Origin of the sequence: Flavobacterium frigoris PS1 (genome assembly GCF_000252125.1) — a bacterium.
In the GTDB taxonomy this organism is placed as follows: Bacteria; Bacteroidota; Bacteroidia; order Flavobacteriales; family Flavobacteriaceae; genus Flavobacterium; species Flavobacterium frigoris_A.
On record NZ_AHKF01000010.1, the window covers coordinates 1 to 57,671 of the forward strand.

The 57,671-nt window shown below is 35.1% G+C and carries 46 protein-coding genes and 1 pseudogene (1 of these 47 running past the window's edge); 22 read left to right on the forward strand and 25 right to left on the reverse strand.

Going from position 1 to position 57,671, the window contains the following annotated elements; genetic code table 11:
* The coding region (locus tag HJ01_RS17110; protein WP_238531065.1) for a hypothetical protein at nt 1-3,191 on the reverse strand (3,191 nt) is incomplete at its 3' end.
* On the opposite strand from HJ01_RS17110, the gene HJ01_RS17605 reads away from it, so the two are divergent.
* Together HJ01_RS17605 and HJ01_RS02415 are read left to right on the forward strand one after the other, a co-directional pair.
* Nucleotides 3,181-3,333, forward strand: coding sequence for a hypothetical protein (locus HJ01_RS17605; RefSeq protein WP_007136681.1), 153 nt, complete (start codon nt 3,181-3,183; stop codon nt 3,331-3,333). The genes HJ01_RS17110 and HJ01_RS17605 overlap by 11 nt on opposite strands.
* 692 nt (nt 3,334-4,025) lie before the next feature.
* Nucleotides 4,026-4,499 carry a regulatory protein RecX gene (locus HJ01_RS02415; RefSeq protein WP_007136682.1) on the forward strand — a complete coding sequence of 158 codons (474 nt, stop codon included), beginning with the start codon at nt 4,026-4,028 and terminating at the stop codon, nt 4,497-4,499.
* A 130-nt stretch (nt 4,500-4,629) separates the two neighbouring features.
* On the opposite strand, the gene HJ01_RS02420 is transcribed toward HJ01_RS02415, so the two are convergent.
* Nucleotides 4,630-5,781, reverse strand: a complete 1,152-nt coding sequence (locus HJ01_RS02420; RefSeq protein WP_007136683.1) for an aminotransferase class I/II-fold pyridoxal phosphate-dependent enzyme — start codon at nt 5,779-5,781, stop codon at nt 4,630-4,632.
* Between the two features lie 60 nt (nt 5,782-5,841).
* Nucleotides 5,842-7,662, reverse strand: a complete 1,821-nt coding sequence (locus HJ01_RS02425; protein ID WP_007136684.1) for a TonB-dependent receptor plug domain-containing protein — start codon at nt 7,660-7,662, stop codon at nt 5,842-5,844.
* Between the two features lie 77 nt (nt 7,663-7,739).
* Between HJ01_RS02425 and HJ01_RS02430 the strand changes: the two genes are divergently transcribed.
* The 4 genes from HJ01_RS02430 (at nt 7,740) to HJ01_RS02445 (ending at nt 12,058) form a co-directional block, all read left to right on the forward strand.
* Nucleotides 7,740-9,236: a PLP-dependent aminotransferase family protein gene (locus HJ01_RS02430; RefSeq protein ID WP_007136685.1), complete on the forward strand. Its 1,497-nt coding sequence runs from the start codon at nt 7,740-7,742 to the stop codon at nt 9,234-9,236.
* Nucleotides 9,237-9,492: 256 nt separating this feature from the next.
* Entirely contained in the window at nt 9,493-10,032 is a 540-nt protein-coding gene (locus HJ01_RS02435; protein ID WP_007136686.1) for a hypothetical protein, read from the forward strand.
* A 294-nt stretch (nt 10,033-10,326) separates the two neighbouring features.
* The gene (locus HJ01_RS02440) at nt 10,327-11,448 is read left to right on the forward strand and encodes a hypothetical protein (RefSeq protein ID WP_007136687.1); all 1,122 of its coding nucleotides are present in this window, start codon (nt 10,327-10,329) and stop codon (nt 11,446-11,448) included.
* A gap of 187 nt (nt 11,449-11,635) precedes the next feature.
* On the forward strand, nt 11,636-12,058 hold the full coding sequence (locus tag HJ01_RS02445; RefSeq protein ID WP_202946659.1) for a DoxX family membrane protein: 423 nt from the start codon (nt 11,636-11,638) through the stop codon (nt 12,056-12,058).
* 81 nt (nt 12,059-12,139) lie between these two features.
* On the opposite strand, the gene HJ01_RS02450 is transcribed toward HJ01_RS02445, so the two are convergent.
* The 7 genes from HJ01_RS02450 to HJ01_RS02480 all read right to left on the reverse strand — a co-directional run bounded on the left by HJ01_RS02450 (nt 12,140) and on the right by HJ01_RS02480 (nt 23,222).
* On the reverse strand, nt 12,140-12,421 hold the full coding sequence (locus tag HJ01_RS02450) for a F0F1 ATP synthase subunit epsilon (RefSeq protein ID WP_007136689.1): 282 nt from the start codon (nt 12,419-12,421) through the stop codon (nt 12,140-12,142).
* Between the two features lie 71 nt (nt 12,422-12,492).
* Entirely contained in the window at nt 12,493-14,004 is a 1,512-nt protein-coding gene (gene atpD / locus HJ01_RS02455) for a F0F1 ATP synthase subunit beta (RefSeq protein ID WP_007136690.1), read from the reverse strand.
* 245 nt (nt 14,005-14,249) lie between these two features.
* Entirely contained in the window at nt 14,250-15,779 is a 1,530-nt protein-coding gene (locus tag HJ01_RS02460) for a hypothetical protein (RefSeq protein ID WP_007136691.1), read from the reverse strand.
* A gap of 33 nt (nt 15,780-15,812) precedes the next feature.
* Complete coding sequence (locus tag HJ01_RS02465) at nt 15,813-18,647, reverse strand: TonB-dependent receptor domain-containing protein (protein ID WP_007136692.1); 2,835 nt, start codon at nt 18,645-18,647, stop codon at nt 15,813-15,815.
* Nucleotides 18,648-18,950: 303 nt separating this feature from the next.
* On the reverse strand, nt 18,951-20,798 hold the full coding sequence (glmS, locus tag HJ01_RS02470) for a glutamine--fructose-6-phosphate transaminase (isomerizing) (protein ID WP_007136693.1): 1,848 nt from the start codon (nt 20,796-20,798) through the stop codon (nt 18,951-18,953).
* 9 nt (nt 20,799-20,807) lie between these two features.
* Nucleotides 20,808-22,394 carry a DUF4270 domain-containing protein gene (locus HJ01_RS02475; RefSeq protein ID WP_007136694.1) on the reverse strand — a complete coding sequence of 529 codons (1,587 nt, stop codon included), beginning with the start codon at nt 22,392-22,394 and terminating at the stop codon, nt 20,808-20,810.
* Nucleotides 22,395-22,415: 21 nt separating this feature from the next.
* Entirely contained in the window at nt 22,416-23,222 is an 807-nt protein-coding gene (locus tag HJ01_RS02480; protein ID WP_007136695.1) for a glycogen/starch synthase, read from the reverse strand.
* A 78-nt stretch (nt 23,223-23,300) separates the two neighbouring features.
* Here HJ01_RS02480 and panC point away from each other — a divergent pair, with 78 nt between their 5' ends.
* The 6 genes from panC (at nt 23,301) to HJ01_RS02510 (ending at nt 30,721) form a co-directional block, all read left to right on the forward strand.
* The gene (panC, locus tag HJ01_RS02485) at nt 23,301-24,179 is read left to right on the forward strand and encodes a pantoate--beta-alanine ligase (protein WP_007136696.1); all 879 of its coding nucleotides are present in this window, start codon (nt 23,301-23,303) and stop codon (nt 24,177-24,179) included.
* A 14-nt stretch (nt 24,180-24,193) separates the two neighbouring features.
* Nucleotides 24,194-24,544 carry an aspartate 1-decarboxylase gene (gene panD, locus HJ01_RS02490; RefSeq protein ID WP_007136697.1) on the forward strand — a complete coding sequence of 117 codons (351 nt, stop codon included), beginning with the start codon at nt 24,194-24,196 and terminating at the stop codon, nt 24,542-24,544.
* 112 nt (nt 24,545-24,656) lie between these two features.
* A complete protein-coding gene (gene radA / locus HJ01_RS02495; RefSeq protein ID WP_007136698.1) occupies nt 24,657-26,018 on the forward strand; it encodes a DNA repair protein RadA in 1,362 nt (453 codons plus the stop codon).
* Nucleotides 26,019-26,115: 97 nt separating this feature from the next.
* Nucleotides 26,116-27,759: a carboxylesterase/lipase family protein gene (locus HJ01_RS02500; RefSeq protein WP_007136699.1), complete on the forward strand. Its 1,644-nt coding sequence runs from the start codon at nt 26,116-26,118 to the stop codon at nt 27,757-27,759.
* 414 nt (nt 27,760-28,173) lie between these two features.
* Nucleotides 28,174-28,590, forward strand: coding sequence for a hypothetical protein (locus HJ01_RS02505; RefSeq protein ID WP_007136700.1), 417 nt, complete (start codon nt 28,174-28,176; stop codon nt 28,588-28,590).
* Between the two features lie 169 nt (nt 28,591-28,759).
* Entirely contained in the window at nt 28,760-30,721 is a 1,962-nt protein-coding gene (locus tag HJ01_RS02510; protein ID WP_007136701.1) for a transglycosylase domain-containing protein, read from the forward strand.
* Nucleotides 30,722-30,840: 119 nt separating this feature from the next.
* Here HJ01_RS02510 and HJ01_RS02515 read toward each other — a convergent pair whose 3' ends face one another.
* From HJ01_RS02515 to HJ01_RS02525, 3 genes are all read right to left on the reverse strand, one after another.
* Complete coding sequence (locus HJ01_RS02515) at nt 30,841-31,878, reverse strand: aldo/keto reductase (protein ID WP_007136702.1); 1,038 nt, start codon at nt 31,876-31,878, stop codon at nt 30,841-30,843.
* A 152-nt stretch (nt 31,879-32,030) separates the two neighbouring features.
* A complete protein-coding gene (locus HJ01_RS02520) occupies nt 32,031-32,972 on the reverse strand; it encodes an OmpA family protein (RefSeq protein ID WP_007136703.1) in 942 nt (313 codons plus the stop codon).
* A gap of 38 nt (nt 32,973-33,010) precedes the next feature.
* Nucleotides 33,011-33,775 (reverse strand): exodeoxyribonuclease III, encoded by a 765-nt coding sequence (locus HJ01_RS02525; RefSeq protein WP_007136704.1) that lies wholly within the window; start codon nt 33,773-33,775, stop codon nt 33,011-33,013.
* A gap of 137 nt (nt 33,776-33,912) precedes the next feature.
* On the opposite strand from HJ01_RS02525, the gene HJ01_RS02530 reads away from it, so the two are divergent.
* Complete coding sequence (locus HJ01_RS02530) at nt 33,913-35,721, forward strand: GNAT family N-acyltransferase (protein ID WP_007136705.1); 1,809 nt, start codon at nt 33,913-33,915, stop codon at nt 35,719-35,721.
* A gap of 55 nt (nt 35,722-35,776) precedes the next feature.
* Here the strand turns inward: HJ01_RS02530 and HJ01_RS02535 are convergent, their stop codons facing one another.
* From HJ01_RS02535 to HJ01_RS02585, 11 genes and pseudogenes are all read right to left on the reverse strand, one after another.
* The gene (locus HJ01_RS02535) at nt 35,777-36,058 is read right to left on the reverse strand and encodes a TM2 domain-containing protein (RefSeq protein WP_007136706.1); all 282 of its coding nucleotides are present in this window, start codon (nt 36,056-36,058) and stop codon (nt 35,777-35,779) included.
* Nucleotides 36,059-36,517: 459 nt separating this feature from the next.
* Nucleotides 36,518-37,411 (reverse strand): annotated as a pseudogene (locus HJ01_RS02540) (2-hydroxyacid dehydrogenase); the annotation flags it as partial.
* 215 nt (nt 37,412-37,626) lie between these two features.
* Nucleotides 37,627-38,403 (reverse strand): pyrroline-5-carboxylate reductase, encoded by a 777-nt coding sequence (gene proC, locus HJ01_RS02550; RefSeq protein ID WP_007136708.1) that lies wholly within the window; start codon nt 38,401-38,403, stop codon nt 37,627-37,629.
* 48 nt (nt 38,404-38,451) lie between these two features.
* Nucleotides 38,452-39,804 carry a magnesium transporter gene (mgtE, locus tag HJ01_RS02555; protein ID WP_007136709.1) on the reverse strand — a complete coding sequence of 451 codons (1,353 nt, stop codon included), beginning with the start codon at nt 39,802-39,804 and terminating at the stop codon, nt 38,452-38,454.
* Complete coding sequence (rsmA, locus tag HJ01_RS02560; RefSeq protein ID WP_007136710.1) at nt 39,794-40,573, reverse strand: 16S rRNA (adenine(1518)-N(6)/adenine(1519)-N(6))-dimethyltransferase RsmA; 780 nt, start codon at nt 40,571-40,573, stop codon at nt 39,794-39,796. The genes mgtE and rsmA overlap by 11 nt, the downstream gene beginning before the upstream one ends.
* Nucleotides 40,574-40,737: 164 nt before the next feature.
* Complete coding sequence (locus HJ01_RS02565) at nt 40,738-41,049, reverse strand: DUF4286 family protein (protein WP_007136711.1); 312 nt, start codon at nt 41,047-41,049, stop codon at nt 40,738-40,740.
* Nucleotides 41,050-41,094: 45 nt separating this feature from the next.
* Nucleotides 41,095-42,873 carry a tetratricopeptide repeat protein gene (locus tag HJ01_RS02570; RefSeq protein ID WP_007136712.1) on the reverse strand — a complete coding sequence of 593 codons (1,779 nt, stop codon included), beginning with the start codon at nt 42,871-42,873 and terminating at the stop codon, nt 41,095-41,097.
* A 125-nt stretch (nt 42,874-42,998) separates the two neighbouring features.
* Nucleotides 42,999-44,270 carry a serine--tRNA ligase gene (serS, locus tag HJ01_RS02575; protein ID WP_007136713.1) on the reverse strand — a complete coding sequence of 424 codons (1,272 nt, stop codon included), beginning with the start codon at nt 44,268-44,270 and terminating at the stop codon, nt 42,999-43,001.
* A gap of 177 nt (nt 44,271-44,447) precedes the next feature.
* Nucleotides 44,448-44,987, reverse strand: a complete 540-nt coding sequence (locus HJ01_RS02580; RefSeq protein ID WP_007136715.1) for a hypothetical protein — start codon at nt 44,985-44,987, stop codon at nt 44,448-44,450.
* A 239-nt stretch (nt 44,988-45,226) separates the two neighbouring features.
* Nucleotides 45,227-45,397, reverse strand: a complete 171-nt coding sequence (locus tag HJ01_RS17725; protein ID WP_007136716.1) for a hypothetical protein — start codon at nt 45,395-45,397, stop codon at nt 45,227-45,229.
* Nucleotides 45,398-45,629: 232 nt separating this feature from the next.
* The gene (locus HJ01_RS02585) at nt 45,630-47,255 is read right to left on the reverse strand and encodes a GIY-YIG nuclease family protein (RefSeq protein WP_007136717.1); all 1,626 of its coding nucleotides are present in this window, start codon (nt 47,253-47,255) and stop codon (nt 45,630-45,632) included.
* Nucleotides 47,256-47,578: 323 nt separating this feature from the next.
* Between HJ01_RS02585 and metG the strand changes: the two genes are divergently transcribed.
* From metG to HJ01_RS02615, 6 genes are all read left to right on the forward strand, one after another.
* Nucleotides 47,579-49,639, forward strand: coding sequence for a methionine--tRNA ligase (metG, locus tag HJ01_RS02590; RefSeq protein WP_007136718.1), 2,061 nt, complete (start codon nt 47,579-47,581; stop codon nt 49,637-49,639).
* Nucleotides 49,640-49,728: 89 nt separating this feature from the next.
* Complete coding sequence (locus tag HJ01_RS02595; RefSeq protein ID WP_007136719.1) at nt 49,729-50,640, forward strand: DMT family transporter; 912 nt, start codon at nt 49,729-49,731, stop codon at nt 50,638-50,640.
* A 5-nt stretch (nt 50,641-50,645) separates the two neighbouring features.
* Entirely contained in the window at nt 50,646-51,335 is a 690-nt protein-coding gene (locus tag HJ01_RS02600) for an HAD family hydrolase (RefSeq protein WP_007136720.1), read from the forward strand.
* A gap of 248 nt (nt 51,336-51,583) precedes the next feature.
* Nucleotides 51,584-52,846, forward strand: coding sequence for an OmpA family protein (locus HJ01_RS02605; protein WP_007136721.1), 1,263 nt, complete (start codon nt 51,584-51,586; stop codon nt 52,844-52,846).
* Between the two features lie 191 nt (nt 52,847-53,037).
* Complete coding sequence (locus HJ01_RS02610) at nt 53,038-53,667, forward strand: chloramphenicol acetyltransferase (RefSeq protein ID WP_007136722.1); 630 nt, start codon at nt 53,038-53,040, stop codon at nt 53,665-53,667.
* A gap of 45 nt (nt 53,668-53,712) precedes the next feature.
* Nucleotides 53,713-54,225: a ferritin gene (locus HJ01_RS02615; RefSeq protein WP_007136723.1), complete on the forward strand. Its 513-nt coding sequence runs from the start codon at nt 53,713-53,715 to the stop codon at nt 54,223-54,225.
* 312 nt (nt 54,226-54,537) lie between these two features.
* Here HJ01_RS02615 and HJ01_RS02620 read toward each other — a convergent pair whose 3' ends face one another.
* On the reverse strand, nt 54,538-54,870 hold the full coding sequence (locus HJ01_RS02620; RefSeq protein ID WP_007136725.1) for a single-stranded DNA-binding protein: 333 nt from the start codon (nt 54,868-54,870) through the stop codon (nt 54,538-54,540).
* A 190-nt stretch (nt 54,871-55,060) separates the two neighbouring features.
* Between HJ01_RS02620 and HJ01_RS02625 the strand changes: the two genes are divergently transcribed.
* From HJ01_RS02625 to HJ01_RS02635, 3 genes are all read left to right on the forward strand, one after another.
* A complete protein-coding gene (locus HJ01_RS02625; RefSeq protein ID WP_007136726.1) occupies nt 55,061-56,584 on the forward strand; it encodes a carbon-nitrogen hydrolase family protein in 1,524 nt (507 codons plus the stop codon).
* A 2-nt stretch (nt 56,585-56,586) separates the two neighbouring features.
* Entirely contained in the window at nt 56,587-56,934 is a 348-nt protein-coding gene (locus tag HJ01_RS02630) for a hypothetical protein (RefSeq protein WP_007136727.1), read from the forward strand.
* A 97-nt stretch (nt 56,935-57,031) separates the two neighbouring features.
* A protein-coding gene (locus tag HJ01_RS02635) for a M28 family peptidase (protein WP_007136728.1) crosses the window boundary here: on the forward strand, nt 57,032-57,671 show its 5' end (the start). The gene runs 1,673 nt beyond the window's last position; the window shows 640 of its 2,313 coding nt (coding positions 1-640); its start codon is at nt 57,032-57,034; its stop codon lies off the right edge, out of view.

Consider the following 57,671-nt stretch of genomic DNA (forward strand, 5'->3'; position numbering starts at 1 on the left):
AACCAAGAATACGTTGTTCCCGACACTGAGGCTGCTCCTATGGCTTTTCCTGTCGGATTGGATGTACATGTTTTTGTGAAAGCAGTACCTGCATTTGCTGTTGGCAATGCATTTACCGTGATTTGAATCGCAGTAGATATATTTGTACATCCACCAGAAGTAACCGTTCTTCTATACCATGTGGTAGCTGTTAAAGCTCCTGCTGTATATCCTTTCGTATTACTGGTTCCTGAAGCCGTGACAAAATCTGAAGTTGCACTCGTAGTACTACTTTCCCAAAAGTAAACATAAGAACCACTTCCGCCTGTTGGTATAGTTCCTGTAAAAGCTGAAGGTGCTGTAGACGTACAAATAGTTTGGGCAGCACTTACCGTATTGTTCGCTATTGCTGGACTTACCGTCATTGTTACTTGTGACGCAGCACTTTTTACATACACAGCACTCATTAAAAGATTGTTAAAAGTGGGAGATAGAATGCCCGATGCATCTGTTATCGTTCCAACAACTACATTGCCGGCACCTGTCCAATACATTGGTTTTCCAAGTGTTGCAGTTGGTGAAATCCATTTCTGTGTACCATCAACGAATAAACGGCCATAACCATCTGAAGGGTCATACCTGAAACGATAATTATGAAAAGCATTATCCGTTAGGATTGGAAAGTTTACGCTAGTCACCGTTGTAAAAGACCCAGCACCGTTACTCACGCGGTAAGAAACACTGAAATTTGAACCACCTGTGATGATTAGTGAACTTCCCCGAGTAAACAATTCGCTATCACTTTCATTTCTTAAATAACTTAAACTGTAATCGATGCCTTCACTGTTAAATTCAGGTGCTGTTCCATTAAAAGTTAAATCTATATCGGTTTTAGGAGAAGTAATAGGCGCAAGGCTAAGTATTCCACCTACACCTGCAACATATTGGCCAGAACCTGAAAGTGCATCTATTCCATAATCCGAATCTGTAATTGCCTTTGTATTGTCATTCCAAGAAAAATTAAGAATTGGTTGTGTGAGTAAACCTGAAGCACAGGCATCGCTCGAAGTTAAAACAACAGACACCTGATCTCCGTTTACGGGAGTATAGGTATAAGTAGGGCTATTTGTGCCCACATTGGTGCCGTTTACTTTCCATTGATAAGCAGGAGAAGAACCTCCATTGGTTGGTGTGGCTGTATAAGTAACAGATGTCCCGTTGCAAACTATTAAAGAAGGGTTTGCAGCAATACTTACACTGGCAGTAAGTAATGGATTAACGGTTATCGTTGCTGATGCACTATTAGCAGAAGCACAGGAGCCATTAGTTAAAACAGCTCTGTAAGATGTCGTTGCCGTTAAATCGGTAGCCGTTAATGTTGTTGTTGTATTGGCTATAGCTGTACCTGCTGTCGTAAAGTTGTCCACTGAAGACTCCCAACGGGTGATTGCTCCTGTGTGGCCACTTAATGTCAATACGGTACTGTTTGTTCCTGTACAAACGGAGGCGCTACCCGCAACACTACCGCCTACAGAAGCTGGATTTACTGTTACCACGGCATTGCCTGTCATATTTGATGTGCAACCTCCGTTTGTCGCTTTAACGGTATAAGTTCCTGCAGCAATTTGATTGCCAAAACTGATGGCAGCTCCTGTACCTGAAAACGCAGAACCAACTGTTGAGGTGCCATTGTACAATTGATAATTTACACCGTTTTGTGAATTTGCAAGTCCAACGACAACTCCTGCACCTCCAGCACAATAACTGCCGCCTCCTGTAACAGTATAGGTTGTTACACTTCCTGTATTTGACCAACTAATAATTACTTGGCCGTTGGCACCTGCACCGCCGTCTCTGTCTGTACCACCTGCTCTTGAACCACCACCACCACTGCCAGGAACAAAACCGGGGTTACCATCTCCATTGCTTCCACTTCTTCCGTCACCTCCATTTCCTCCTCCTGACGGGGCTGTTCCTCCAGAAGAGGTATTACCATTAGTTCCATTTGATGATGTACCTGCTGAAGATCCACCACCACCACCATAATTTCCATCTGAGCCATTACCACCAGCACCGCCATTGTTTCCGCTGCCAATCCCTGCAGAAGCAAGTCCACCAGCCACTCCATTTCTTGACTCACCAACGACACTTTGTCCACCAACTGCTCTTACAAGGTCAATACCTGATGGTTGCAATCTAAACCTTGAATTACCGCCTGCAGCATTTGATGAACTGCCTGCCCCTACAAAAACATCATAGACTTGGCCTGGTATTACAGTTAAGGTACTATTGTTATAAGCGCCACCACCGCCACCACCGCCAGATCTATTGTCATCTGCTCTTGAGCCACCTCTACCACCGCCACCCCAAGCTTCAACAGTGATGCTGGTTACGCAAGAAGGTATTGTAAAGGGGCTTGTTCCTGGTGTTGAAATTATATAAGGGGAAACCGAAGGGTTTGCTATAAATGCTTTTAAACTTAATGCTGTCATGGAAATAAGAGAGTTTCCACTCATTGTTGTTGAGGAAATATCAGTTGTGTTTGTAACAGGAATACTTCTTGTCCCTATTGCGTGTAAAATCCCCAAGTCATCTGTGCTTCCAGCTGGATTGTAATTCCAAAATAGTTGATCATCTACAGACCAATTAGTCCCAAAATTATTGATTGTTCTATAATTAGTGTCGCCAGTACGTATAGAACTAAGAATTTTTAATGGCAAATCATTGGCATTAATCGTTAAGCCTATAGTAAATTGAAATGTTGTTGCATTTGAGGCACCACTGCTATAAGTTTTAGAATCTGTAATTGGCGTAGTTTGATCAACATTGTCGTAAACTCCAACAAATACAGTATTTGCTGCAACTGTTGAACCACTGGTACTAATTACACTAAACGATAGTGTAGTATTGGTTGCTGCATCAAGTCCAGCTTCATTTAAAAAATAAAGTTGTGTGTTTTGCCTAGCATTAGATCCAATATCACCATTTATGGCCGTGAGTGTTTGACCTCCATAAGTAAGAGTTACTGATCGTATGCTTGTATCTATTGTTGAGGTTGCAATTCCAACAACCATAACACGACGTGTGTTGGTGCCAATAGGCACTGTATAAATACCTGAATAATTGCCTGTGTTATTATATACAGTAGTCCACGCATTTAGCGTAGTAACTTGTGCTTGAGCGCTATTAACACTAAGAACAATGAACAACAAAAAAAACAACAACCTTTTAAATTGGCGTAATTTTGTGTTTTTAGGTTTTAAATTAATTGTTGAAAACCTTAAAACGTTGTTAAAAGCAGTAAAGCTAAATAACAAAAAAAATAGCGGTGCTAGATTTTTTAACGTAGGGTAATTTTTCTTCATGTGGTATTTATTGCTTTGGGGCTAAAATCATTTGAATGACTTTAACTTTTAAAATAAAAATTTAGTCCACTCGTGCGCGAATAACCTAAAATAAATTTTTCTAAAAAAATAAAGACGTTTATCTGTCATTTTATCCGTTAAAGTACATTAATCACAAAAACGAAAAGCCTTACAAAAAACCAGTTTCATAGCTCCTCTATTTTTAGTCATTTAATAACAAATTTATCTACGTAAGAAATAAGACCCTGGTTTTAAAAATTTTACACTTTTTTTTGATCCTAAAACACAATCGCTCCCAAAGAAAAGAACGCCCTTCCTCAACACTTTTATCAAAATTACAACTGACTTTATTAAGCTAAAAATTTAAATTAATACACATTTAAGCAGGCCCTAAAAGGAAAGAATGAAAAACCCTCTCTACAGAAATAAATATAAAAATCGAGAGCCTATTATAAGATTTCCTGAACTAATATAATTTTAATAATAATCTGCTATATATTTTATAATCAGCGGTATGTTTGAATTTACATCACTCAAATAAGAGTAAAAAACCACTAGCTTAACAAGCCAACATCCTTTTAAATATATATAAAAATCAAGCCAAAAGCATATTATTTGTAAATCCAATTAAAAACCCGAAATTTGACCAAAACTCCCTATAATCCCAAATTATAACCTCTTATGAATCCTATTTTTTCTATAAAAGACGCCACAAAAAAAATAGAACATTATTGCGCGTACCAAGAGCGTTGCCATGAAGAAGTAGAGTCTAAACTGCGATCTATGAAAATGGACTCGGACGAAATTGACCAAATTATTGCAAGACTCATATCTGACAACTTCCTTAACGAAGAGCGCTTTGCTTGCAGTTTTGCGCGTGGCAAACATCGGATTAAACACTGGGGAACTATCCGGATTACAAATGAGCTTAAATTCAGAAAAATAAATTCTCGCTTGATTACTACAGCCCTGAAAGAAATCACTATAGAAGAATACTTAGAAACTTTTGAGAAACTATCCAATCGGACTTGGGAAAATAGCTCAGAGACCAATGCTTTGAAGAAGAGAAAGAAATTTTGTGATAATTTGCTGCGAAAAGGTTTTGAGAGTAATTTAGTCTATGAAAAAGTTAAGGAATTAGAAGCGATGGAATAAATAGAACGCGGATTACACCGATGTTGCGGATAAAAAACGGATTTTTTACTTTTTTAATCAGTGAAAATCAGTTAAATCTGCGGCCAAAAACAGCACTGAGAAAATTACTTTTCTAATTACTGGGATTCTTTTAAATCTGGGGCGAAAAAATAAAAACACTCAACAATTGCAACAGTTCACTAATTTCTTCTTCCGAATTATAACTATGTAAACAAAAACAAAGTCGTTCCTGCCCTTCGGGAACCGTTGGCGAAAGTATCGCTTTGACATCAAACCCTTTTTCTTGAAGTTTTTTAGCTCCGGATGTAACATTTTCATTTCCAAGAATGATGGCGGATTGTATTGCTGATTTACTGTGTACAAAAAGTGGTTTCAGTCCCAACATGTTCTTTTCTTGATTGAAATGAATGATGTTTTTGCGAAGTTGCGAAATGGTTTGTTGCTCTTTTTCGAAATGTTGGTAGGCAGTTAATATTGAAGCAACGGAATGGAGCGACAGCCATGTGGTAGACTTAAAGCTTTGGGCAAAGTTTACTAAACAATCCCTCAATTGAACCGAACCTAAAATCGCTGCTCCGGGACATCCTAAAGCATTTTCGAAAGTCAAAATACGAGCAAAAATAGGGTCTTGTAATCCTAGCATTTGAACAAATCCTTCGCCTTTTGAATCAAAAACACCTAATGCATGCGATTCATCAACTACTAAATAACAATGGTGTTTATCTGAAATCCGCACTAATTCTTCTAGATTGGGGCAATCGCCATCCATAGAAAAAACAGATTCGGTGACGATATAAATAATCGTGTCTGGATTTAGTAAAATCAATTTCTCTAAATCTTCAAAATCATTGTGATTGAATTTATAGGCTTTGGCATTCGACTGTTGAATTCCGTCACTAATGGACGCATTACACAATTCATCGTATAAAATAAAATCTCCTTTTTGAGGAACTGCACTAAAAAAACCAATAGCAGCATCACAACCCGAATTGAAAATCAACGCGGTTTCTGTTTGATGGAAATTAGCAATAAAAGCTTCTGTCTCCTGATACAGTTTGCGGTTCCCAGACAAAAACTGGGAACCGCTAGCTGCTTCTTCAGTGCTTTTATTTTTAATTAAATACTCCTGCGTTTCCTTAAAAATAATTTCTGAATGAGAAAAACCTAAGTAATCATTCGAGGCGAAATCAATTAAATCATTGAATAACGCGCCTTTTTGCAAAGCATCGTTTTGTTGCTGTTGATTTAGTTCCGACTGTATTGATTTTGGAAAAGATTTCATACATCGAAAATATAAAAATTCTGTCGATAATCAGGAACTTTCCGTTTAGATTGTCATTGTCTATCTAAAATTATATTGTACTCCAAACAATAAATTACCTTTTGGCATAGGAACTAAATTCGTTTCTGTATAATCCGTGTTGAAAATATTGTTAGCAAACAAAGACAACTCAAAAGCATTTAAAGTATAAGAAGCACCCAAATCTACAACTGAGTACGAATCACCAGCAGTTCGTTCTGCATAACGATACGAGATTGTATTACTGAAGTTTTTGAAGAATTGCATATTGTAACTCCCCACAAACTGATGTTTTAGTGAATTTAAAGAATACTGTGAGAAAGCATAGCTGCTTTGCTTTATATCATTCTGAATAAAAGAATAACCCAATTGTAACTTTTGAGCAAATGAATTAAGATTAAAGCTATAGAGCAATTGTGTTTCAAAACCCTTAGTGGTAACATCTTGAATATTTTGCGCTTGCCAAGGATCCGTAAGCTCCATTTTTACATAATCAATTAAATGATTAGAATTACGATTAAATACCGCCGCAAACATATTAAAATTAGATGTATTCCATTTCAAACCAATTTCTTGCGAAAATGCTTTCTCGGGTTCTAAATTAGGATTCCCTATCGTATTTGGAGATTTATAATTCAAATCAGTAAAAGTTGGAATTCTGTAGGTATACCCCAAATTACCATACACCTTAAGATTATCAAGCAATTCATATCCAACATCTATACCTGGGAAAGCAAAAAATTTGAAGTCAGAAAAATAACTCACTGCTACTCCCGGAGTAATATCTAACTTTTTATCAAACAATTCCAGACGATGCTCTAAAAACAAAGTACTTAAAAAACGGTTATTATTCCCCAGATTATTACTAGAAAGAAACACTTTAGCCGTTTCTATGCCAAAACCAGTAACACCAATATTTGAGGTATAAGATCCATTTAATTCTGCAGCAATTTTGTTTGAAATATGCAAATTTCTGTAAATAGACGGATTCTTTCTAATAAAAATATATTCGTCTTCATTACGTCTCCAATATACCTTTGGTTTCCAAGTAAAATTACCTTTTTTAATAGTCGTTGAAAAACCCACTAAACTAGCCTTTGTTTCCTCATATTGCTCAATAGCTGTTGGCGTAGAGTAAAAACCATTTGCCCCAAAGTTTTTTTCTGAAAGAGCAACCAACATGGTTATTGGCAATCTGTTTTTATTAAAAACACTCTTCAATACAAAATTCTGATTGTCGAAATCTGTATTATAACGATACCCGTTAGATGTGTTTTTTGAAAAATGTAAAATATGACTGCTTTCATTCAAATTAACTCCAGCGGTAACAGCAGCACTAACTTGACCATAAGAACCAGCCTGAAGACGTACTGAAGCATCATTATCAAGTGAATCCTTTGTAACTATATTGACAGCGCCAGTAAAAGCATTTTGACCAAATACGCGACTTGCAGGCCCTTTTATAATTTCAATTCTCTTAATAACTTCAATCGGCAATGCTAAATTCATCGAGTGATGTCCGGTTTGAGCATCATCTACCTTGAATCCATCTATAAGTAGCAGCGTTTGATCAAAACTTCCGCCTCGTATATACAAATCAGCTTGCATACCACTAGTCCCGCGACGTCTTACATCAATACCTGCAATTTGCTGTAAAGCATCAGCAACATTTGTCACTCCGGATTTTTTTATATCATCAGCAGTAATTAACTGAATGGTTCTGGAATTTTCTTTGAAAGGCAAATCAATCCTACTGGATGAAATAACCACTTCTTGTAACGTATCTGTCTTTTGTGTATTTTCCTGTGCACTTACTATCAAAGAACAGATAAAAAAGAAAGCTGAAAAGTATTTATTTTTCATTTATTAGAGTGTTGAATTATTTTAAAACGTTGCAAAAGTAGTATCTTTCCGGACTACTAAAATGGTCCAGTTTTAAAATGACAGATAGTCCGGTTAATACATTGCTAAAAAGCCTTATCCACTTTGATAAATCAAGTGCTAGCCCTGTGTATATTCAAATTTCCCAACAAATCATCAATGCCATTCAGCGTAGTTATTTAGCAGGAGGTTCTTTGTTGCCTGGAACTAGAATCTTTAGCCAATTAATAAATGTCCACAGAAACACAGCTGTTGCGGTATATGGTGAATTAGCTTCTCAGGGTTGGGTTGAAATAATTGCTAACAAGGGAACTTTTATATCAGTTCCTGAACAAAGAACAGCTACAATAAAAGCGGGCTCGAACCTGATAGGAGACATTTATAACTTTGCAGAAACCACTGGATTTCCCTTTCAAACCTCTTTTCATTTATCATCTACCCAAGAATTTACGGAAGCAAAGTATGAACTAAATGATGGGCAACCGGATTTAAGGCTACATCCCATTCATGAGTTTTCAAAATGGTATGGCGCTTCTATGAAGCGCAAATCATTGATTTCGAAATGGAATCAAAATAAAAAAACAAAGTATTCTGTATTTGAAAATCAACTGTGTAATTATCTAAATGCTACAAGGGGACTTCACATAAAGCCAAAAAACGTCATCAGTACAAGAAGTACAGAAATGAGTTTGTACATCATCTCGCAACTTTTAATTCGCCCGAATGATGTGGTTTTGGTTGGGGATTTGAGCAATTATGCTGCCAACATGATTTTTCAACAATCGGGAGCCATCATCAAAACAATCCCTATTGACGAACAAGGCTTAAATGTAGATTATATTAAAAAACATTTTGTAAAAGGGGCAATTCGGAGTGTTTATATTTGTGCCAATCGTGATTATCCGACAACTGTTTCATTAGCAGCAGAACGTCGCTTAAAACTGTTACAACTTGCAAAGGAATACCAGTTTGCCATTATAGAAGATGATTATGACTATGATTTTCAGTTCGAAGGCTTGGCTATGCTACCTATGGCCAGCTCAGACGCAAATGGAATGGTGATTTATTTGGGAAAGCTAGGACAATCTTTATTTCCGAGTTTTCAAACAGGATTTGTAGTAGCTCCAGAAAATTTAATTTCAGAAGCCAAAAACTATTTGCAAATGCTAGACCGCCAAGGCGATTTAACACAAGAACAAATGCTATCCGAATTGATTTATGAAGGTGAAATTCATCGATTACTCAAAAAAAATATATTGGTATATAAGCAAAGACGCGATTTTTTATACCAATGTCTTGAAGAGAATTTCAAAGATGCTATCCGTTTTAAAAAACCAACGGGCGGCCTTGCAATATGGTTGGAGTTTAATACGGTAATTTCCTTGGTTCAACTTTCAGAACAAGCGTTACGCTACGATTTGTTTTTGCCCAAAACCATACTTTATCAAGACAAAGATACTTGCGCTATTCGTCTAGGCTTTGGTCATTTGAATGAAGAAGAAATAGAAATCGTGGTAAAAAAATTGAAACAGGCTTATGATTTGGCCTTAAAATAAAAAAGCATACTATTTATTGTTTGTTAATTTGCAAAAATTATCTTGAGCTAATCTTCAGTTCTTTTTAAAACTGCTATTAATTCGAAAGAAAATTATATTGAGAATTAACAAATATGGAAATACTAATCGTAATTTAATGTGTGAAAATTTACGAAAACCTTTTCGTTTTAATACTTTATTAAAAACGTGTTAAAAATTACTTAAAATTCATATCTAAGATCTTTTCATGGGGAATAGTTTTCTATTTTCGAACCCTATGAAACGAATTGCATCCTTATTTTTATTGGTATCATTGTCTTACAATGTACTGGGATACTATCTGATGTTTGTCTATCAAGAAGAGCAGGCATGGGTTTCTGTTATGGAAAAAACATCTGATTTAGAATTTCAAGTAATAGAATTGAATGCTTCCTTGTATTCCTTTGTTGCAGACACCGATTTTGAATATGTGAATGAAAATGTCATTATTGAAAATAAAAGTTATCATATTTTCAAAAAAAGAATTCAAAACAACATCCTTAGTTTATACTATTTAAGGAATTCCTATGGAGATGTCATTGGAAAACAATTGAACGACATTGTTGACAATCAATTATTCGACAGCACAAGCTCTAAGGAATCACCAGTAAAAAAACTATTAAAATCATTTCTTCAAGATTATATCCCCAACACAAGTTTGGCTCTTGACTTTTCTCCAAATTTAGATCTAGCCTTACACAAACATACTGCAGCTATTAATCTAGCGGTAAATGCAGGCTACTTACATTCGCTTTATGCACCTCCAAAATTCATTTAATTTTTTATTACTAGCAGTAAAACCATTTTGTAATTTGACTCTTAAGTGCAAAAACAATCACGCATTTTCATTAAATCAGTGTGATAAAGCACTATTATGCTTTTCAAATTGGTAGAACAAACCACTATTCCTCTCACGCTATTATGTCTTTTTTAATAAAAAAAAAATGACATAATTATTCCTATTAGACATTGTGATTTGCCTGTTTTCTATTTACAAAATCCTTTTACTGTTTTCTTTTGGCACTAGCTACCAAAGTAACAAACCTGCTTTTAATTTATAAAAAAATGAAAAATGAAAAAACCAAACCAATTCTATATCTACGCTATAGTACTAATTTCTATATTCTTACAAACTCAAAATAGTGTTGCACAGGGATGTGTTGCAATAAAAGGAAATGCAACAAGTTGTATGATGATACATCCTGACAGCACTAATGTAGCTGCATGGCAATTAGCCACTAGCGGGCGCTACTTTAGATCATTTAGACATTTTTCTGGAACAGAAGAAAATAAACAAAGGCTAATACAAAAAACAGAGGTCATAAACTATTCTTCCGTTTTTAACCTATCACTCACTAGAACCCTTAACAATAGATGGTCCATTATGATTGATATTCCTGTTGCAAATAATGTTCGGTCCTCTCTTTATGAACATGGTTTAGTAAATGGGACCTATATAAAAAAAGAAAGACATTCTACAAGCTCTTTTGGAATAGGGGACATCAGATTTGCGGCTTACAGATGGCTATTAGACCCTACAAAAAGCACAAAAGCAAACATGCAATTAGGACTAGGGCTTAAATTACCAACAGGAGATTACAATTACAAAGATTATTGGTATAACGTAGGTCCAAACGGAACGAAAGAATTACGCCCCGTGGATCAATCTATACAATTAGGCGATGGTGGAACTGGAATTACCTTTGAGTTAAATACATTTTATAATTTCATAGAGAACTTTGGGGTTTATGGGAACTTTTATTATTTAATTAACCCGCGCGAGCAGAACGGTACGAGAACCTATAGAGAAACCTTATCTCCAAACTTAGCTAATGAAGCTCTTATGAGTGTGCCGGATCAATATATGTTTAGAGCAGGATTTAATTATTCTTTCCTCCACATAAAAGGATTATCACTGACCGCTGGAACAAGATTAGAAGGCATACCAGTTTACGATCTAATAGGGGGTAACGGTGATTTCCGTCGCCCAGGATACATCTGGTCTATTGAACCAGCTGTTAATTATGACTATAAAAAAGTAACCGTGTTCGCATCAGTACCATTTGCAGTAGCAAGAAATCGTACACAAAGCGTAACTGACAAAGAGAACTCAATTATTAGAGGTACTCATGTGCAGGGTGACGCTGCGTTTGCTGATTACACCTTAAACTTAGGGGTATCAACTAGATTTTAAGAAGTACTACCTTATTTCACGGCTGTAGATAACTAAATACAAATAGTCATTTCGGTTAATTCGATAAAAAACGTACGCTTTCATCAATTAATACTGAGATGAAGGCAATCCCGAAGCATTAATCTTTCAATAAAAACACACTATGGAAATTACTTTTAACTCATTATATTTTTCGTTTAGCAAAAAAATGGAAAAACACAGCGTTACTATAATGCGTATTGCACTTGCCACCGTTTACATCTGGTTTGGCGCCTTAAAAGTTTTTGGTATGAGTCCTGCAGGAGAGCTAGTAGAGGAAACAGTATATTGGTTTAGACCAGAAATATTTGTCCCAATTCTGGGGATTTGCGAAGTAATTATTGGTATTGGTTTACTAATAAAACACATCATTCCCTATGCGATTATTCTACTATTACTGCATATGTGCGCAACCCTTTTGCCTGTATTTATATTAAAAACTATTTGTTTTGACACTTTCCCGTATTGCCCAACCTTAGTTGGTCAATACATTATCAAAAACCTTGTTTTGATTGCAGGAGCACTTGTGGTAGCAGGAAAATACAATACCGAATATAAGAAAGAATTAGACACAAGAAAATCTAATAAATAGACAACAGCAGTTGTGTCTATATTTATAAAACAAAAAAAGCCTAACAATTATGTTAGGCTTTTCTTATATATGTAAATTATTTTAGTCTACTAAAACAATTACTTTATTGTCTTTCATTTCCAAAGTTCCTGCGGTGATAGCTAATGTATAGTTCTCAGCATTTACTTTAGTAAACAATCCTGATGTCTCTTTGTTAAACTCAAAACTTGGAGCTGTAAAACTTACAATTCCTTTCTGAAGCAAGGAAACAATCGGTGCGTGATTATTTAAAATTTGAAAACTTCCATCAACACCCGGTACAGATATCGAGGTAATTTCTCCTTTGAATAATGAAGCTTCCGGTGATACTATTTCTAAAATCATTTTTTTTATTTTAAATTTTAAATTTTAGATTTTAAATTAATTTATAATTCAAAATTCGCCATTTAAATAGATTACGCTTCTGCTAACATTTTCTCTCCAGCTTCGATAGCTTCTTCGATAGTACCTTTAAGGTTAAATGCAGACTCAGGCAAGTGATCTAATTCACCATCAATAATCATATTAAATCCTTTGATAGTATCTTTGATATCTACTAAAACTCCTTTTAATCCTGTAAACTGCTCAGCTACGTGGAAAGGTTGAGATAAGAAACGTTGAACACGACGTGCTCTAGAAACTGCTAATTTATCTTCTTCAGATAATTCTTCCATACCTAGAATCGCAATAATATCTTGCAATTGTTTGTATTTTTGAAGAATTTCTTTTACTCTTTGCGCACAGTCATAATGCTCATCACCAAGAATTTGTGGTGTTAAGATACGAGAAGTAGAATCTAACGGGTCAACCGCTGGATAAATACCTAGCTCGGCAATCTTACGAGACAATACAGTTGTTGCATCAAGGTGAGCAAACGTTGTTGCTGGTGCCGGGTCAGTTAAATCATCTGCAGGTACGTAAACCGCTTGTACAGATGTAATAGATCCTTTGTTTGTAGATGTGATACGTTCTTGCATCGCTCCCATTTCTGTAGCTAATGTTGGTTGGTATCCTACTGCAGATGGCATACGACCTAAAAGTGCCGAAACCTCAGAACCTGCTTGTGTAAAACGGAAGATGTTATCCACAAAAAATAATACATCTTTCCCTTGATCTGTTCCTGCTCCATCACGGAAATACTCAGCAATAGATAATCCAGAAAGTGCTACACGAGCACGAGCTCCTGGTGGCTCATTCATTTGTCCAAAAACGAAAGTAGCTTTAGACTCTCTCATTCCCAACATATCTACTTTAGATAAATCCCATCCTCCATTTTCCATAGAGTGCATAAATTCATCACCGTATTTTATAATTCCTGACTCTAACATCTCACGAAGTAAGTCATTTCCTTCACGTGTTCTTTCTCCTACTCCTGCGAATACAGAAAGTCCACCGTGACCTTTTGCAATATTGTTGATCAACTCCTGAATCAATACTGTTTTACCAACACCTGCACCACCAAATAATCCAATTTTACCCCCTTTTGAGTAAGGCTCAATCAAATCAATTACTTTAATACCTGTGAATAAAACTTCAGAAGAAGTTGATAAATCTTCGAATTTTGGTGCTTGACGGTGAATTGACATTCCGTTTTCACCTGTTTTAGGTAAATCACCTAAACCATCAATTGCATCTCCAATTACGTTGAACAAACGTCCGTAAACATCTGCACCAATTGGCATTTGAATAGGATTACCTGTTCCAACTACTTCATAACCTCTACTCAAACCATCTGTTGAGTCCATCGAAATGGTACGAACGGTGTTTTCACCAATGTGAGATTGTACTTCAAGTACCAATAAAGTACCATCTTTTTTTGTGATTTCTAATGAATCATAAATTTTTGGAAGTTCAACATCTTTACCGTTGAATACTACATCAACTACTGGACCAATGATTTGCGCAACTTTTCCTATTACTTTTGACATTACTTATGTATTTATTAAATAGCTATTTAGGTTTATGAAATAGAATCTATCGAATTCCATCGATTAGATACTTTTTTCAAGCTGCAAAGATAATTTTTTAAAATAAAAAATCAATATTTTTTTAGATAAAAAATAAAGTCCCTAGTAAATATTTCATTTCCAAAAGACAAATAAGAAAATGAAAAGGCTAAAAACTTAAAACCATCCCAAAATAGGGATGGCTTTACTTCACTTTATTTCAAACTTTAAAGCGATTTAGGAAATAAAATTCTATATTTTCCTAAATCTACTCCCTTTAGATTAGACCCATAAGTCGTATTAATAGCTTGAATGAATTTATTTGCAAGCATAGCATACCCTCTTGGAGATGGATGCACTCCATCTGTTGAAAATCCTCCACCGGTAATAAAAGCGCCAGTCACTGTAAATCCATTAGCTGAAAATCCACCAGCCGAAACTTGACTCATCAAAGCATTGGAATCAACAAAAGCTAATCCTTTAGCTGTTGCAACTGCTTTAATTTTTGCATTATAAGCATCTGTCGCCGTTTTTACCAAAGCTACTTCACCAGCTGTTAAAGTTGCTTTATCTTCCATTGGAAACGTTACTCCTATAGTACTATTTGTTGCTGGGTAGCCTGCTTTAGTTGTCCCAATTGAACCACCTGCCGTTAATAATATATAATCTCTAGTTGCTACTGCATTACTAGCATGACGCGCTTTGCCATAAAGATTAGCCAAAAATCCTGCAGTTTGAGCTGGATAATTAAAAGGCGCTTTTTGTAATGCATCAGCAAATAAAGCTGTAGCATCATAAGTCAACATCTCATCAGCAATCAAAAGTGGATTACTTGAACTTACCTTTAACACTTGGAAACGAGCAGGCTGAGATGCCGCTGCTAAAATACCATTCAACGCTCCAAATAACGGATTCAATTGCGCCACTTGTTCAGCATTCAATGGCACTGGGTTTGCCGCGATGTACGTGAAAAAAGGAAGAGTATTTACATAAGGAATATTCGCTACAACTCCTTTTGCCCCTCCTGACGTTAATGCACCCACTAAAGCATCATACGTAGCATCAAAACCAACCCCGGCAGCGCCAGCAGAAGGTGTAATTGGATCTGTTCCATCACCACCAGTTGTTGCATACCCCAAAACATCATTGTTTCCTATCCAAAGTGAAAAGAATGTTGGCGCCTGAGACATTGCATACGACACAATAGATGTAGAAGCATTTGTCGCAAAACGAACATAATATGGATTTGCGGTTCCAACTGCAATACCTGCTGCACTACCATAACTTGGCGATAACAAATGAAAACTTTTTGCACCTGGAACCCCACAGTTATTATAAGGCCCAGCAGCTACTACTGCTGGATTAAGAATTTCAGTTGAAGGCGTTCCTGAAACTGGAATTGGCGCTGCTCCTCCTGACGAAGCTAATCTTGCTCCAGCGAATTGAGTGCCATTAATTTTAAATCCACCTATATTATCTGCCATAAAAGGAATTTTAAAATCCCCGCCTCCTACTTCAGCAAATTGCTGCGCCATTATATTACTGTAAGACACCTTTTGACCCTCAATAAATAAAGCGCCATCTGAATAACCTGATGTTAATGAGTTTCCTAAAGCCACATATTTAGAAAAATTAGCCGAACCTGCCGTCAAAGGCAATCCGTCTGATGAGTTAGACACTATTACGACTTCATCGTCGCTATTACATGCCACAAAGGTCAACGAAACCAATAGTAGCCATTTGAAATTTTTTATCATGGTTGTATATTTTTATATGTTTTTGTCTTAATATTAAGGGTTGATTGTCCAAGAAGCAAAATACTGTTGCCCGATCAAACCAGCTCCTAGCACTTGACCATATTCTTTCCCACCAATATTAGAAGCCCCAAATTTTAAAGTTGATTTTAATTTAGGTATTTCATAATTAATTTGAGCATCAACTACTGTAGCGGCAGCAATCACACCATCTACCATTGTAGATTGCCATAAATACTCACTATTCCATCTTCCACTCACATTAAAACCAAAATTCTTGAATAATTTTTCATTTCCAAATGATGCTTTCACCCTATGTTTTGGAGTATTGAAACCAGCCTCAAAACTTGGGTCCTTTTCTTGATCGAACTTAAATTCAGCATAATTATAGTTAACACCCACTTCAAAATCTCTGTATACTTTTTTAGAAAGACCAAGACCAAAACCAAGTGATTTAATCTCTACGCTAGTATTAGTATACAATTGATAAACTCTATAGTCACCACCCTGAAGTGCAGCTAAGGTTTGGAATCCAGGATCCGCAGGATTTGGAGTAGCATTTGGAGCGTCTTGCGTTGTACCATAATAAGGCGCAACTACATTTAAGTTTCCGATAAAATCATTGTAAATATTATAGTACCCATTAACATCAATAGATACATCTCTTATAAACGAACGATATCCCAACTCAAATGCTTTAACCTGCTCAGGCTTCACGTAATCCACATTTGTTTTTCTCAATAAAGCAGCATTTCCCGTTGCGCTAAACTGAGCAACTGATGTTGCTGTATAAGAATTATTGTAAGCATTTAAACCGTTCAAAACAACTGTATTTGAACCAAGTACAGCTTGACCAAAAGCAGAAATCGTACCACTTCCATCAATATCATTACCCCTCACTTCAGAAAACCTCGTTAAATTATCTGGAGCTGAACCCAATAACAAAGCACTACCTACATTAAAACCAATATATTGATCTTGTGTTGATGGATTTCTGAAACCAGTTTGAAAAGAACCTCTAAAATTATGTCTTCTGCTTTCGCCTCCTGAATACACTAGAGAAACTCTTGGAGATATGTTACCATCAAAATTCTGTGCTTTATCATATCGAACTGATCCTGTAAATTTCAATCGGTCATCTATAAACTTTTTTGTTAATTGCGTATATGCTCCATATTCATTGTAGTTAATTGGCCCATCCTTATCAGTATAAATTCTACCATGAGAATTCAATTGATAAGCTCTATAAGAACCTCCAACTTGAATTTCAGCAAATTCAACAAGATCTTTAAAGTTATAGTTCGCATCTGAATGATATATCCTTGAATTATCAACTAATTTTGAACCCGATAAGACACTTGCCTCACCAGTTACTTTATTAAAAGCAGCATTGAAAGCGGCGGTTCCAGGAATTAATCTTCCTGCGTCTGCAGTAGCTCTTGCAGCAATCTCAGCATTTTCTGGTGTTTGACCTAATAACGTAGCTCCTATATATGCACCGGCATATTGTCCAAACCACGTTTTATCATCTTTCCAAACTCTATTTATATTAATACCGGTAAAAAGCATATCATATGATTGTCCACCATCTTCATTAGTAGTATACCCTCTTACAAAAAAGTTTTTCCCTTTTATTTCTAATTTATGCTGTTGCATAAAAAAGTTGTTCAAATAATACCTGTTCGCACCTTGATACACGGCATTTCCAAAACCAAATTTACTCTGCCAGATAACTTCAACATCATTCGCAAAAGGCTTGTAATGTATCGAAAAGTCAATTTTAGTATTACTCGCTTTATTGTCTGTCAAATTAATCTCATTATATCCAGTTCTGCTCACATTAGAATTAGGTAGTAAATTCACTGCAGATGCAGGTATCAAACCTAAAGCTGCTAATGATGACCCTACTCCTTTAATATTTGTGGTAACTTCATCTCCATATACATTTATACCATCATAATTAGCATGGCTTCTATCTCTACCAACATTAGTTTTATCATCATAATTTGTTGCATACCAATCAGTACCTCTCATATAAGTAAAATTAGCCTTAGCTGCTAATTTAGGACTAAAAGCATGCGCCATTCTAATTCCATAATCCACGTAATCATTTGAACCTGCCGCTTTTTGACTTGTTTGACCAAACTTTGCATAAGCAGTAATTCCCTGACTTGTGAACGGACTTTTACTATTCATAAACAAAATCCCATTGAACGCATTAGCTCCATATAAAGCTGAAGATGCTCCTGGCAATAGCTCCACACTTTGCACATCAATTTCCGAAACACCAATCAGGTTTCCTAAAACGAAGTTTAATAATGGGGAAGAATTATCCATTCCATCAACCAACTGCATAAAACGAGTATTTGCAACAGTTGCAAAACCACGCGTATTGATTGATTTAAAAGACAAACTACTTGTATTCATTTGAACTTCTTTTAAATTCTCCAAACCGTCATAAAAAGTAGCAGAAGCTGACTTTTTAATCTCAGCCGTTCCCATTCTTTCAATAGTAACAGGAGACTCCAAAACTCTTTCCGGAGTTCTAGACGCAGACACCACAATTTCATTAAGCAAATTTTGCTCCTCTTTAAGAACAACATTAACTTTTTGATTGTTTGACGTAACACTTACCCTTTTTGAAATAAAACCTATACTAGTAATTTCAATCACATAAGGTACTTTTCCTGACGAAACCAAGGTAAACTTTCCATCACTGTCGGTTACCGTCGCTGCAGTTTCTCCAACAATTTTAATATTAGCTCCAAAAATAGGTTGGTTGTCATTTTCAACAACTGAACCTGAAATTGAATTTTGCGCAAAAGTTATGCTGCAAAAAAACAATGACAAAAAAAGTAAATACATTCTCATTTGCTTGAATTTTATAGATTTAGATCACCAAAGTACAATTATTTTTAATATTAATAAAAAAACGTTAAAAATAATTCCTTATTGTTAACGTATTAGCGACATTTTAACACAATAACAGTAATATGATTTTTATATTTATCTCTGTGAATCTGTTAAAATGATGTAATATACTATGCATACATACTAAATTTACGGAATATTTATGTTTATCATAAAAATGATCCTTTTTGCATAATTTTATGCAAAAAAAAAAGCAAGATCAAAAATCTTGCTTTTTTTATTAAATATTATAAAAATTGTAATTTACTCCACCGTAACCGATTTTGCCAAATTTCTGGGTTGATCTACATTACAACCTCTCAAAACAGCAATATGGTATGATAAAAGCTGCAACGGTATTGTGGTAATTAATGGTGATAAAGCATCAGAAGTTTCGGGAATCTCAATAACATAATCAGCCAATTCGCGCACTTGTGTATCGCCCTTCGTAACTACTGCTATGATTCTTCCACTTCTTGATTTAATCTCTTGAATATTACTCACTATCTTGTCGTAATGACCTTGTTTAGGAGCAATAACGACAACAGGCATTTGCTCATCTATTAAAGCGATTGGCCCGTGTTTCATTTCAGCTGCAGGATACCCTTCAGCATGAATATAAGATATTTCTTTTAATTTTAAAGCCCCTTCAAGTGCTACCGGAAAATTATAACCCCTTCCTAAATACAAACAATTAGGTGCATCTATAAATGTCTTAGCAATTTCTTTTGCCTTATCATTAGTCTCCAAAGCTTCTCTAACTTTCTCCGGAATTAATTCTAATTCCTGCAAATACATATGAAAATCCGAATGCGACAGTGTTCCTTTGGCTTTAGCCAAACGAAGTGCAATCATCGTTAACACAGTGATTTGCGTAGTAAATGCTTTAGTTGAAGCAACACCAATTTCTGGACCTGCATGTGTATAAGCACCTGCATGCGTTTCTCTTGAAATAGAAGAACCCACAACATTACAAACACCAAACACAAAAGCACCTTGCTCTTTAGCCAATTTAATTGCCGCCATTGTATCGGCCGTTTCGCCAGATTGCGATATAGCAATAACTACATCCTTACTGTTGATTATTGGATTTCTATATCTAAATTCAGATGCATATTCTACTTCAACAGAAATCCTTGCAAATTCCTCGAAAATATATTCAGCAACTAAACCTGCATGCCATGAAGTACCACAAGCAACTATGATAATCCTGTCTGCATTTAAGAATTTTTCTAAATTATCTTCAACTCCAGCCATTTGAATAAGACCCTCGTTTGCGTGCAACCTTCCTCTGTAAGTATCTTTAATAACACTTGGCTGCTCATAAATCTCTTTTAACATAAAATGATCGTAACCCCCTTTTTCAATTTGCTCCAAATTCATCTGAAGTTCCTGAATAATTGGATTAACTAAAGAATCATCTTTAATCTTACGAACTTTCATTTGTTTATGCAATCTAATATTTGCCATTTCACCATCTTCCAGATAAATAGCATTAGATGTATATTCTATAAAAGGCGAAGCATCTGAGGCAATAAAAAATTCCCCTTCACCAACACCAATTGCAAGCGGACTTCCTAAACGAGCCGCTACAATTTCATCTGGATTTTTCTTGTCAAAAACAGCAATTGCATAAGCCCCTACTACTTGGTTAAGTGCAATTTGAACTGCCTTACCCAATTTCGTTTTTTCCTTTTTTTGCACTTCCTCAATAAGGTTCACAAGCACCTCAGTGTCCGTATCTGAATGAAATACATAACCTCTTTTAATCAATTCTACTTTTAAGGGAGCATAATTCTCAATGATACCATTATGAATTATCACTAAATCACCTGAATTAGAAACGTGAGGATGCGAGTTGACATCATTAGGAACACCATGTGTTGCCCAACGCGTATGACCAATTCCTATAGTACCGTTCGTAGTAATTTCCTTAGAAGCTCTTTCTTCAAGGTCAGCAACTTTACCCTTTGTCTTACTAAGTTTTATAGATTCACCATCATAAATCATTACTCCGGCACTATCATAACCTCTATATTCAAGTCTTTTCAATCCCTTTATAACAATAGGATAAGCCTCTCTATAACCTATATATCCAACAATTCCACACATATTTTTATATTAATTAGGTTTAGTGTAATAAATTTCCAATTTCAATCTTTTATCTGCCGGGACAGTAGATTTACCCCCGTAAAGAACTGTTCCTAAAGGATTCATAACTGAAGCCCTTGGAGCTTGAGATATTGATGAAGTCGCTGTTCTCAACTTATTTGACGCTGTCACATTTATATCTTCCGTAACAACAACGCCTAACTTAACATTAGTTGAATCAGCATTTTTTATAAGATTTCTTATCTGATTTGTTATTCTTATCTTATAAAAACCATCAGCAGTATTTTCTTTATTTAAAATACCACCATATACTATTTTACCGTTTTTAGCATCCGTACCTGCCGTAGCATCTACCGCATAGTCAAAAACTGCTCTACTATTATTTAAGTCATATAAGTAAATCCGTTTTGGTTCATACGCACTTCCCATTGCACTTGCATCAACATGAAAAACAAGATTAGCTTCGTTAATTAACCATCCATTATTTCTAATAGTTTCCAACTCGTCAGCAACACCATTATTATCAGTATCTGGTCCAAACAACTCTAGAATCGACATCGAACCTTCTCCTCCTTTTAAATACAACCTTTCATCTCCAAGAGCCTTGTTAATATTTCCTGAATTGGTTCCATTTGCATATGAAGTATTGGTATTGCTTTGTCCTAACAAACTAACCGTATTCCCAGTCAGATTAAGGACTATCGATTTATCCACTCTAGTCTTATCAGCATCTGAAGTATCTTCTTTGTACTTTATGGTAACCTTTCCCTTCTTGAAATCTAATTGTGCCAACGCACCTGCAGTAGTCCCTGACTTTTCTACTTTAAAATACAATCCTCTAAAATATTCTCTAAAAATATCATTTGAAGACAATTTCCCTGCTGCAGATCCACCAATAATTTTGTTTTTGAAAAAACTTGAGTTAAGAGCCAATCGCATCCCAGGAGCTGTTCTGGTAACTACATCCTTACCATCCGTCGTAGTAGTTTCTTTATACTCAGCAGCGTCAAAGAAAAATGAATCGTTTTGAGAAACAATACCGCTATCATTCAATCGCCCTCCTATTTTAGCACCATCAAAATCTGCATTTTGATCTGTAAAATATTTTTGTGCTTCCTGAAAACCACCAACAGGATCTAAATCTCTCATGAAATAACCAGATTCATATACGCTCAACTTAATTTTAGCATCAGTGGCACCATATATAGAATCTAATTCATATACATGATCCCCATTTGTATCAGTAGATACTAATGTGCTAAAATAAGGAATCGTTAAAGTTACACTTTCAATTACAGGGTTATTGCCTATTACAGGACTTGTAGACTCTAACGTCAATTGAGTTGCGAAATTTGAAGTTGTTGTTCCAAATGCCGGATTCTCAAGAATCCCTAAAGAATTTGTAGCTAAGTTATTAGATTGTATTGGTCCAATTTTTTGATTATAAGCTACCACACTTGAAGTATATTTAGCAAAGTCAAAATGATTATCCCCAATCAAACCATCTCCAATTGAGTTATAATCTTTATCACAGGAATATAAAAAAACAACACAAGCAACTATTAGAATTTTCTTAAAAAAAGAATTATTGTACATATTAGATAATAAAAGTTTAAATTACAGAACCTCGTTAGTATAAAAATTGCTGTATGCTTCCGCAAATGCATCTTTAGGGATGAAAGGTAAAAAAGGTTTTCCTGAAGATTCTATAAATTTTGTTAAACTTGGAGACAAGCTGTCCGAAGCAATAATAACTGCATCAGAATGCTCAATAGACGTTTTTATAATACTTTCATAATCAGGTGTTTTTAAGTCAGAAATCGCTTCCGAAGGAATCCCGTCTAGTATCACTTTATTAATCATTTCAGGATCCAAAGCTCCTTCAAAGGACTGACTGTATACCGATGTAACAATCTTAGTGTCTGAAAACAAGGCTTCGTTTTTATAATAGTGTTTCATATAAATAGGCAGCATTGCTGCCATCCAACCATGAACATGTATGATATCTGGAACCCAATTCAATTTCTTAACGGTTTCAACAACTCCCTTCGCAAAGAAAATGGCACGCTCGTCATTATCAGGATACATCACCCCTTCTTCATCTGCAAATGTTGCCTTCCTTTTGAAATACTCATCGTTATCAATAAAGTAAACTTGAATTCTTTCTTTAGGAATGGACGCCACTTTTATTATCAACGGCATATCTAAGTCATTTACTACCAAATTCATCCCTGAAAGTCTAATCACTTCATGTAATTGGTGTCTTCTCTCATTTATATTTCCATATCTAGGCATAAAAATTCTGATCTGTCCTCCTTGATCATTAACCATCTTCGGCACATCGTAAGACATTAAAGAAACCTCGTTTTCAGCTAAATAGGGCACCACTTCAGATGATACGTATAATATCCTCTTATCTTTCATATTGTAATTTACTTAATTTATTGGTAATAAAAACCATGCAAAATTACAAAAATTTATGCAGTTATTAACTAATATATTATGTTTGCACTTAATTTTAATAAAACGACCATGCATATTTTTAATGGAAAAGAAGCTTTGATGGACTATTTGAAATCTATTAAGACTCCTCATTCCACTATTGGTTTCGTCCCCACTATGGGTGCATTACATCAAGGACACTTGTCATTGATGCAACAATCATTGGATGAGAACGAAAATACGGTGGTTAGCATTTTTGTAAACCCAACTCAATTCAACAACCCTGACGACTTATCAAAATACCCACGAACAATGGAAGCTGATATTGCCAAAATATCAGGTTTAAGTTCTGAAATTATTTTGTATGCTCCATCTACTGAAGATGTATATGAAGGAAAAATCTTGTCACAGGAATTTAATTTCGACGGATTGGAAAATCAAATGGAAGGAAAATTCAGACCTGGCCATTTTAACGGCGTTGGAACTATTGTAAAAAGGTTGTTTGAAATTGTAAGTCCAACTAATGCCTATTTTGGAGAGAAAGATTTCCAACAACTGCAAATAGTAAAAAAGATGGTCGAAAAAAACAACATAGCTGTTAACGTTGTTGGATGTCCCATTTTTAGAGAATCTAGCGGCCTTGCAATGAGTTCGAGAAATGAACGACTTTCAAAGCAGCAAAGAACTGAAAGCGCCCTAATATACCAAATCTTAAATGACGCTAAAGAAAAGTTCAAAAATAATAGTGCCAAATCTGTAACAGAATGGGTCGAAAAACTATTCAAGAAAAACGCATCCTTTGAATTAGAATACTTTCAAATCGCTGACGAAACAGCATTATTGCCTTGCGAAAGAAAAAATAAAACCAAAAATTATCGTGCATTTATAGCAGTTAATATCAATAATATTAGATTGATTGACACCATTTCATTAAATTAATTTACTTTTGTAGCATGCAAATTCAAGTACTAAAATCAAAAATCCATCGGGTAAAAGTTACTGGAGCCGACTTAAATTATATCGGTAGTATTACCATAGACGAAACACTATTAGAAGCTTCAAATATCATTGAAGGAGAGAAAGTTTCAATCGTCAACATCAACAATGGCGAACGCTTTGAAACTTATGCCATAAAGGGAGAGAGAAATTCAGGCGAAATAACACTTAATGGACCCGCCGCTAGAAGAGTACAGAAAGATGATATTATTATTATTATTTCATATGCCACTTTAGAATTTGAAGAAGCTAAATCTTTCAAGCCGTGGATTATTTTTCCAAACGAGAAAGACAATTCCTTAACATAATTATAATTAGTTCGAAAATAAATGTAATTTTAATATTACAATCTAAAAGACAATAGCCATCATACCTATTGTCTTTTTTTATTATAATTTAAACAAAACAATAACTCTTCCTATGGCCAAAGTAAAAACCACCTTTTTCTGTCAAAGTTGCGGAGCACAATATGCAAAATGGCAAGGACAATGCAATTCTTGTAAGGAATGGAATACCATTGCAGAGGAAATAATTCAAAAAGAAGAAAAAACGGCTTGGAAAAGCGAATCTACTTCAAAGAGTAAAGCTCCAAAACCTTTAAAGATTAACGAAATAGATTCGACTCAGGAAATCCGCATGGACACTACTGATGCAGAACTTAATCGCGTACTTGGCGGCGGTATTGTTCCCGGATCCCTAACTCTTTTAGGAGGAGAACCTGGAATTGGAAAAAGCACACTCTTACTTCAAATATCCTTAAAATTACCATATAAAACTTTATATGTTTCAGGTGAAGAAAGCCAAAAACAAATAAAAATGCGTGCCGAAAGAATCACGTCTGTTAGTGACAACTGCTATATACTTACCGAAACAAAAACCCAAAACATATTCAAACAAATTGAAGCGATTGAACCCGAAATTGTCATCATAGACTCCATCCAAACGCTTCATACGGATTATATCGAGTCGACTGCCGGAAGTATATCCCAAATTCGAGAAACCACAGCCGAACTGATTAAATTTGCCAAAGAAACCAATATTCCTGTAATCCTTATTGGACACATAACGAAAGACGGAAACATTGCCGGACCCAAAATCTTAGAGCACATGGTAGACACCGTGCTGCAATTTGAAGGCGACCGTAATCATGTGTATCGTATTTTGCGTTCACTTAAAAACCGTTTTGGCTCCACTGCCGAAATAGGAATTTACGAAATGCTAGGAAGCGGACTAAGGGAAGTTTCGAATCCTTCTGAGATATTGATTTCTCATAAAGACGAGGAACTATCAGGAACCGCGATTGCTTCTACCTTAGAAGGAATGCGCCCATTGATGATTGAAATTCAATCTCTGGTGAGTACTGCCGTTTATGGAACGCCGCAACGAAGCACAACAGGTTACAACGCCAAGAGACTGAATATGATTTTAGCCGTTCTCGAAAAGAGAGCTGGTTTTAGGCTTGGCGCCAAAGATGTTTTTCTAAACATTACGGGAGGAATTTCAGTAGATGATCCCGCTATCGATTTGGCTGTAGTTGCCGCCATCTTATCGTCTAATGAAGACATCCCAGTTAATAAGGATTTTTGCTTTGCAGGAGAAGTTGGCTTGTCAGGGGAAATCCGCCCAGTAAACCGAGTAGACCAACGCATTCAAGAAGCAGAAAAATTAGGCTTTTCTACCATTTTTGTATCTAAATACAATAAAATCTCTCTTAAAAACACCGGTATAAAAATCCAACTAGTAGCTAAAATTGAAGATGTAGCCAGTATGTTATTCGGATAGAATATTTTCGATTAAATACAGATAAGAACCACACTATTTTTTTTAGTCCCTTTCTTTAACTATTTACCTTTTTGTAAACTAATAAATATACTAAAATATGTATCTAAAAAAAATCTATCTAGTGCTACTACTGCTGGTAATACCTATAATTGCAAAAGCACAACATGCCGAAAATCAAAACGCCTTCCCAGTGCAAATAACCACATCAAATGGGATTATTGAAGGTGAATTTGATATAAAAACAAACATTCAAAGTTTTAAAGGAATTCCATTCGCACAACCTCCAATAGGTAATTTACGTTGGAAAGAACCTCAATCCGTTATAAATTGGAATGGAATAAAACAAACTAAAAAATTTGGCCCAAGAGGAATCCAATCCAATGTTTTTGGCGATATGGGATTTAGAAGTGATGGTATGAGCGAAGATTGCCTGTACCTTAATGTTTGGTCAACCGCCACATCATCTAGCGACAAATTACCCGTTTTGGTCTATTTTTATGGTGGAGGATTTGCCGCTGGTGACGGTTCAGAAAACAGATATGATGGAGAAAATATGGCCAAGAAAGGAATTGTAACCTTAACTGTAAATTACCGTCTTGGCATTTGGGGCTTTTTCTCTCATCCAGAATTAACGAGAGAATCTCCCAATCATGCCTCTGGAAATTATGGCTTATTAGATCAAAATGCAGCTTTGAAATGGGTTCAAGCCAATATTGCGAAATTTGGAGGAGATCCAAAAAGAGTAACCATAGCAGGAGAATCTGCTGGATCTATTGCTGTGAGTGCACAAATGGCCTCCCCATTATCCAAAGGTCTTATTACTGGAGCAATTGGCGAAAGTGGCGGTTCAATTTATCCAACTTTAGCAGCCGTCCCTTTAGCAGAAGCTGAAAAAACGGGTCTTGAATTTGCACAAAAAATCGGTGCTTCTACTTTAAAAGACCTCCGTGCTATGTCCACTTTTGAACTATATCAAAAATCAATTGGTACAAGTTTAGGCGTATTTAAAACAACAATAGACGGTTATTTTTTACCAAAGTTATTGCCCGAAACCTTTGAGGCCAAACAACAAGCCATGATCCCTTTATTATTAGGATGGAACTCTGAAGAAATGACCTACAAGGCATTAACGATGGGCAAAGACATCAATAACGAAACCTATATCCAGAAAGTAAAAGAACTTTATGGTGACAAGGCAGATGAAGTACTTAAATTATATCCAGCAGGTACTCTAGAAGTTACGGAACAGTCAGCAACTGATTTGGCTGGTGATCGTTTTATCGCTTACAGCAGTTGGAAATGGTTTGATTTACATCGAAAAAATAGCACACAACCTATCTATCGTTACTATTACTCCCACCCAAGACCAGAAATGCGAGACAATAGTCTGGAGGCAGGTCTTGCAGGTGGTGTGATTAAGAAAAATTCAAATACACCAAAGGCACCAATCTCAAAAGGCGCTGTTCACTCGGCTGAAATTGAATATGCTATGGGAAACTTAGCTAGTAACAAAGATTATGCTTGGTCAGAAGATGATTTTAAAGTTTCAGAAACCATGATGAATTACTTTGCCAACTTTATAAAAACCGGCAATCCTAATGGCGATGGACTTCCTGTATGGCCTAAAGCAAAAAATGAAGAAAAACCCGAAATCATGGTTATTGATGTTAATTCAAAATCAAAAAAGGCAGAAAATGATGCCCGATATTTATTTCTAGATAAAGAATATTCAAAAAAATAAGGTTAAGGTTCAGTAAAAAAGAGGATGTCAATAAAAAGGCATCCTCTTTTTTTATGACTACTTGGATTTAGCGCAATCAACGAAATAGAAATTAAAAATCTTGATTTACAACTATTTAACTATAATTTATATTTTTATTACCATTGTTTTTTTGTAAATTTATAATCCTGAAAACTCTTCTCTAAGAGTTTAAACATGTAACCATCATTTTAAAAAAAGGGGTCTTTTCTACGTACAACTTGATAAAATATACTATTGTATTACCTCAACAGATATGGATGTTCAAAAAAAGAGATAAATCACTTAAAAACGCATCTTCCAGAAAGATTAAATTCCTTTAAAAAAAACAATTTATAAATTCGGATCTTATTCGGGCACCAAAATTGAAATAAAATAATTTAAAAATAATAAAAGATGAAAAAGCAAACTGGTATTTGGATTGACTCAACAAAAGCAATCATCGTAACTCTTGAAGGCGGTAAAGAAGCAATTACAGAAATACAATCTGATCTTGAAAATCGTGTGTATCACGATAAAGAGGGAGATAAAGGTAGTTTCTTTGGCGGACAACATATTGACTCCCAAAAATCATTTGATGAACGAAAAAAACATCAAATAAACACTTATCTAAAAGATGTAATCTCCAATGTTACTGGGGCTGACGAATTATATATTTTTGGCCCAGCGGAAACTAAAACCAAATTAGAACAAAAAATTAACTCGGAGAAATCAACTATTGCCAGCAAGCCTAAATCTGTTGAAACATCAGACAGCATGACCGAAAACCAGATTGTGGCAAAAGTGAAACAGTTCTACAGTCAAAAACAATAGCTTTCCATTAAAAAGAGTTGTCGCTTATTTTAGCGATTGTATCAAAAACTACAGCAAAAAAGATGTTGTAGTTTTTTTATGCCACCAAATAAATTAGTTCCTACATTTGAGCTCTTCATAAATTGTTCATACAATCTATAAAGTTATTTAAAAACCGACCTTAAAATTCATGACCACCAGAAAACAAAAAACAATTATTCTGTTAGTAGTATTTACTGCAATCTTCCTGGTTTTATCCATAGCTTTCTTTGTGTTTAGAGATTCCCTCCTACAACAGGCAATCACAAAAGCCTCGACAAAAATGGAGCAAGAATACAACTGTGATTTATCTGTGAAAAAAGCTTCTTTTGAAGGTTTTTCGGGAGTGAGTTTGACCGAAATAACATTAGTACCCAAAAATGCCGATACTCTTTTTAGTATTAAAAAAATGAAAACCAGTATCAATGTCTGGCAGTTGTTTCTTGGGGAAGTACAATTAGGAAGTTTGGAAATCCAAAATGGTCTCGTACAACTAGTTCAAAAAGGGAATGTAAAAAACTTTGCATCATTTCTAAAAAAAGAAAACAAGGAACCAACAAGCACGGATAAAAGAGATTATGCTGCTTTTGCCTATAGAATAATTTCGAACGTATTGAATCTAGTTCCAACTGATATGCGGATCGAAAACCTGAAATTCAAATTAGATGACAATGGTAAAAAAGCAACTATAGACATCAAAAAACTTACTCTTTTTGACAAGGAAATTGAGACTTCTATTAATGTGCAAACCAATACTTTTTCACAACGATGGAGAATAAAAGGCTTTGCAGACCCTAGAAACAAAAAAGCAGATATCCGTTTCTTCAACATTGACACTGGCGCCATAAAAGTACCGTATTTTGACGAGCGTTATAATTTAAAATCAAGCTTTGATTCCATCCGATTGAAGATTGAAAACATTGACAAAAGGGGCGGTGAACTACATATTGATGGTTTTACATCAATCTCCAACTTAAAAATACATCATCCAAAAATAGCCAACAAGGATGTTCTCATAAAAAATGCCCAATTTGATTTTCGATTGCTATTGGGTTCCGATTTTATTTCTGTAGACAGTAGTTCAACTGCTCAGTTTAACGCTATAAAATTCCATCCATATGTGTCGTATGAAACTCAATCAGATACGATTTACAAACTGAAAGTCAACATTCCTAAGATGAAAGCGCAAGACTTCATCTCATCTCTCCCAGATGGTCTCTTTACCCATTTTCAAGGAATGGAAGCCGAAGGGACTTTTGATTACAAATTAGACTTCCGGTTTAACAAAAACAAACCAGACCAACTTGTTTTTGACAGTAATTTGAAAAAGGAGAACTTAAAAATCACAAAATATGGCGAAGCCAATCTCAACAAACTCAACGGAGAGTTTGTTTACAGAGCCATCATAAATGACGTATTACAGCGTCCTGTTTTGGTTGGAAATGCTAATTCTAGTTACACTCCGATAGATCAAATCTCGCCCTACTTAAAAAAATGTGTATTAACAACGGAAGATCCTTCTTTCTTTTCACATCACGGTTTCATTAACGAAGCCTTTAAGCAATCAATCGTAAAAAACATAAAAACCAAAAAATTCTCTAGAGGTGCGAGCACTATTAGCATGCAATTAGTAAAAAATGTTTTTCTCACCCGAGAAAAAACAGTCTCACGAAAACTGGAAGAAATCCTATTAGTTTACATTTTGGAAAACAACAGAATCGTAAGTAAGGAACGCATGCTAGAGGTTTATTTTAACATCATAGAATGGGGACCAAATGTTTATGGAATTGGAGAAGCGAGTCGGTATTATTTTCAGAAGGCTCCTGCTGACCTTAACTTAAATGAATGTTTGTATCTAGCTCGAATTATTCCTAGTCCAAAAAAATTTATGTACCAGTTTAACGACCAAGGAAAACTTAGAGATTTTGCCCAAAAACAAGAAACTTTTTTGACCAACATCATGATCCGACGAGGTCTTATCAGTATTGACGATACCATTTATAAATCGCAATTGATGAATATTTCTGGTCCTGCTAAATCACTTTTAAGGTTGCGCATTCAAGACAGTACAGTGGTTGATACACTATCAATAAAGGATGAGTTTGAGTTTTAATAATTAACCTCTAAGCTCCCAAATAATTCGTACTGACTTCAAAAGTTAAATATGCAACAAAGCCCACAAAATTTCTTTGTGGGCTTTGTTACTTATTTTGTGTCTAAGCAGTTAAATAATTAAGGTGCCGGATCAGGAATTATTGACTGAACCTCATTTATAGCTTTCAAGACATCCTCAGATAAAGTTACCTTGATGGTGTCAATATTTTCTTTTAATTGTTCCATTGTTGTGGCGCCAATTATTGTACTGGTTAAGAAAGGCTGCTGCTCAATAAAAGCCAAAGATAGTTCTGTCAATGACAATCCGTTTTTAACAGCTATTTCTTGGTACAATTTTGTTGCCTCAATACATTGAGCACTATTATATCTTGTATATTGCGGAAACAAGTTAATTCTAGCATTAGGATGACTTTCTCCAGTCAAAAACTTACCAGACAAAACACCAAATCCCATAGGCGAATATGCCAACAAACCTACATTTTCACGTGCACAAACCTCAGCCGAAGCGTTTTCAAAGAGTCTATTCAATAACGAATATGGATTTTGAATTGTTTTTACTCGAGGCAGATTGTTGTATTTATTCTCTTCTAGAAAACGCATGATTCCCCAAGCATTTTCATTAGAAAGTCCGATGTGCTTGATTTTACCTTCTTTTACAAAACCTTCTAAGGTTGTTAGCACTTCATGAATATTATCTTCCCACTGATCATCTTGCAATGTGAAGCCGCGTTGCCCAAAATAATTCGTTTTGCGCTCTGGCCAGTGCAATTGATACAAATCGATATAATCTGTTTGTAAACGCTTTAAACTATTGTCTAATGCATATTTTATACTTGCTGCTGAAAAATCATTCTTCTCGCGCATATAGGTAAAACTTGGATTAGGACCTGCAATTTTAGATGCTAAAACTATTTCTTCTCTTTTTCTCGATTTTTTAAACCAGCTCCCCAGAATTTTTTCAGTGCTACCATAAGTTTCCTCTCGTGCTGGAATTGAATACATCTCAGCAGTATCAAAAAAATTTACGCCTTGTTCTAAAGCATAGTCCATTTGTGCATGACCATCTGCTTCTGTGTTTTGTTGTCCAAAAGTCATCGTTCCAAGGCAAATCTTACTGACTTTTATATCAGTATTGGGTAAAGTAGTATATTTCATTTATAGTAAATTTAAAGTATAAAGGTACAAATGTAGATTTTATTGGTCCTGTTCCTCAAACGTATTAACAGATATTTTAGAAACGTTTATGTAATAAAAATGGTTCAAAGTAAAAACTCTGAACCATTAAAATTATGAAGCCTTGAAACTTTTTAATTAATTTCATTCAGCATTTCAGCAATTTCGTCTAATCTTGGTGTAAGAATAATTTCGATTCTACGATTTTTAGCTTTTCCTTCTGCCGTAGCATTACTTGTCAAAGGAGAGAACTCCCCTCTTCCGGCAGCCGTAAGATTTTGCTTGTTGATCGCTCTGTTCTCACTCAGAATAGCAACAATTGCAGTCGCTCTTTTAGTTGATAAATCCCAGTTATTAGCGATTGGTCCTGAACTAGAAAAACCATCATCATCAGTATGTCCTTCAATCAAAACTGAGATATCTGGATTGTCGCCCAAAACTTTTCCCAATTCAACCACTGCTTTTTTACCCTCAGCTCCTACTGAATAGCTACCGGAATTAAAAAGCAATTTATTTTCCATAGAAACATAAACTTTCCCGTTTTTTTGCTCTACTGTAAGTCCTTTTCCTTCAAAACTATTCAAGGCTTTAGATAAAGTTTCTTTCAGTTTCTTCATAGTCGCTTCTTTGGCAGCAATCAAAGATTCCATTTCTTGCAAGCGCTGTGAACTTTTGTTTAAACGCTCTTGTTCAATTGCCAGTGCCTTTCCTTTAGCATCTAATTGAGCAAGCAAATCACGATTTTTACTCATGTTGATTTGCAAAGCCTCATTACTATTTTTTTCCAATGCTTTATAGGACTCATTAAGCAAATCCATTTTATTACTTAAAGCGCCATAATCAGCAAGCCATTTATCACGTTCTAATTTCAACTTAGCGAAATCATTTTTCAATGCATCTTGATCCAGTTCTAATTGATTTTTAGCACTAGTAAGTTCTGAATTTTCATCAGCTAAACTTCTATTTTCCTTTTTTAGGTCTGTAAATTTGTTTTCTAGATCATTGTATATCTTCTTAGATACGCAAGAAGTCGAAAGCGCCATTATCAGCAATCCTAGAGAGATTTTCTTTATCATTTTTATAATTTAAATTTGGGTTATTAGATCTTTTTACTTTATTCTACTTCAACTAAAACGGGACAATGGTCAGAATGTTTTGCCTCTGCTAATATAAGTGCTCTTTTTATTCGATCCTTTAACGGTTCGCTTACTAAACAATAGTCAATACGCCATCCTTTATTATTTGCTCTTGCTGTAGGAACACGCATCGTCCACCAGCTGTAATTGTCTGGTTCTTTGTTTAAAAAACGAAAACTATCAATAAAACCATTATTCAAAAAAGTGTCAAGCCAGGCTCTTTCCTCAGGTAAAAACCCAGATACTTTTTTATTTCGAATGGGATCATGTATGTCAATAGCTTCATGACAAATATTATAATCTCCACAAATCACTAAATTAGGAACTGTTTTCTTCAGCTCATTAATGTAATTCTGGAAATCATCCATAAACATAAATTTATGATCCAGTCTTTCGCTGTTAGTTCCCGAAGGCAAATAAAGGCTCATTACTGACATTTCATCAAAATCCACACGAATATTTCGCCCTTCAAAATCCATATGCGGGATTCCTGTTCCAAAAACAACATTATTAGGTTTCACTTTTGACAAGATTGCTACACCGCTATATCCCTTTTTGGTTGCGGGAAACCAATAATGATAAGGGTAACCTGCTAATTCGAAATCTAATAATGGCAGTTGATCTGGAGACGCCTTAATTTCCTGAAGACAAATTACATCAGGATTTGCCTGCTGCAACCAGTTTATGAATCCTTTTGAAATTGCAGAACGAATTCCGTTAACATTGTAGGAGATAATTCTCATTGATATAAATTTTTGAATTTCAAAAGTAATAAAAATTAAAAAGGATATACCGCAAAAACCAGAAAATCGAATACGGCAATAGCCAGATAATGGAGTTTTTTTCTATCTTTGTTTTTCGCTCAATAAACAAAACGTAAATGGGTTTAGTTACCGCCAAAGAAGTTGCAAAAGCAATAAATGCTGAAAAATATGGGGTTTTCGGAACTTTTTCCGGTTGGCTTTTAATGAAGGTTTTAAAAATATCCAAGCTTAATAAATTTTACGACAGCAACAAACACTTAGAAGACATTGACTTCCTAAATGCTATCGTAGATGATTTACACATAAACTTTGAAATTCCGCAGGAAGATTTTAAACGCCTTCCGAAAGAAGGTGCATATATAACTATTTCAAACCATCCACTGGGAGGAATAGACGGTGTTTTATTATTGAAATTAATGCTCGAGAGAGAGCCTAATTTCAAAATAATCGCTAATTTCCTATTGCACAGAATTACGCCTCTTAAGAAATATATCATGCCCGTGAATCCTTTTGAAAACCATAAGGATGCAAAGTCAAGTGTTATTGGAATCAAAGAAACTTTACGTCACCTAAGTGATGGAAAACCTCTTGGAATGTTTCCAGCAGGAGAAGTTTCCAGCTATAAGGACGGAAAACACATGGTCGATAAACCATGGGAAGAAGGTGCCATCAAAGTTATTAGAAAAGCACAAGTTCCTGTTGTTCCTATTTATTTTCATGCTAAAAACAGTTGGTTATTTTATCTTCTTTCTAAAATTAGCGGAACGTTTCGTACTGCAAAATTACCATCAGAAGTTTTCAGTCAGAAGCATCGCGTGATAAAAGTACGAATCGGAAAACCTATTTCTGTAGCCGAACAAAATGAATACAAAACGATCGAAGCCTATTCAGAATTCTTGAGAAAGAAAACCTATATGCTGGCTAATCCATACGAGAAAGAAAGTAAGTTACTGATTCCTCCAACTTTAAAAATACCTAGAAGTCCAAAAGAAATCGCAACTCCCGCCAATGGCGAAAAAATGATTGCGGAAGTAGATTCTTTAAGAGATACGGATTGCAGACTATTGCAAAGTAAAAACTACGAAGTCTTTTTTGCAGCAGCCGATAAAATCCCAAGCATCCTTCATGAAATAGGTCGCTTGCGTGAAATCACATTCCGCGAAGTAGGAGAAGGAACAAATGAATCTATTGACTTAGACAAATTTGACCAATACTACCACCATCTTTTTTTATGGGATGAGGACGCAAAGAAAATTGCCGGTGCATACCGAATGGGATTGGGTTCTGAAATTTTTCCTAAATATGGAATCGAAGGATTCTATTTAAATGAACTTTTTCGCTTTGAGCCTGAGTTACATGATATGATGCACAAGTCCATAGAAATGGGTAGAGCATTTATCATCAAGGAATACCAACAAAAACCGATGCCTCTTTTCTTGCTTTGGAAAGGAATTATTCACACGACTTTACGTTTTCCGGAACATAAATTTCTTCTTGGTGGCGTGAGTATAAGCAATCAATTTTCTGATTTCTCAAAATCTTTGATGATTGAATTTATGAAATCGAATTATTACGATCCCTATATCGCACAATACATTCACCCAAAGAAAGCATATAAAGTCAAGTTAAAGGATGCCGACAAAGATTTTATCTTTAATGAAACAGAGGCCGACTTAAATAAGTTTGATAAAATTATTGACGAATTAGAACCTGGAATTTTACGTTTGCCTGTATTAATAAAAAAATACATCAAGCAAAATGCAAAGGTGGTCGCTTTTAATGTAGATCCATTGTTCAACAATGCCGTTGACGGCTTAATGTACATCAGAGTCGCTGATATTCCAGAAAGCACCATGAAACCAGTTATGGAAGAATTTCAAGCGGAACTGGAACGAAAATTAAATGAAAAAGACAAATCACATTAAACTTGTTTATAGAACAACATAAAAAAGTCTCGACAATGTCGAGACTTTTTTATGTTTAAAACCATGCTTTTTTATTAAGCTGATACGTTTGATAGAATTCTTCATCTGACTTTGTCAAGTATATAATTCCTTCTATAAAACCTAGTAATGTAGTTACTGTACCACAAGTAAAAACACTAATCACTAACCATATTATCCCTTCGCTGGTATATCCCAAAAGGAATTTATGAATCCCTAAAGAACCTAATAATATCGCTAGTAAACCTGCTGCCAATTTCTTGTTGTTTTCTATAGGCGGTTGCGGGTTATTCCAGTGTTCGTATTTTGTGTTTTCCATATGTTAGTTATAATTTGAAATGTTTTCGTTAAATAAATATATAAATTTTTATTTAAAAGTGCTATCGATAGGCTCCCAAAGTTCAATTTTATTTCCCTCAGGATCTAAAATCCAAGCAAATTTACCGTAATCATAGGACTCCATTTCGCCTACAAGAGTTACACCTTCTAGCTTTAATTGCATCAACAATTTCTCTAAATTGGCAACTCTGAAGTTTTGCATGAATTGTTTTTCGCTGGGAGCAAAATAAGTGGTGTCATCTGCAAATGGAGACCATTGCGTAGAACAATCTGTACCGTCTTTGTCTTTCCACCAGAAGGTTGATCCATAATCATCTGTTTTAAGACCCAAATGTTTGCCATACCAAGCAACTAGCTCTTTTGAATCCTTAGATTTGAAGAAAAAACCTCCAATTCCTGTCACTCGTTTTTCAAGTTCTGGCTTTAGGGTTTGCCCAAAATATTTCACTTTAACTTTATCTACTATGACTTGCGCCAATCGTTCATGACTTTCAAATGTCCAACCCGCAACATGTGGTGTTAAAATCACATTTGGCGCTTCTAATAAATATTGAAAAGCTGCTGGTGTATTTTCTTCTTGAAAAAGAGTTTCAAAAGACAATTTCTCATATTCCAAAACATCAAGTCCTGCTCCTAGTATTTTGCCTGACTGCATTGCGGTAACCAAATCGGCCGTTACGATGTTTTTTCCGCGTGAGGTATTGAAAATCCAAAAAGACTTGGCAAAACCACCTATAAATGCCGCATCAACCATTTTATTGGTCTTTGGAGTCCAGGGAATGTGCAAACTCAAGACATCCGCTTTTAGTTGCAATTCTCCTAGTGAAACCTGCTTTGCATTTGCATCAGCCACATTTTCCTGAATATCGTAGCACAAAACTTCCACATCAAAACCGCGCAGTTTTTTAGCAAAAGATTTTCCCATATTTCCGTATCCAATTATCCCTACCGTTTTACCGTCGAGTTCATGGCCGCGGTTACTCTCGCGGTTCCAATGTCCGGAACGAATTTCCTTATCAGCAGTATTTAGTTTATTGAAAAGAGACAGAATCATTCCCAAAGTATGCTCAGCAACTGCGTTTCTGTTTCCTTCGGGCGCAGCTATCAATTCGATGTTCTTTGACAGAGCATAATCACAGTCAATACTTTCCAGTCCGGCTCCTACTCGCGCAATAAATTGCAAATTAGTAGCTTTGTCAAGGAATTCCTTGTCAATCTTGAATCGGCTACGAATTACGATTCCTTGATAGTCTTGAATTTTAGCTTCGATTTCTTCCTTTGAGGAAGTGAAGTCTTCATGGTTTGTAAAACCCAGTTCCTGCAATTGCCCCATTAATATTGGGTTGTTGCTATCGATGTGTAGAATTTTAATGTTTTCTGGTTCCAAAATATCCGTTTTTGATTTGAATGAAATTCAAAGTTACAAATTTGAATTGGAAACGGGGCTCGCATTAGGGATGGAAGCGTCATCCCACGCTTTTTTTAAGCGTGGATATAGCAGACAGCCCGACCCGCCCTTTTTTTTGGCGGGAAATGCCCAAATTATATTTATCCTACAATTTTTTTTAATGCTGCTTTGATTCCGCGTATTATCGATGAGCTAAAGCCGTGAGATTCCATTTCGCTTAATCCTGCGATTGTACAGCCTTTTGGAGTAGTCACGCGATCTATTAATTGTTCTGGGTGGACTTGCTCTTCCATCAGCATTTTTGCGGCTCCTTTGACTGTTTGTGCCGAAATGTCTAATGCCGTTTGCCAGTCAAAACCTATCTCGATACCAGCTTGCATAGACGCACGAATGTAACGTAAAGCAAATGCAGTTCCGCTGGCTGCAAGTACTGTCGCCGCATCCATCAACTTCTCATCAATAATAGGCGCTGTACCTAAATCTTTGAAAAGGCTAACCAGCTTTTGACCTTGCTCCGCATTTCCTTCTTGAAAAGAGATACAAGTCGCTGACTCTCCAAACTGTGCCGCGATATTCGGCATAATTCTTATTGCTTGATTAGCAGCTCCTATTTTTTCCTGCAAAGCTTCAGTTGAAAGTCCGGTTACTGCCGAGGCAATTATTTTGTTATTTATGACTGGTAGAATTTCAGATAAAACCAAATCAACTTGGTATGGTTTTACAGTCAAAATAATAATATCAGCTTCTTGAATTTGGTGCGTATTATCAGTAGAAATGGTGATTCCTAGCGATTCCAGATGCTGGATTTTGCTTGTATTTCTTCTAGTAACAGTTGTCTTATGGTTTTTGGAAAATTTAGCGATTCCGATAGCGACAGAAGCTCCTAAATTTCCGCCTCCTATGATGTGAATATTCATTTTATTAGTTGTTAGTTGGTTGTTATAGTTTAGTTGTTGTTTTTAATTTTAGAATCCCAGAATAAGTTTTGCTATTGAAAAATATATTAGAATTCCACAAATATCATTGCTTGTAGTAATAAATGGACCTGTTGCCAGTGCGGGGTCAACCCCAAACTTATCCAATAATAAAGGTATAAATGTACCTATAAGCGAAGCGATTATAATTACTGAAACTAGGGCACTGGTAATAACAACTCCTATTATAGGCGGCTCGCCTAACAGAAAATAACTTCCTAAAAAAAGGATACTTGCTAGTATAGCTCCGTTAAACAAACTCAAAGAAACCTCTTTTATAAGACGGTTGAATAATGATCCGCTCAAAGTATTGTTAGCTAGACCTTGAACAATAATTGCTGAGGATTGCACCCCAACATTTCCTGCCATAGCGGCAATTAATGGAGTAAAAAAGAATAAATTTCCGTGTTCAGCCATGGCTCCTTCAAACAAACCTAGCACTCTTACGGTTATAAAACCTCCCAAAAGCGCTAAAACCAACCAAGGCAAACGTGCTTTAGACAACTCTAGAATACTATCATCAGCTTCTACATCTTGTGAGATACCGGCAGCCAATTGGTAATCCTTATCGGCTTCATCCCTGATCACATCAATAATATCATCAATGGTAATACGGCCTACTAATCGTCCCATAGCATCGACAACAGGAATGGCTTCCAAGTCATATTTTTGCATGATCCTGGCTACCTCAACATCTTCGGCATCAACATTAACCGAGGTTACTTTTTTGATATAAATTTCGGCAATCTGTGTTTTTGTAGAAGTAGTCAATAAATCCTTTAGGGACAATCTTCCTTTTAGTCTGTTTTCATCATCTACAACATAAATAGAATGTACACGGGAGACATTCTCGGCTTGGGCACGCATTTCTTTTACACAAGTAAGCACGCTCCAGTTTTCATTCACCTTTACAAGCTCTTTTCCCATCAAACCCCCAGCGGTGTCTTCATCATAACGCAAAAGGTCAATAATGTCTTTCGCGTGTTCTAAATCGTCCAGCTCAGAGATTACCTCTTCTTTTTTAGATTGTGAAAGTTCCGCGATGATATCCGCAGCATCATCCGTATTCAGCTCATCTAGCTCTTCAGCAATCTCTTTTGCAGAAAGTCTTTTTAATATATTTTCCCTTAAATCGTCTTCTAATTCTAGAAGAATTTCAGAGGTTTTTTCAGAATCTAATACTTTAAAAATATAAGTTGCCTCATCAAAATCAAGCTCGTCCAAAATCTCGGCGATATCAGCATGGTGCATATCACTAAGAAGACGTGATAATTCATGGTCTTTCTTATTAACAATGTGTTGCTCTAATTCGAGTATTAAGTCTTTGCTGATTTTAAATTCCATCGGCTTCTATTTTCTGGGTAAGTTCTATAAATTGCGCTACATCCAGCTGTTCAGGACGTAGGTTAAAAACAATATCTTCTCTCAGCTCATCTGATAAGTTCAATGTCTTTAAACTATTACGAAGTGTTTTTCTACGCTGTTGAAAAGCAGTTTTTACTACCGTAAAAAACAATTTTTCGCTGCAAGGCAAACTATAATCCGCTTTTCTACGCATACGCATTACTCCTGATTTCACTTTTGGTGGCGGAATAAATACGTTTTCGTCAACAGTAAATAAATATTCTACGTCATAAAAGGCTTGCGCCAAAACAGATAATATTCCGTACGCTTTGGTTCCTTTCTTTTCACAAATACGTTGTGCCACTTCCCTTTGAAACATCCCGGCAAATTCGGGGATTTGGTGTTTCAACTCCAATGTTTTAAAAACAATTTGAGTAGATATGTTATACGGGAAATTCCCAATAATTGCGAATTGTTTCCCCTCAAAAACTTCATTGATATTGTATTTCAAGAAATCCTTTGAGATAATTTTATCTTTTAGTTTTGGATAATTCTCATCTAAGTAAGTAACTGATTCTGTATCGATCTCAATTACATACGTATTAATAGGCTTGTCTAATAAGTACTTTGTAAGCACTCCCATTCCTGGCCCTATTTCTAATACATCCTCGTATCCTTCTAGATTGATCGTGTCAGCAATTGCCTTGGCAATGCTTTCGTCCTTCAAGAAATGTTGTCCGAGGTGTTTTTTAGCTTTTACTTTTTCCATATTTTTTGTTTAAAGTTTAAAATTTAAAGTTCCAAGTTTATCAACTCAACACTTATTCCTTAAACTATTTTTAAATTAGAGAATACAATCAGCTTCATCTAATATGTGTAATAAATCCCTTTGTTGGTGCAGAAACAGCAAAACTGAACACTGATTACTTTCCGCTAATGGTCTGAAATCAATTCTAACTCCGTTCTAAAAGCGAGCATTTTATCTCCAAATAAACTTGCTCCCTCTTCTCTAAATCTAGGTGCATCTTCCTGATAATATTTTTCAAGAGTTTCCTTGCTGTCTGTGGTGTATTGAGCGGAGTAAGTCACGCCTCCCATTTCCTCTTCGATCAAAACCCGAACTAGTCGCGCAGAAGAAAATTTCCCCGTTGCTAAAATTTCAGGAATGTGCTTGTGTTGCATCCAAATCATCCATTGATCATGAACGCTTTCGTGTATGTTTGTGGTAACGTTGTATATTATCATTTTCCTTGTTTAATTGTTGATTTGTTTAATCGGTTAACCTTTTCCTTATAAATTCGTGTCTCCCCTTAACTTCCTAAAACTCTTTCTTGCCTCTACAAAGTAAATGCTGTCTTGATGATTGAAAATTATTTTTTCATATAACGGCTTAGCCTTTTCAGGTGTTGCCAATTTTTTATTGAAAATTTCGGCCGAGAAAAACAAGGCTTCATCTATATAAATTCCGTCACTATGATGGTCTATTATCTCTTGGTATTGACTTAAAGCCAAATTAAAATCTCCTGTTTTTTCATAAACTTTTCCTAAGCGCAACAACGTCACTGCCTCTATTTCCTGACCTTTATACTTTTGCAAAATAGATTGAAACTGAGCAATAGCCTCTTTATTTCTATTTTGGTACAAAAGGTAATCTCCTTTAGCAAATGCCGCTAATGCCGTTTGTGTAGAATCAGCAACTGTGTTGTCATTTATTAAAAGAAAGTATTCTAAAGCATCATTAGCAATCAATTGCGTACTGGCTGATTTCAATTCCTTGAACTGTTTCAATGCCCAGACAAAATCAGTTTTAAAATAGCTGGTTTTAGCTGCTTTCAAAGTCGCTTCATGGGCCAGCACATCATTCTTCAGATTCATCTCTATTTGAGAGTAATAAATCAATGCTTGGTTAAATTTTTCTTCGAAAAGCAAAATATCCGCCAATTCCATTTTTGCCTGCGCCACTTGAAAATCGTTTAATTGCAGGTCGAGTGTTTTTTTTATAATTGCTCTCCCCTCTTCTGGATTTTTCAAATTAAAGGCCACAAAATGCGCTTGAATTAATTGCAAAGATAAGGTAAAAGGACTAATCTCATATTCAGCCAACAAAGCAGAAAGTTCCTCCTTAATGGCAGCAAAATCTTTCTCCTGCGCCTTGTCAATTTTTATATTGATTAAATAAGTATGTGCCTGGATAAGCAACTCAAGATCTTTAGTGTTTTCTAATACAAATCCTAAAATTTCCACCGCCATTTCCTGATCGTCTTCTTCAACAGCAAGATGTGCTAAATTGACTAAATTAGATAGTGATTCTGGATTGCGTTTGTAGATGGCTTTTTCTTGAATAAAAGCTTTCGAAAATTCTTTTTGTTGCACGTAAAACCAACTCAAAAAACGATTCCAAAATAAATCTTGACTTTTTTGTACCCGCACAATCAATCCTTTTCTTAGCATCTCACTAAAATTACCATCAGTATCATCAGACATGAAGCGAGATAATTGATTTTGAATCATTATCGAATTTTGGGGATTTGCATACGATTCATCCAAAAAAGTGGAGATCATCATTTCTGTATTACCTAATTGCCCGTAAAGCAATCCATTCTGATAATTAAAATTATATTTGGGTTCTACCTCTGAAGCAGTTTGATACGCTTTTAGAGCATATTCTAACAAAACCTTTTTCTCGAAAGAACTAGAAATACCAAAAACTTCGTTGGGATTTTTTTTGACTCTATTTAACGCTTGATTATAGTATTCTTCAGCTTTTGAATCTTGTTTTTGCAACTGATAATTATAACCCATTTCAACAAGAAGGTTTCCTTGCTTACTCTTTTCTAATCTGTCTTTAATTGCTTTTTCTGCAGTGCTAAATTGCTCCAATTGTTGGTAACAATCAATCGTTCTTAAAAAATAAGCTGTATTATAAGGGAGTGCTATGAGTAATTCTTCATAACTAATTTTAGCTTTCTCAAAATCACCTTTATCATAGTAATATTGCGCCAATTGTTCGTTTTGAGAAAAACAAACCAATGAAAAAAACAGAGTGATATGTAGAAAAAGTTTTTTCATTATTCGTGTTTATAACCGCAACAAACAGTTCCCTCACAAAGCTGAATTAAACGCAAATTCGCAAAGTATTTTAAATAAATAAAACATACAATTTGCGAATTTGCGGTCAATAAAACAGCCTATAATTAATTTATAATATCAAAACCGCAGTATGGACGTAAAACCTCTGGAATCACTATTCCGTCTGCAGTTTGGTAGTTCTCAAGTATTCCTGCAAGCACTCTTGGCAAAGCCAATGAACTTCCGTTTAAGGTGTGTGCCAATTGGTTTTTACCATCTTTGTCTTTAAAACGCAATTTCAAACGATTCGCTTGAAAGGTTTCAAAGTTTGAAACTGAAGATATCTCTAACCAACGGTCTTGTGCTGTAGAGAAAACTTCAAAATCATACGTCAATGCCGATGTGAAACCCATATCTCCACCACAAAGACGCAATATTCTGTACGGTAATTTCAATTCGTTTAGAATCTCTTTTATGTGTTCTACCATTCCGTCTAAAGCTTTATACGAATTGTCAGGGTGCTCCACACGTACAATTTCTACTTTATCAAATTGGTGCAAACGGTTTAATCCGCGTACATGCGCTCCGTAAGAACCTGCCTCACGACGAAAACAGGGTGTGTAAGCTGTTGTTAAAATTGGTAATTCACTTTCTGAAAGAATTACATCACGAAACATATTGGTTACAGGAACCTCAGCCGTTGGAATTAGGTATAAATCATCTGCAGCATCATGGTACATTTGTCCTTCTTTGTCCGGCAACTGTCCCGTTCCATATGCTGATGCTTCATTTACCACATGGGGAACCTGAACTTCATTGTAACCTGCAGCTGTATTTTTGTCTAAAAAATAGTTAATCAAAGCGCGTTGTAATCGTGCTCCTTTTCCTTTATAAACCGGAAATCCTGCACCCGCAATTTTTACTCCTAATTCGAAATCAATGATATCGTATTTCTTCACTAATTCCCAGTGTGGTTGCGCTCCTTCGTGCAAAACGGGAATAGCGCCTTCTTCAAAAACATTTAAGTTTTCCTCCGGAGTTTTTCCTTCAGGAACAATATCAGCTGGAAGATTGGGTAAAGTGTATAATTTCGCTAAAAGTTCTTGAGCAATAACATCCGCTATTTCAGCTAATCTTTTACTTTTCTCTTTTAGTAAAACTGTTTTTTCTTTAAGTATTGCTGCTTTTGATTTCTCTCCAGCTTTCATCAATTCACCAATGTCTTTGGATAATTTATTAGATTCAGATAAAATACCGTCTAACTCGACTTGGGTAGCACGACGTCTTTCGTCTAGTTGTACCACTTCTTCAACAACACTTTTGGCATCCATATTCCTTTTTGCCAAAGCCTTGATTACTTTTTCCTGATTCTCTCTAATAAATGCGATTTGTAACATAGCTTGATTTTTATAACTCTACTTATATATTAATGGAAGCAAATTTAAGGAAATGTTTGATACTTACGAGGGAAAGTTTAAAGGATTAAACTATTTCACAAAGATGCCCAAAGGAGACACAAAGATTCACGAAAATTCAGACTGCTTTATGACGAAATACTTTGCGAAACTAATTAATTAAGCTCTTTTAATCTCGTGCCCAACAAATTCTTCCAAGGCTGCAAACATATCATCAACTGAAAGCACTTCAGTATCGGGGTGTGATTTTAAGAAATTAGCATTCAAAGCCACTAAATCTTCTTCGATTGCTGCAAATGATTGTGCATTTAATATATCTCTTGTTGGATTTACGCCTTCCAGCTTTCCTTTCAGAAATTTATTTAGTTTTACACTGCTCATTAATCTGACTTTTTTGGACTGTTGTTGAAAGTACTCCAACTGCTTTTCGGCACCAATCAAAGCCAAACCTTCTTCCACTAATTCGTTTAGTTCTTTATCCCAACCTGAATTATATACAAACTGCGCAAAATTTCCTTCGGTGCATTGTGCATTATAATAGTCTAAATAATAACTCATAATCCCATCTTCGTGAATCAAATCATCATCAATTTTTTCCTCACGCATTAAGTTGATTACCGAAATATTAGAATTTATAACATCTTGTGGGCTTTCACTAGCTGCTGCAGTTTCTGAAATAATTATTTTACCGAATTCCATTTGTTTTGATTTTTAAGGAGTGTGGCGCAAATTTCGGGTAAAATAAAACAGAAATGAAATTTTTTTTTATCCACGGATTACACAGATTAGCACTGTTATTTGGGATTTAAGTACCAAACGCCGTTAATGAATTTCTATTCTCTATACATTTTTTACCGCATAGAAACATAGATTCTCCTTATGTGAAATAAGGCGTTTCACTTATTTAAAGAAAACCATAGGCAAACCACAATAATGATTTACATATTATCTGATTCGTTACTGTTTTTTTGCTGATTCATTTTTGTTACTAAAGCTTTCAAACGTAATGCTTGTGCTTTTTTCTCCTCCTGAAGTTTAGCTTTTTTCCGATTTAGCAATTTGGTGTGTAAAGCCTTATTTTTGGTGTTTTTTTCGGGTCCTTTTGCCATGGAAATTCGACTATTTAATTTTCAACTTGCAAAGATATAAAAGGCGGTACATTATCTGTATGGGTTTGGTCCAAAAACAATAAATATCTTTATGAAAAATAAGCAATCTTAGCATTATATAAATGAAAGAGTCTATACAAACTAAATTATTGGTTTTTAAAATTTCTTAGTTCATGCTTACGATAGTATTGACAACACCATCGTTTAGGAATATCCTTGCGATCGTGTGTGGCTATTCTTTGTTGATTTCATTGATTACTTCGTCAATTACATCATTTGCAATTCTCATATCTATTTGAAAAAACTCTCGATTTTTATCAATTCTGTAATTTTCTAATAATTTATGAATGTTTTTTTCTGCGAGATAACAATCTTTAGTATCCCATTCTCTCATAACAATAAACTTATCAGGAATACTTGTTTTAGACAATTGATTTGCTCTTTCATCAGCCGATTTAGTTGTTAAACCTATTTTATATATATCATTTTTGAGATTTCCATTTCTCATAATGTAGATTTTACCTGCGTTTTCGGAAGTAAAACCTAAATCTTTTTTTCTTTCAATAATTAATTCATCTTCTTTAGTTACAAAGTAACTTTCTGTTTTTTTGACCCAAGTTTTTCCGTTTATTGGATTTCCCATTTTGTTACTACCTACTTCATCATCGTTTAATTTTTTCCAATATCCTGAAGTTTCAATTTTGAAATTTTCATCACGGAGTTTTATTCTGTTTGATGAAAAAGTTTTACTCCGATTTAATATCCATAGGGTTCTGTTTCTTATTTTAAATTTATTGTCAACATCTTTATAATCTCTCTTTTTAAAAGGATTTTTTAAAATTGACTTTACCTCTGTATCATATTCTTGTTCTTCTATTTCTTCGTTGAAAAAGTCAAAATAATTCGGTAAATATAAACACGCTTTTGCTAATTCAAATATTGAATTAAAATTCTCTACTTCTTTTACAAGATTTTTAAAAGTTTCTTCATAGCCAGGATCTCTCCACTCTCCATTTACCATAAAACCTGTCAAGTCATCTGTATAGATTGAAAAACTATTCCCTTCATCTCTAGCAACATATCTTGCATCTATTGTACTCGAATCCAAATTAAAACGACAAGCAACAAGTACCTTCCATAAGTTCGGATCATCATTTAATTTCACTGCTTCCCTAATTCTATCATCTGCAACTTTTATTTTTTCTTTACCGACAGTTATTTTCATTGTTTCTAAAGGAGTTAATTCTTTAGATTTTTCATTTGTGTCTATTTTTTGGCCAGTATCGAATAGCATTGTCACTTCATTGCCTCGCCTTATAAGAGATACCCCAGCAATAACGAATTCGTTTTTATCGTCCGTTTTAAAAGTTATCTCTTTTAAATCATAACCAACGTTGAAGTTATAGATTAAATCTTCTTCTAAATTCTCTTTTATTTCTTCTCTATCATTTTTAAAATCATTTGATGTATAGAAATCAATAAAATCGAAAAATGATATCGAATAATCCTCTTCGTCTAATAATCTCCAATAATTTAATCGTTTATCCAATGTAAAAAAAGCTTCCATTACATTAAACATTATTGGCATTTTACGATGACCATAACTCCAAGATCTATGATTGAATTCTCCTAGATAATGCCTTATTTCAGGGTCCATAAAAAGTCCAATACCATTTGCTTCTTGAAGCTCCCAAGTCTTAACAGCTTCATTTTTTTTCGCTTTAATTACTTTTTGGAAGTTTGGATTTCGGTGCTCATGTTGTTTAAGTCGCTCAATAACAATATTATATTCTGGAGTACCTTCTTCAGGAAGAGAATCTTTTGTATACTCTATTCGTCTTTTTAAGTGTTCTTTCACAATGGTTGATTTACAATGACACCTACTTAGTAAGTATTATGATTTTAATTACCCTCTAAATATATAAAAATATCCTACAAAGAAACCTAATGGTTTTGTATTTTGTCTTCCATGGAAAGAAAAATCTCGTCAAAGAATTCGTGTAACGGCGATTACTCCTCATCGGAATAACAAATATTGATAAAAACTCAACTCCCCTAGCCCCGATAGCAGTGAAAATCCTTTTACTTTTTCTTTAAAAAGTAAAAGATTGCAACGTATAGCGGGAAATAGCTTCAAATAAAAATTGGATTCCTTATTTTTGCAGCCAATAAAATTGAATCATGATACAGAATCCAAAAAGATATACCATTACGGCGGCATTGCCTTACACGAATGGACCAATTCACATTGGCCATTTGGCGGGTGTTTACGTGCCTTCAGATATTTATTCCCGTTACCTGAGATTGCAAGGAAGAGACGTTTTGTTTGTTTGCGGAAGCGACGAGCACGGTGTGGCGATTTCTATGAAAGCAAAGAAAGAAGGCATAACGCCTCAAGAAGTAATTGATAAATACGATGGAATTATTCGCAAATCGTTTAATGATTTTGGAATATCATTTGATAATTATTCTAGAACTTCGGCTAAAATCCATCATGACACGGCTTCGGAATTTTTCACAACATTATATGAAAAAGGGGATTTTATAGAACAAGTCACCGAGCAATTATATGATGCAAAAGCAGATCAATTCCTAGCCGATCGTTTTGTTATTGGAACTTGCCCAAAGTGCGGTAATGAAGAAGCATATGGTGATCAATGCGAAAAATGTGGTTCTACGCTGAACGCTACGGATTTAATTAATCCAAAATCTACGATTACAGGAGAAACTCCGGTTATGAAATCAACGAAACACTGGTTTTTACCTTTAGATCGTTATGAAGATTTCTTGAAAGAATGGATCTTAGTAGGACATAAAAACGACTGGAAACCCAATGTTTACGGACAAGTAAAATCTTGGATTGACGGCGGACTAGAACCTCGTGCAGTTACACGTGACTTGGATTGGGGAATTGACGTCCCGGTTGAAGGAGCTGAAGGAAAAAAACTATACGTTTGGTTTGACGCACCAATTGGTTACATCTCATCTACCAAAGAATGGGCTTTCCGCGAAGGAAAAGACTGGGAACCGTACTGGAAAGATCAAGATACGAAACTGGTTCACTTTATTGGGAAAGACAATATCGTCTTCCATTGTATCATTTTCCCTGCGATGTTGAAAGCGGAAGGAAGCTATATATTGCCAGACAATGTGCCTGCAAACGAGTTCTTGAATTTAGAAGGAAATAAATTATCGACTTCTAAGAACTGGGCAGTTTGGTTGCACGAATATTTGGAAGAGTTTCCAAATCAGCAAGATGTTTTGCGTTATGCATTGACATCAAATGCGCCAGAAACAAAAGACAACGACTTTACTTGGAAAGATTTTCAAGCAAGAAATAATAATGAATTGGTTGCCATTTTTGGAAACTTCATTAATCGTGTAGTGGTTTTAACCAATAAATATTACGAAGGAATTGTCCCTACCGCGAACACATTTTCAGAAGTAGACGAAGCAACTTTAACAGAGTTGAAAGCCTACCCAGCAGTGATTTCGAGTTCTTTGGAACGTTATAGATTCAGAGAAGCTTTGGGCGAAATGATGAATGTAGCTCGTTTAGGTAATAAATACTTAGCAGACGAAGAACCTTGGAAAATGATAAAAAATGATCAAGGTCGTGTGCAAACCCAAATGTATGTTGCCTTACAAATTGCAGCAGCTTTGAGTTCACTTTGCGAACCTTTCTTGCCGTTTACTGCCAAAAAATTATCTGGAATTTTAAAAATTGAAAGTCCGTTGAGCTGGAGTACAATTTCCGAAAGTTCAGATTTATTACCAGCGGGTCACCAAATTGGTGAGGCAGAATTATTGTTTGCTAAAATTGAAGATGAAGAAATTCAGAAACAAATAGACAAACTAGAAGCGACTAAAACAGCTAATAAAGCCGAAAACAAAGTAGTGGAACCACAAAAAGAAGCCATTCAATTTGATGATTTTGCAAAAATGGATATGCGTGTAGGAACGATTATCGAAGCAACTAAAATGCCAAAAGCAAACAAGCTTTTGATTCTTAAAGTAGATACAGGTATTGACGTTCGCACCATTGTTTCAGGAATTGCAGAGAGTTTCAAGCCGGAAGACATTGTAGGAAAGAAAGTTACTGTTTTAGTTAACTTAGCTCCAAGAGCGTTGCGTGGTGTAGAAAGTCAAGGAATGATTTTGATGTCAACCAATACCGACGGAAAACTGGTTTTTATAAATCCAGATACGGATGGTGTTGCTGATGGAGAGACAATAAATTAATAAAAATCCGAGCACGAATATCTTGAATTATCACTGATTGATTGGTGATAATTCATGTAATTCGTGTTCTTTTTTAAAAGAAAATACAGATGACCAATGCAAAACCAAGATTAGCGCTCGCTTTTGGAATACTTTGTATTTCTATTTTCCCTATATTGGTTAAACTCAGGTTGACTCCTGGATTAATTTCTGCATTTTATAGAATGGCAATTGCCGTTTCTTTGTTACTGCCTTATGTCCTAATCACTAAAAAGTTTAAACTACCCGAGAAAAAAAACATACTACTTGCGGTAATTTGCGGTGTCTTATTTGCTTCGGATGTTGCGGTCTGGAATATTGCTATTCAAGAATCAAGCGCTACACAAGCATCGCTGCTAACTAACTTATCACCGCTTTGGGTAGGCATTATTTCTTATGTCTTTTTAAAAACCAAACCTGCCACTAATTTTTGGATAGGAACTACAGTAGCACTATTTGGCATGGCAATGTTAGTTGGATTCAAGTTCTTTCTTGAATTAGACTTTGACAATGCCTTTATATTAGCAGTATTATCAGGGATATTCTATTCCATTTATCTATTGGTCAGTAAAAAAGCACTTACACATATTGATGTACTCTCCTTTATGGTTATTAGTTTGCTAGCATCAACAGTATATTTAGCAGTAGTGTGCATTGTGATGAGAGAGCCTTTTTCAGGTTTTTCAGATATGGGTTGGTTAGTTTTACTGATTCAAGCCGTGGTATGTCAATTGATGGCTTGGTTATCGATCAGTTATGCAACGCAGCATATGCGTCCCACCCGAGTTTCGTTGAGTTTACTGGGTCAAGCAGTACTTACGTCAATTTTAGCCTGGCTCTTTTTAGATGAAAAAATTACATTGAATATGATAATAGGTGGTATAATACTACTTTTAGGAATCCGAATTACATTTTTTACAAAAACACTTTCAATCAAAAATATATTTAGTAAAGCAAAAGAAGATTCTTCTTTGACAACATAAAAAAAATGAAAAATTTAAAAGTAATAGCTTTCGATGCTGATGACACTTTATTTATAAACGAAACCTATTTTGCCGAAACTGAAGAAAAGTTCTGTTCACTAATGGGAGACTATCTATCACATCAAGGGATTTCCCAACAGCTTTTCAAAGTAGAAATCGACAATCTAAAAATATACGGTTATGGTATTAAAGGATATATTCTTTCTATGATTGAAGCTGCAATGCGCATTTCGAACAATACCATTCCCATTGAAGTAGTTGAAAAAATTATTCAATACGGAAAAGAATTGACTGAAAAGCCAATTGTACTGCTTGATGGTGTTGAAGAAACACTTGAAGCGTTACATGGAAAATACAAACTTGTTGTGGCTACAAAGGGCGATCTTTTAGACCAAAGAAGAAAACTGCACAATTCTGGATTAGGTAAATATTTTCACCACATCGAAGTGATGTCAGACAAACAAGAAATAGACTATTTGGATTTAATTAAACGCTTGGAGATTCAACCCGCTGAGTTCTTAATGATAGGCAACTCATTAAAGTCCGATATATTACCCGTTTTAGAAATTGGAGGACACGCTGTTCATATCCCATTTCACACTACATGGGCACACGAAAAAATAGACCATACAATTGTACATGAAAATTTCAGTAATTATGATAAAATTAATGCTATTTTAAATCTTTTAGACTAAAAAAAAGCCTTATTTCATACCGATTTCCTTTTAAAAACATCATAGCATTTGAATAAGGGTACATAATATTCTTAAATAAAAGCTAAAAGAAAGGTTTTTTGATAATTATAATTATAAAATATTATCAAAAAACCATCGACTGTGCTCTGTTTGTAGAATTATAACTAATTCTTACATAATTAACACATAGAAATTTCTTATTAAACATTATGTCGTAATTTTGCATTAAATATAAAAAACATAAAATTATGAAAAAACTTATACTAACGTTGGTTTGTGCTGCGGCAATCACGACAGTAAGTGCTCAAACTGAGACTCAAAAAACAGCTGCTAATACTGACTACAACAAATGGTCTATTGAATTGGCTGCTGGTGTAAACAAACCACAAAGACCAATGACTTCAGGTTATTACACTTCAACTCCAAGTCCTTACGTTATTGATTTAGGAGCAAGATATATGTTTAACAACAAATTTGGTTTGAAAGCTGACTTTGGTTACAATAGCTTCGAAGGAAAAGATGAATCTAAATCTTTTGACACTAAATACTACAGAGCTGACATTCAAGCAGTAGCTAACTTAGGAAGAATTATGAACTTCGAAACTTGGACTAACACAATTGGTTTATTAGGACACGCTGGTTTTGGTTTATCAATGTTAGAAAGAGAAGATCCTTCTTACGTAAAAGACAGAATGGGTAATTTCATGGCTGGTGTAACAGGTCAAATCAAATTAACTGATAGAATCTCTTTAACTGGAGATTTCACAACTATTCTTAACGCAGCACAAAACGCAGCATTTGATGGTGCAAGTACTCGTGCTTCAAGAGGATTTCAAGGAATTCTTTTTAACGGAACTGTAGGTGTAACAGTTTATTTAGGTAAAAATGCAAAACATGCTGACTGGGTAACTCTTGTTGATAAAGATGTATTAGCTTTAACTGATAGAGTTGACAACATTGAAAACAAAATGTTAGATACTGACAATGATGGTGTAGCTGATTATTTAGACCAAGAGGCAAACACTGCTTCAGGAGCTTTAGTTAACACTAAAGGTGTATCAGTTGACGCAAACAACAACAATGTTCCAGATGACGTTGAAAAATACATCATGGAGAACTATACAAGTAAAACTGACAAATCTCCAATGTTAAGCAATAATGAGTTAATCAAAAGCTTAATTAACGGTGGTTATGTTGCTACTTATTTTGATTTTGATAAATCTACTCCAACAAATGTTTCTACTGAAGGTATCGATTTTATCTTAACTTACTTAAGAAACAATCCTACTGCATCAGTTGACATTATTGGTCATGCTGACGAAATTGGAAGATCTGCATACAATGATAAATTATCTAATGCAAGAGCTACTAAAGTAGAAAGCATTTTATTAAAAGCAAATGTTGATGCTTCAAGATTGAATGTAATCGCAGCTGGTGAAGACAATTCAGTTGATAAAGATTCAGAATTAGCTAGAAAACTAGTAAGAAAAGTTACTTTCAGAATAAAATAATTTAGATATAGATTATTTAAAAAGCCCTAAAGGAAAATTCCTTTAGGGCTTTTTTCATTTAACCTGCCTTGCCTCAAAGCTATATCTACAAAATTACTAGAAAAATATATTGGTTCGTAAAATTATAAAACAACAAATTTTAAATTTAAAACAATAGCAGTATTTTTGAACAACACTAAAATTACAAAATATTGAAAACATTATTAGACATCGAAAAATGGCCTAGAAAAGAACATTTTAATTTCTTTAAACAGTTTGAAGAACCCTTCTTTGGTGCTACAGTAGAAATTGATTGTACTAGAGCCTATGAAAACTCAAAAAAACTAAACAGCTCTTTTTTTATATACTATTTACACAAAACTTTAGTTGCCGTTAATACTATTGAATCGTTTCGCTATCGAATATCGGACGATAAGATCGAGATACATGATAGAATTGATGCTTCAGCAACCATAGGAAGGTCAGATGGCACGTTTGGCTTTTCATTGATAGAATTCAACCATAACTTTGACATTTTTAAAACAACCGCACTAGCAGAAATAGAGCGCATCCAGACGACTACGGGTTTATTTACACGTACTTTTGAATCAGACAATGTGATCCACTGTTCGGCTATTCCTTGGCTCAATTTCACTTCCCTTTCACATGCAAGAAGCTATACTTTCCCCGATAGTTGCCCAAAAATTTCCTTTGGTAAAATGATAATTTCTGACACTGGCAAAAGAACGATGTCCATGTCTGTTCATGTACATCATGGTTTAATGGATGGCCTACATCTAGGCAAATTCGTGGATTGTTTTCAAGAAATTATGAATCAGTAAATTAAGTTTTTCGTAACTTTACTTTTAACACAAAAACACTTTCCCATGTTATCACAAAATATAGAAAAAGCATTGAACGATCAAGTTCGTATTGAAGCTCAGTCTTCCCAAATCTATCTTTCGATGGCATCTTGGGCGGAGATTAAAGGACTATCGGGAGTTTCAAAGTTTATGTATGCACAATCTGATGAAGAGCGCACCCATATGCTTAAATTGGTTAAATTTATAAACGAGCGTGGCGGTCACGCACAGGTTTCTGAATTGAAAGCTCCAAAAACAAGTTATTCAACATTCAAAGAAGTGTTTGAAGAACTTTACACGCATGAAGTTTTCGTTTCAAACGCGATAAACGAATTGGTCCATATTTCCATTTCTGAAAAAGATTATGCTACCCATAACTTTTTACAATGGTACGTAGCTGAACAAATCGAAGAAGAAGCACAGGCTAAACATATATTAGACAAAATAAACCTAATAGGAGACGATAAAGGCGGTCTATATCTATTTGACAAGGATATTGAACAACTTATCTCAAAAGGCTCCGCATCCACGCTTTAAACAACTATCATCATTTAGTCGCTTTAAAATAAAGTAACTTGATCTTAATTTTTGAAAAATTGAGCAAAAAAGATAAAAACAAAAGTAAAAAGAAGGATGAAAAGAAACTCCTTAAAAAGGATACTGTAACTGGTAAGCTAAAGTCAAAATGTTGCGAAAAATATAAAAAAGGAGAAGACAAGCGTTGTAAAAGATGCCCCAAATTTGATTTAGGCAAAAAACAAGATTGACTTTCACCATTAAAGTAAAAAAACCATCGACAACTGTCGATGGTTCTTGCTACTTATAATCGCTAGGTATTTAAACGGCTTACTATTTTCCCAAAAGAAGTACCTCATTTGCAACCACTTCAGTAACATATCGCTTTTCACCATCTTTATCCTCATAACTCCTGTGCGTCAATTTCCCATCAATAGCGATCTCCTTGCCTTTGGTTACGTATTTTTCTATGATCTCGGCGGTCTTCCCCCAGGCAACAACTTTATGCCATTCTGTTTGTTCTACTTTTTCTCCTTTGTCATTTTTGTAGCTGTCGTTAGTTGCGATGGTTAAATTCGCTAGCTTTCTTCCTCCTTCAAAAGTTTTGATTTCTGGATCATTCCCTACGTGTCCAATTAACTGTACTCTGTTTCTCATTGCATTCATGGCGTGTAAAATTTAAATGTTTATGTTAGATTAAAACTCATGCCGATTGTATTTCGATTTCGACATGGCAAAGATCTGACAGCTTCATAAATTTATTCGGTTGGTATTCAATTACTTTCGGTTGTAAATATTTGTAAACGTTTGTAAACGGATACTAATTATACTATATTTACCGCAAAAAATATATAATATGCCGAATACCATACAGTCTATTGAGTTAAGAAACTTAAAAATAGAGGATTATAAAGAATTAAAAAAATCAATGGTTGAATCCTATCCAGAAATGGCAGATTCATTTTGGCAAGAAGAACAATTAGAAATTTTACTGAATAAATTCCCCGAGGGACAATTGGTTATCGTAGTTGACGGAATTGTTGTTGGTTCAGCATTATCGATTTTAGTAACTGAAGATTTTGCCTTCAAAACGAAAACCTACAAAGATATTACAGGCAATTATACTTTTTCAACTCATAATTCAGAAGGAGAAGTTATATATGGTATTGATGTTTTTATTAATCCAAAATACCGTGGCCTAAGACTAGGACGACGTTTATATGACGTTAGAAAAGAACTATGCGAACAACTAAACCTAAAATCAATCATTTTTGCTGGTAGAATTCCTTCTTACGGAAAATATAAAGATGAAATTACGCCTAAAGTTTATATCGAAAAAGTAAAGAAAAAAGAGATCTACGACCCCGTTTTATCATTTCAATTAAGCAATGATTTCCATGAAGTTCGTGTGCTTAAGAATTATTTAGAAGGAGATACTGAATCCTTAGAGTATGCTGTATTATTAGAATGGAATAACATCTATTATGAAGATAGCCCAAAATTAATTAACGTCAAAAAAAGCGTAGTTAGGCTTGGATTAATCCAATGGCAAATGCGTTCATTATCTAATCTAAAAGCCCTATTTGATCAAGCCGAATTCTTTATTGATACTGTATCTGGTTACGAAAGTGACTTCGCATTATTTCCAGAGTTTTTTACAGCACCCCTAATGGCTGATTTCAATCATCTGTCAGAACCCGAAGCGATTAGAGAGCTAGCTAAACATACTGAAGCTGTAAAGCTAAAATTTCAAGAGTTTGCCATTTCCTATAATATCAACATCATCACTGGAAGTATGCCGTTTATAGAAGACGGACATGTTTACAATGTAGGGTTTCTATGTAAACGGGACGGGACAAACGAAATGTACCGCAAAATCCATATTACACCTAACGAAGTTTTCCATTGGGGAATTACTGGCGGGAATGCAATTCAAACCTTTGACACTGACTGCGGTAAAATAGGGGTTATCATCTGTTATGATGTAGAGTTCCCAGAGCTTTCTAGATTAATGGCCGATGAAGGAATGAACATCCTATTTGTACCTTTCCTAACCGATACCCAAAATGGATATACTCGAGTGAAACACTGTGCACAAGCAAGAGCGATTGAAAACGAATGTTATGTTGCCATTGCGGGTTGTGTAGGTAATTTGCCTAAAGTAAATAACATGGACATACAATATGCCCAGGCAGCTGTGTTTACGCCATCTGATTTTGCATTTCCAAGTAATGGGATTAAAGCTGAAGCGACGCCAAATACTGAAATGACTTTGATTGTAGATGTTGACATCAATCTTTTAAAAGAGTTACACGAACACGGAAGTGTAAAAATTATGAAAGACAGAAGACATGATTTATATAGTTTGAAAAAAATATAATAATGAAAAATTGTTTAGAATGTAGCGAAAAAATTGTGGGCAGGGAAGATAAAAAATTCTGCAGTGACGGTTGTCGCAATGCCTATAACAACAAAATAAATAAAGACAATAATAATTTTATGCGCAACATCAACAATAAGTTGCGCAAAAATTATCGGATACTACTAGAACTTAATCCCGATGGAAAGTCTAAGACAACAAGAGCAAAACTACTAAGCAAAGGTTTTGATTTTGAATTTTTTACTAATATGTTGAAAACAAAAACAGGAAACACCTACTATTTCCTGTACGATCAAGGCTATCTGCTTTTGGACAATGATTTCTATATGTTAGTCAAAAAAGATATTTAATACCACATCCAGCAATCCCCAAACTATGAAAAAAGGTTTTTCCTCACTGTTTTCCATTTTATTTATCCTGATCGTCCTAGCGATCCTTTATCTTACAATGATGCCACAGTGGACTTCAGACGATGTACCCCTTTCTGAATTTTCTACCAAACGCGCTTTCGAGCAAGTAGACGCGATTTCGAAACAACCTCACTATGTAGGTTCAGATAATCATGAAAAAGTAGCAAGCTACCTTCAAAAGGAATTAAATAAATTAGGATTGGAAACATCCATACAAGAAGGCTATACCTTAACAGACTGGGGGAATTTAGTCAAATCAAAAAATATCTTAGCCCGTATAAAAGGCACACAAAACACAAAAGCATTATTATTACTAACTCATTACGATAGTGCCCCACATTCATCTTCCTATGGCGCAAGTGACGCAGGCTCTGGAGTTGCGACAATTTTAGAAAGTGTTCGTGCTTTTTTATATGCCAAAACCCCACATAAAAATGATATAATTATTCTTTTTTCGGATGCTGAGGAGCTAGGGTTAAACGGAGCAGCGCTATTTGTAACGGAGCACCACTGGGCAAAGGAAATAGGATTAGTCCTGAACTTTGATGCTCGTGGTTCATCTGGACCTAGTTACATGTTGATGGAAACCAATAGTGGTAACGCGAGTTTAGTTAAGGAATTTGCGGCAGCTAAAACCACATTTCCCGTAACCAATTCATTGATGTATAGCATTTATA

Bases quoted from the DNA above. Each gene is read 5' to 3' on its own strand.
- HJ01_RS02515 (WP_007136702.1), bottom strand. From the start codon at position 31,878: ATGAAATATACTACTTTACCCAATACTGATATAAAAGTCAGTAAGATT.
- HJ01_RS02420 (WP_007136683.1), bottom strand. From the start codon at position 5,781: ATGAAATCTTTTCCAAAATCAATACAGTCGGAACTAAATCAACAGCAA.
- panC (WP_007136696.1), top strand. From the start codon at position 23,301: ATGTTTGCACTTAATTTTAATAAAACGACCATGCATATTTTTAATGGA.
- HJ01_RS02535 (WP_007136706.1), bottom strand. From the start codon at position 36,058: ATGGAAAACACAAAATACGAACACTGGAATAACCCGCAACCGCCTATA.
- HJ01_RS02565 (WP_007136711.1), bottom strand. From the start codon at position 41,049: ATGATAATATACAACGTTACCACAAACATACACGAAAGCGTTCATGAT.
- HJ01_RS02520 (WP_007136703.1), bottom strand. From the start codon at position 32,972: ATGATAAAGAAAATCTCTCTAGGATTGCTGATAATGGCGCTTTCGACT.
- HJ01_RS02500 (WP_007136699.1), top strand. From the start codon at position 26,116: ATGTATCTAAAAAAAATCTATCTAGTGCTACTACTGCTGGTAATACCT.
- HJ01_RS02435 (WP_007136686.1), top strand. From the start codon at position 9,493: ATGAAACGAATTGCATCCTTATTTTTATTGGTATCATTGTCTTACAAT.
- HJ01_RS02570 (WP_007136712.1), bottom strand. From the start codon at position 42,873: ATGAAAAAACTTTTTCTACATATCACTCTGTTTTTTTCATTGGTTTGT.
- HJ01_RS17605 (WP_007136681.1), top strand. From the start codon at position 3,181: ATGAACAACAAAAAAAACAACAACCTTTTAAATTGGCGTAATTTTGTG.
- metG (WP_007136718.1), top strand. From the start codon at position 47,579: ATGATACAGAATCCAAAAAGATATACCATTACGGCGGCATTGCCTTAC.
- HJ01_RS02605 (WP_007136721.1), top strand. From the start codon at position 51,584: ATGAAAAAACTTATACTAACGTTGGTTTGTGCTGCGGCAATCACGACA.
- HJ01_RS17725 (WP_007136716.1), bottom strand. From the start codon at position 45,397: ATGGCAAAAGGACCCGAAAAAAACACCAAAAATAAGGCTTTACACACC.
- panD (WP_007136697.1), top strand. From the start codon at position 24,194: ATGCAAATTCAAGTACTAAAATCAAAAATCCATCGGGTAAAAGTTACT.
- HJ01_RS02505 (WP_007136700.1), top strand. From the start codon at position 28,174: ATGAAAAAGCAAACTGGTATTTGGATTGACTCAACAAAAGCAATCATC.
- HJ01_RS02525 (WP_007136704.1), bottom strand. From the start codon at position 33,775: ATGAGAATTATCTCCTACAATGTTAACGGAATTCGTTCTGCAATTTCA.
- HJ01_RS02580 (WP_007136715.1), bottom strand. From the start codon at position 44,987: ATGGAATTCGGTAAAATAATTATTTCAGAAACTGCAGCAGCTAGTGAA.
- HJ01_RS02445 (WP_202946659.1), top strand. From the start codon at position 11,636: ATGGAAAAACACAGCGTTACTATAATGCGTATTGCACTTGCCACCGTT.
- HJ01_RS02620 (WP_007136725.1), bottom strand. From the start codon at position 54,870: ATGAATGCAATGAGAAACAGAGTACAGTTAATTGGACACGTAGGGAAT.
- HJ01_RS02625 (WP_007136726.1), top strand. From the start codon at position 55,061: ATGCCGAATACCATACAGTCTATTGAGTTAAGAAACTTAAAAATAGAG.
- HJ01_RS02475 (WP_007136694.1), bottom strand. From the start codon at position 22,394: ATGTACAATAATTCTTTTTTTAAGAAAATTCTAATAGTTGCTTGTGTT.
- HJ01_RS02415 (WP_007136682.1), top strand. From the start codon at position 4,026: ATGAATCCTATTTTTTCTATAAAAGACGCCACAAAAAAAATAGAACAT.
- serS (WP_007136713.1), bottom strand. From the start codon at position 44,270: ATGTTACAAATCGCATTTATTAGAGAGAATCAGGAAAAAGTAATCAAG.
- HJ01_RS02530 (WP_007136705.1), top strand. From the start codon at position 33,913: ATGGGTTTAGTTACCGCCAAAGAAGTTGCAAAAGCAATAAATGCTGAA.
- HJ01_RS02450 (WP_007136689.1), bottom strand. From the start codon at position 12,421: ATGATTTTAGAAATAGTATCACCGGAAGCTTCATTATTCAAAGGAGAA.
- mgtE (WP_007136709.1), bottom strand. From the start codon at position 39,804: ATGGAATTTAAAATCAGCAAAGACTTAATACTCGAATTAGAGCAACAC.
- atpD (WP_007136690.1), bottom strand. From the start codon at position 14,004: ATGTCAAAAGTAATAGGAAAAGTTGCGCAAATCATTGGTCCAGTAGTT.
- HJ01_RS02600 (WP_007136720.1), top strand. From the start codon at position 50,646: ATGAAAAATTTAAAAGTAATAGCTTTCGATGCTGATGACACTTTATTT.
- radA (WP_007136698.1), top strand. From the start codon at position 24,657: ATGGCCAAAGTAAAAACCACCTTTTTCTGTCAAAGTTGCGGAGCACAA.
- HJ01_RS02630 (WP_007136727.1), top strand. From the start codon at position 56,587: ATGAAAAATTGTTTAGAATGTAGCGAAAAAATTGTGGGCAGGGAAGAT.
- glmS (WP_007136693.1), bottom strand. From the start codon at position 20,798: ATGTGTGGAATTGTTGGATATATAGGTTATAGAGAGGCTTATCCTATT.
- HJ01_RS02425 (WP_007136684.1), bottom strand. From the start codon at position 7,662: ATGAAAAATAAATACTTTTCAGCTTTCTTTTTTATCTGTTCTTTGATA.
- HJ01_RS02480 (WP_007136695.1), bottom strand. From the start codon at position 23,222: ATGAAAGATAAGAGGATATTATACGTATCATCTGAAGTGGTGCCCTAT.
- HJ01_RS02615 (WP_007136723.1), top strand. From the start codon at position 53,713: ATGTTATCACAAAATATAGAAAAAGCATTGAACGATCAAGTTCGTATT.
- HJ01_RS02440 (WP_007136687.1), top strand. From the start codon at position 10,327: ATGAAAAAACCAAACCAATTCTATATCTACGCTATAGTACTAATTTCT.
- HJ01_RS02460 (WP_007136691.1), bottom strand. From the start codon at position 15,779: ATGATAAAAAATTTCAAATGGCTACTATTGGTTTCGTTGACCTTTGTG.
- HJ01_RS02510 (WP_007136701.1), top strand. From the start codon at position 28,760: ATGACCACCAGAAAACAAAAAACAATTATTCTGTTAGTAGTATTTACT.
- HJ01_RS02595 (WP_007136719.1), top strand. From the start codon at position 49,729: ATGACCAATGCAAAACCAAGATTAGCGCTCGCTTTTGGAATACTTTGT.
- HJ01_RS02430 (WP_007136685.1), top strand. From the start codon at position 7,740: ATGACAGATAGTCCGGTTAATACATTGCTAAAAAGCCTTATCCACTTT.
- proC (WP_007136708.1), bottom strand. From the start codon at position 38,403: ATGAATATTCACATCATAGGAGGCGGAAATTTAGGAGCTTCTGTCGCT.
- HJ01_RS02465 (WP_007136692.1), bottom strand. From the start codon at position 18,647: ATGAGAATGTATTTACTTTTTTTGTCATTGTTTTTTTGCAGCATAACT.
- rsmA (WP_007136710.1), bottom strand. From the start codon at position 40,573: ATGGAAAAAGTAAAAGCTAAAAAACACCTCGGACAACATTTCTTGAAG.